Annotated in this window: 36 protein-coding genes and 7 pseudogenes (2 of these 43 running past the window's edge); 22 read left to right on the top strand and 21 right to left on the bottom strand. The window is 58.8% G+C overall.

Translation table 11 applies throughout. The features are described 5' to 3' along the window. Window positions 1-637 carry the 5' portion of a MerR family transcriptional regulator gene (locus tag ABIB95_RS28625; RefSeq protein ID WP_247457885.1) on the bottom strand. Its footprint begins 83 nt before the window's first position, so the window shows 637 of its 720 coding nt (coding positions 1-637); it begins with the start codon at window positions 635-637; its stop codon lies beyond the left edge, outside the window. A 1,772-nt stretch (window positions 638-2,409) separates the two neighbouring features. Next, entirely contained in the window at window positions 2,410-3,354 is a 945-nt protein-coding gene (locus tag ABIB95_RS28620) for a LysR family transcriptional regulator (protein ID WP_354116727.1), read from the bottom strand. Between the two features lie 443 nt (window positions 3,355-3,797). Here ABIB95_RS28620 and ABIB95_RS28615 point away from each other — a divergent pair, with 443 nt between their 5' ends. From ABIB95_RS28615 to ABIB95_RS28555, 13 genes are all read left to right on the top strand, one after another. Continuing rightward, window positions 3,798-4,220, top strand: coding sequence for a response regulator transcription factor (locus ABIB95_RS28615; protein WP_354116730.1), 423 nt, complete (start codon window positions 3,798-3,800; stop codon window positions 4,218-4,220). Then, the gene (locus ABIB95_RS28610) at window positions 4,211-4,843 is read left to right on the top strand and encodes a NodA family N-acyltransferase (protein WP_247457883.1); all 633 of its coding nucleotides are present in this window, start codon (window positions 4,211-4,213) and stop codon (window positions 4,841-4,843) included. The genes ABIB95_RS28615 and ABIB95_RS28610 overlap by 10 nt, the downstream gene beginning before the upstream one ends. Beyond that, entirely contained in the window at window positions 4,840-5,499 is a 660-nt protein-coding gene (gene nodB / locus ABIB95_RS28605; RefSeq protein ID WP_354116726.1) for a chitooligosaccharide deacetylase NodB, read from the top strand. Before ABIB95_RS28610 ends, nodB begins: the two co-directional genes overlap by 4 nt. A 14-nt stretch (window positions 5,500-5,513) precedes the next feature. After that, window positions 5,514-6,872, top strand: coding sequence for a chitooligosaccharide synthase NodC (gene nodC / locus ABIB95_RS28600; RefSeq protein WP_354244221.1), 1,359 nt, complete (start codon window positions 5,514-5,516; stop codon window positions 6,870-6,872). A gap of 24 nt (window positions 6,873-6,896) precedes the next feature. Beyond that, a complete protein-coding gene (nodS, locus tag ABIB95_RS28595; protein ID WP_247457881.1) occupies window positions 6,897-7,526 on the top strand; it encodes a nodulation methyltransferase NodS in 630 nt (209 codons plus the stop codon). Window positions 7,527-7,538: 12 nt separating this feature from the next. Beyond that, window positions 7,539-9,251 carry a nodulation protein NodU gene (nodU, locus tag ABIB95_RS28590; protein ID WP_247457880.1) on the top strand — a complete coding sequence of 571 codons (1,713 nt, stop codon included), beginning with the start codon at window positions 7,539-7,541 and terminating at the stop codon, window positions 9,249-9,251. Window positions 9,252-9,255: 4 nt separating this feature from the next. Beyond that, window positions 9,256-10,170, top strand: coding sequence for a nodulation factor ABC transporter ATP-binding protein NodI (gene nodI, locus ABIB95_RS28585; protein WP_247457879.1), 915 nt, complete (start codon window positions 9,256-9,258; stop codon window positions 10,168-10,170). 3 nt (window positions 10,171-10,173) lie between these two features. Next, window positions 10,174-10,962 carry an ABC transporter permease gene (locus tag ABIB95_RS28580; RefSeq protein WP_247457878.1) on the top strand — a complete coding sequence of 263 codons (789 nt, stop codon included), beginning with the start codon at window positions 10,174-10,176 and terminating at the stop codon, window positions 10,960-10,962. A gap of 198 nt (window positions 10,963-11,160) precedes the next feature. Then, the gene (locus ABIB95_RS28575; RefSeq protein ID WP_247457877.1) at window positions 11,161-13,167 is read left to right on the top strand and encodes a carbamoyltransferase family protein; all 2,007 of its coding nucleotides are present in this window, start codon (window positions 11,161-11,163) and stop codon (window positions 13,165-13,167) included. Window positions 13,168-13,368: 201 nt separating this feature from the next. Then, window positions 13,369-14,343 (top strand): nodulation protein NodZ, encoded by a 975-nt coding sequence (locus tag ABIB95_RS28570; protein ID WP_247457876.1) that lies wholly within the window; start codon window positions 13,369-13,371, stop codon window positions 14,341-14,343. 930 nt (window positions 14,344-15,273) lie between these two features. Further along, window positions 15,274-16,110: an SDR family NAD(P)-dependent oxidoreductase gene (locus tag ABIB95_RS28565; RefSeq protein WP_247457875.1), complete on the top strand. Its 837-nt coding sequence runs from the start codon at window positions 15,274-15,276 to the stop codon at window positions 16,108-16,110. 261 nt (window positions 16,111-16,371) lie between these two features. Further along, entirely contained in the window at window positions 16,372-18,129 is a 1,758-nt protein-coding gene (nifA, locus tag ABIB95_RS28560) for a nif-specific transcriptional activator NifA (RefSeq protein WP_247457874.1), read from the top strand. Between the two features lie 413 nt (window positions 18,130-18,542). Next, window positions 18,543-19,409 (top strand): electron transfer flavoprotein subunit beta/FixA family protein, encoded by an 867-nt coding sequence (locus ABIB95_RS28555; protein WP_247457873.1) that lies wholly within the window; start codon window positions 18,543-18,545, stop codon window positions 19,407-19,409. Between the two features lie 446 nt (window positions 19,410-19,855). Here ABIB95_RS28555 and ABIB95_RS28550 read toward each other — a convergent pair. Beyond that, window positions 19,856-20,439: pseudogene (locus tag ABIB95_RS28550) on the bottom strand (MFS transporter); the annotation flags it as partial. Window positions 20,440-20,452: 13 nt separating this feature from the next. On the opposite strand from ABIB95_RS28550, the pseudogene ABIB95_RS28545 reads away from it, so the two are divergent. Next, a pseudogene (locus ABIB95_RS28545) lies at window positions 20,453-20,599 on the top strand (MFS transporter); the annotation flags it as partial. 37 nt (window positions 20,600-20,636) lie between these two features. Here ABIB95_RS28545 and ABIB95_RS28540 read toward each other — a convergent pair. The 4 genes and pseudogenes from ABIB95_RS28540 to gmd form a co-directional block, all read right to left on the bottom strand. Continuing rightward, window positions 20,637-20,778: pseudogene (locus tag ABIB95_RS28540) on the bottom strand (MFS transporter); the annotation flags it as partial. A gap of 132 nt (window positions 20,779-20,910) precedes the next feature. Further along, window positions 20,911-22,737 (bottom strand): glutamine--fructose-6-phosphate transaminase (isomerizing), encoded by a 1,827-nt coding sequence (glmS, locus tag ABIB95_RS28535; protein WP_247457872.1) that lies wholly within the window; start codon window positions 22,735-22,737, stop codon window positions 20,911-20,913. Between the two features lie 219 nt (window positions 22,738-22,956). Beyond that, window positions 22,957-23,934, bottom strand: a complete 978-nt coding sequence (fcl, locus tag ABIB95_RS28530; protein ID WP_354116724.1) for a GDP-L-fucose synthase — start codon at window positions 23,932-23,934, stop codon at window positions 22,957-22,959. Next, window positions 23,915-25,000 (bottom strand): GDP-mannose 4,6-dehydratase, encoded by a 1,086-nt coding sequence (gene gmd, locus ABIB95_RS28525; protein WP_354116723.1) that lies wholly within the window; start codon window positions 24,998-25,000, stop codon window positions 23,915-23,917. Before gmd ends, fcl begins: the two co-directional genes overlap by 20 nt. A gap of 1,234 nt (window positions 25,001-26,234) precedes the next feature. Here gmd and tnpA (ABIB95_RS28520) point away from each other — a divergent pair. From tnpA (ABIB95_RS28520) to tnpC, 3 genes are all read left to right on the top strand, one after another. Further along, on the top strand, window positions 26,235-26,636 hold the full coding sequence (gene tnpA, locus ABIB95_RS28520; protein ID WP_247457869.1) for an IS66-like element accessory protein TnpA: 402 nt from the start codon (window positions 26,235-26,237) through the stop codon (window positions 26,634-26,636). Further along, window positions 26,633-26,980 (top strand): IS66 family insertion sequence element accessory protein TnpB, encoded by a 348-nt coding sequence (gene tnpB, locus ABIB95_RS28515; RefSeq protein WP_247457868.1) that lies wholly within the window; start codon window positions 26,633-26,635, stop codon window positions 26,978-26,980. The genes tnpA (ABIB95_RS28520) and tnpB overlap by 4 nt, the downstream gene beginning before the upstream one ends. Window positions 26,981-27,052: 72 nt before the next feature. After that, window positions 27,053-28,629, top strand: a protein-coding gene (gene tnpC / locus ABIB95_RS28510; RefSeq protein ID WP_502917564.1) for an IS66 family transposase whose coding sequence is annotated in 2 segments (ribosomal slippage) — window positions 27,053-27,911 and window positions 27,911-28,629 — 1,578 coding nt in all. Because the reading frame shifts where the segments join, the coding sequence is not laid out codon by codon here. 400 nt (window positions 28,630-29,029) lie between these two features. Here the strand turns inward: tnpC and nolL are convergent. From nolL to ABIB95_RS28485, 5 genes are all read right to left on the bottom strand, one after another. Next, complete coding sequence (gene nolL / locus ABIB95_RS28505; RefSeq protein ID WP_354116732.1) at window positions 29,030-30,151, bottom strand: nodulation factor fucose acetyltransferase NolL; 1,122 nt, start codon at window positions 30,149-30,151, stop codon at window positions 29,030-29,032. A 1,078-nt stretch (window positions 30,152-31,229) separates the two neighbouring features. Next, window positions 31,230-31,823: an aminotransferase class III-fold pyridoxal phosphate-dependent enzyme gene (locus ABIB95_RS28500; RefSeq protein ID WP_354244217.1), complete on the bottom strand. Its 594-nt coding sequence runs from the start codon at window positions 31,821-31,823 to the stop codon at window positions 31,230-31,232. 485 nt (window positions 31,824-32,308) lie between these two features. Next, complete coding sequence (locus ABIB95_RS28495; protein WP_354244214.1) at window positions 32,309-32,698, bottom strand: response regulator transcription factor; 390 nt, start codon at window positions 32,696-32,698, stop codon at window positions 32,309-32,311. Window positions 32,699-32,789: 91 nt separating this feature from the next. Continuing rightward, a complete protein-coding gene (locus ABIB95_RS28490) occupies window positions 32,790-33,473 on the bottom strand; it encodes a response regulator transcription factor (RefSeq protein ID WP_247457863.1) in 684 nt (227 codons plus the stop codon). Between the two features lie 1,300 nt (window positions 33,474-34,773). After that, a complete protein-coding gene (locus ABIB95_RS28485; protein ID WP_247457862.1) occupies window positions 34,774-35,013 on the bottom strand; it encodes a hypothetical protein in 240 nt (79 codons plus the stop codon). Window positions 35,014-35,091: 78 nt separating this feature from the next. Between ABIB95_RS28485 and ABIB95_RS28480 the strand changes: the two genes are divergently transcribed. Together ABIB95_RS28480 and ABIB95_RS28475 are read left to right on the top strand one after the other, a co-directional pair. Next, a complete protein-coding gene (locus ABIB95_RS28480; protein WP_247457861.1) occupies window positions 35,092-35,652 on the top strand; it encodes a hypothetical protein in 561 nt (186 codons plus the stop codon). A 1,114-nt stretch (window positions 35,653-36,766) separates the two neighbouring features. Then, window positions 36,767-42,337 (top strand): trifunctional serine/threonine-protein kinase/ATP-binding protein/sensor histidine kinase, encoded by a 5,571-nt coding sequence (locus tag ABIB95_RS28475; RefSeq protein WP_354119252.1) that lies wholly within the window; start codon window positions 36,767-36,769, stop codon window positions 42,335-42,337. Between the two features lie 716 nt (window positions 42,338-43,053). Here the strand turns inward: ABIB95_RS28475 and ABIB95_RS28470 are convergent. From ABIB95_RS28470 to ABIB95_RS28455, 4 genes and pseudogenes are all read right to left on the bottom strand, one after another. Continuing rightward, window positions 43,054-43,508 (bottom strand): annotated as a pseudogene (locus ABIB95_RS28470) (FMN-binding negative transcriptional regulator); the annotation flags it as partial. Between the two features lie 20 nt (window positions 43,509-43,528). Beyond that, window positions 43,529-44,725, bottom strand: a pseudogene (locus ABIB95_RS28465) (IS3 family transposase). Window positions 44,726-46,081: 1,356 nt separating this feature from the next. Next, window positions 46,082-47,449, bottom strand: a complete 1,368-nt coding sequence (locus ABIB95_RS28460; protein ID WP_247457858.1) for a tyrosine-type recombinase/integrase — start codon at window positions 47,447-47,449, stop codon at window positions 46,082-46,084. Between the two features lie 286 nt (window positions 47,450-47,735). Then, entirely contained in the window at window positions 47,736-48,758 is a 1,023-nt protein-coding gene (locus ABIB95_RS28455; RefSeq protein ID WP_038959757.1) for a tyrosine-type recombinase/integrase, read from the bottom strand. 1,121 nt (window positions 48,759-49,879) lie between these two features. Here ABIB95_RS28455 and ABIB95_RS28450 point away from each other — a divergent pair. Then, complete coding sequence (locus ABIB95_RS28450) at window positions 49,880-51,583, top strand: ParB/RepB/Spo0J family partition protein (protein ID WP_354244254.1); 1,704 nt, start codon at window positions 49,880-49,882, stop codon at window positions 51,581-51,583. A gap of 84 nt (window positions 51,584-51,667) precedes the next feature. Here the strand turns inward: ABIB95_RS28450 and tnpA (ABIB95_RS47420) are convergent. The 4 genes and pseudogenes from tnpA (ABIB95_RS47420) to ABIB95_RS28435 form a co-directional block, all read right to left on the bottom strand. Further along, window positions 51,668-51,817: pseudogene (gene tnpA, locus ABIB95_RS47420) on the bottom strand (IS66 family insertion sequence element accessory protein TnpA); the annotation flags it as partial. Between the two features lie 495 nt (window positions 51,818-52,312). Next, on the bottom strand, window positions 52,313-52,585 hold the full coding sequence (locus ABIB95_RS28445; RefSeq protein WP_354244207.1) for a hypothetical protein: 273 nt from the start codon (window positions 52,583-52,585) through the stop codon (window positions 52,313-52,315). A 124-nt stretch (window positions 52,586-52,709) separates the two neighbouring features. Continuing rightward, window positions 52,710-53,438, bottom strand: a complete 729-nt coding sequence (locus ABIB95_RS28440; RefSeq protein WP_354244204.1) for an SOS response-associated peptidase — start codon at window positions 53,436-53,438, stop codon at window positions 52,710-52,712. A 2-nt stretch (window positions 53,439-53,440) separates the two neighbouring features. Then, window positions 53,441-53,644, bottom strand: a pseudogene (locus ABIB95_RS28435) (hypothetical protein); the annotation flags it as partial. Window positions 53,645-54,732: 1,088 nt separating this feature from the next. Here ABIB95_RS28435 and ABIB95_RS28430 point away from each other — a divergent pair. Next, complete coding sequence (locus ABIB95_RS28430) at window positions 54,733-55,485, top strand: sulfite exporter TauE/SafE family protein (protein ID WP_354244197.1); 753 nt, start codon at window positions 54,733-54,735, stop codon at window positions 55,483-55,485. 87 nt (window positions 55,486-55,572) lie between these two features. Here ABIB95_RS28430 and ABIB95_RS28425 read toward each other — a convergent pair whose 3' ends face one another. Continuing rightward, window positions 55,573-56,466, bottom strand: a complete 894-nt coding sequence (locus ABIB95_RS28425) for a LysR substrate-binding domain-containing protein (protein WP_354244194.1) — start codon at window positions 56,464-56,466, stop codon at window positions 55,573-55,575. A gap of 261 nt (window positions 56,467-56,727) precedes the next feature. Between ABIB95_RS28425 and ABIB95_RS28420 the strand changes: the two genes are divergently transcribed. After that, window positions 56,728-57,671, top strand: partial view of an NADP-dependent oxidoreductase gene (locus ABIB95_RS28420; protein WP_354244191.1) — the 5' portion only. Its footprint extends 1 nt past the window's final position; only the first 944 of its 945 coding nucleotides appear in the window; the start codon lies at window positions 56,728-56,730; its stop codon straddles the right edge of the window (only 2 of its three bases are visible, at window positions 57,670-57,671).

Raw genomic sequence — 57,671 nt, 5'->3', positions numbered from 1 at the left:
TGTGTGGTTCGGTCAATCGCGTCAGCACCTTCAGTATCATCGAGACAGTCGAGTCAACTCCTGCGATCTCAGTCAGCAGCGAACGGGCCTGACGCGCGACCGCATTTGGTCGCTCACTGCATGGCGGCTCGCCCCGAACCATGCAGCTTCGTAGCTCGTCCCGAATCTTCCGCCACCGATCTTCGCGGCTGGCGTTAGAGGCGCACGTGCAGATGGTCGAGGGGGTACGCTCCTCAATCCGCGACATTGCATCTAACGTGGCCGGCAGCTCGTCGACACTAACTTCGGTCTCACCTTGCGTCGTCATATTGCGCAATCGATCCCGTAATAATGTCGCCCGCGCGACTTGAACTTCAATTCGCTCCAGATGGTTGCGCACTAAGTCCGTGAGAGACGTCCGTCCCTCGATGGCTTTGCGGATCTCAGGAAGCGAGAAGCCGAGCTCACGTAGCGCCCGTATCTGAGAGACGCGTTGTTGGCTTTCACGATCGTACATGCGGTGACCGCCATCGGTACGTTCGGCGGCCGTCAACAACCCGGTATGTTCGTAGTGATGCAGAGTGCGTACCGTTACGCCGGTCGCCTCTGCAAGTTCTCCAATGCGCCATCGGCGCCGTCGTGGTGTGGCGTTTGTCATGGTCCTCAATTTGCAAGCCTACAACCTGACGTCACGTGAGAATCAAGTTATTTCAATGATCTAGATGATGGTCTCTTGCTGCGAACCCCAGGAGCACTGAGCGCAAGCTGTTGATCAACCAGCCGAGACAAGCGCAAGCATCAAGTGCGCCAGCGACGCCAATTCGTCCCTCGCTGCGCGTTGCATCACAAGTCTGGCGATCGCCACGCGATTCTCGCTGGTTCGCATGCATGTCGGTAAAGACGCGATTGCTCGATCAAAAAGGTTTCCCAAGCTCGCGAGATCCTCGGGGTCGTAGACTCCGCTTGGCTTCTCCAACAGTAAGCTCCTTTGATTTGCCGCACCTTCGCTGCACGTGACGAAGCCGTTTGGCTGTGGTGGGGCAAAAAGTAGACGGAGCGGCGACTTGGTCGAAAGAATGTGACAGGTGCGTTCGTGTGGTGCCGCTGTGCAACACGGCGTTTGCTTCCCTTTTGTCCAACGCTGCCTAACCGAAACCGTGCAATTTTTGCTGGACGCTGCCGCAGCAGTGGCCATCTGCTATCTGATTGCCACGCGAAGCGAAAGCAGGTACATGCAGCCCCGCTTGCTCTTGCGACACAGTTTAAGGAATTGCGGCCGGACACAGTACTGATCTGATCAGATGGCCTCTTTCAGTCGCAATCCTTGCTGTGATCTATCGTCGAGCCAAATTGATTGGTCAATCACGCAGAGTATTCCTACCACCACATCGTGGCGTGGCCGCCCGATCGGCGCCTAACACCGTTTTCGACACGCTGCTAGTCCTGTTGAGATGGCTTTGTGGGCGCGATGGAGTTGTTCGCGCGTGGCAACATCGGGTTTGGGAATGCGCCAAGATGATGGCTGCTCTTCAACGGGCAAGTCTGCGACGCAAGGCGTCGGATAAGGCGCGCCGCAAAACCATTCCCGGCATGTTTCTCAACGCAAGCGCACTTTGCGCGGCTGGCGAAACGTTACTCGCGATTGAGGACCGAGCCTCGAAGGACGCTCGAGTATCCGTTGAACGTGGAGGCGTTCAAAACGGGTCAACGAGCGCCGGCGCCGCGCAGCCACCGCCTTGGGAAAACAAGGACGTGTCATAGCTCCTACAGCAATAGCTCGCATATCCACACGTGAGCTGGATCAGTGTTGCGCAGCGCCGTCCAGCTGTCGCGGGCAATGGCTTGCTCGTCCGGAAGCTCACTCACTTTCATTCTCGAACAGGATCGCTTTGGTGTGCGTGCGCTGGACATAGATGCTTCGGGGTAAGATAGGCAAATCATGTTATCGCACCGAAGTAGCTCTTCCGGGTCAGCGGTAAGGGGCCGTAACTCGGAACTGACGGCGGCGGCATCCCGCGCGCCACCCGCCACGACACTTTCGAAAGTAACACGACTGTCGCCAGATCCCAAAGGATGTCCCACGATCCGATGTGGCTGGATTGATCATGTCGCCCGAGATGATCAAGAGCTGCAGGTGGAGCAGGGCTTGGCAAATGGGAGCGGCGAGCGCTTCCGTGCGCCATACATTGGCACAGTTGCCGTCCTCTCATCATAAAAACTCATCCTCCAAGCACGCGCGCAGCGGGACAATGTCGCGAGCTCATGGCGAGTGGATCCAGGTTGTTCCTGGCACGATCGTCACCGCAGCGCGGGATCCACGGCGCCGTCGACGCGATCAAACTACGCTCAAGCGGGCCAAGGTCGAAAGGCCGAACACCAGCGAGCTCTGGAGCTTCGAGGTTGGCGTAGATCTGGTTCGGCCGAACAATCCTAGAATAGGCCGTGACGTTGGTTGGTCTCGGTCCGAGAGACCATCAAGGATGCCTGTTGCAAGAACATGTTGCGCATCCAAATGCTTGCAGGATCAGTATTATGAATGGCCGGCCATTGGACGGCCTCGGTGAATGTGAGAAGTCGCAGCGGAGGTTCGATGACCCGCAGGGGCATCGTGTTTGCGAAATGGCTGACCAGTCTTGAGGGCATGCTCGCTATACGGTTGGTGCCCAATAACATAGGCGGAATCATACCAAAACCCTGCACCGCGACCTCGGTGCGTATCTTGAAACCATGCTCGAGCAAGAGCCATTCCTGGAAGAGGGGCCTCAGGGTGCGCCCGAACTGGGCTTCCACGTGCCCGATCGACGTGTACATCTCGAGCGTAAGTCGCGGCGCCAGCTGCTTGTTCATCGGGCAGCCCACGCAAGCGAAAGTGTCCTCGAACAGAGCCGCCTTGGGATGCGCACTCGACATGAACATCTCGGGATACATGAGAAAATCGACCTCACCGCGCCGGAGAAGTTCATCGGGTTCCTCCACCGGCGGCAGCAACTCGAAATTGATTGTCGGAGCTTCCCGCGCGACGCGGTCCACGATAGGTCGAAGAAACACGACAGTCATGAAGTCGGACAGGATAATCCTGAATCGCCGATTCGATTGAGACGGAGTGAAGCCGTCCGGAGAAATGATCGAGAGCTGAATGTGAGCGAGAGCCTCGCGAATCGGGGCAGCGAGCGCTTGAGCCCGCGGTGTTGGGACAAGCTTCCGGCCCCTCATCGTGAATAGCTCATCGCGAAAGTAAGTGCGAAGCCGCGCGACGGCAGCACTCATGGCAGGTTGACTGAGGTTGATGCTTCTTGCCGCCGCAGTGAGATTGCCTTGCGTCACCAGGGCGTCGAACGCGACGAGGAGATTCAGATCGAGTCCCTTGAAACGCATAATCTTGAGTGATCCACGGTATGAATGTGTTCTATCGATACAATCGATTTTACCACTTGTACCGAATGAGAATAGCAAAGGATAGTTTAGCGAGATGTCAGATCTATCAGAATGGTTACATATCGTAGCGCGTCTCAGCCCAGCGCCAGGGATCGATCAAGACATCTGGAGCGTGCGGTCGCAGTTTCGTGCGTGTTGCGCAAGTCATATCTCGGCGAGCTAGCACGGTGGGGGATCCGCAAATGCGCGTCGGCGTTTAGGACGAGCAAACCTTCGTATGGCTTCGCCAACCCATTCTATACCGGCCGTGTACCGCCGTAGAATTGAGCCAAGGCTCAAGCTGGTCGTATATTTCCCTCCAGTTGGACCCCTTCGGTTGCGGGTACCAAACGAGGTTTGGTCGCATCCGATTGCGTCGTTGCTGCGGAGAAATCGTGCGGAACATGCAAGCGAAGGCGTCCTTGGCGAATCTGATGCGAGTTGCGCACACGCTCGACGTCGTATCCATTGTGAATGCAAATCGGTCAGTGCGTGAAGCTCTGACAGATGTGGTGTTTTCCGCGGGCTACGTACCCGAACCCTTCGAGAGCGCAGACGAGTTCTTGAAATCGGGCCGCCGTTTGATCACGTCGTGCTTGATCGCGGACATGCAGTCGAGCGTGATGAGTGGCTGTGAGCTTTTCCATCATCTGGCTGGATCCGGAGGCGTGATTCCCACCGTTGTGCTCACAGACAACTCCGAAGACGATATGAGTCGACCCCTCCAAGCTGGACTCCAGTTCTTGAGCAAGCCTTTCGAGCGCAGCGAACTGTTGGCCTGCGTCAGGAGCCAGATAATGAACAGGAATTACTCTCTATGGACATGATCGCGCCCGGATCCACACGAGGTGTTTCGGCGCGCCCTCCAGTTCGTTGGAGGCTGTGCTGGGAGAATGAGCTTCAACTTGCTGACCATATTGAATTGTCCGACTTCTTCCGGAAGACCTATGGTCCGACCGGGGCATTCAATGCAAAACCCTTTGAAGGTCATCGAAGCTGGGCCGGCGCAAGGCCTGAGATTCGGGCGATCGGCTACGATGATCGTGGCATCGCGATTCACATCGGCGCACTGCGCCGCTTCATAAAAGTGGGTGAGGTCGACCTGCTTGTGGCTGAACTCGGATTGTACGGGGTACGCCCGGATCTCGAGGGGCTCGGCATCAGCCACTCCATCCGCGTGATGTATCCCGTGTTGCGAGACCTTGGGGTGCCGTTCGGCTTTGGCACGGTCCGATCCGCCCTGCAGAAACATATTACCAGGCTGCTCGGGCGACAGGGATTGGCGACTGTTCTGCCAGGGCTCCGTGTCCGGTCAGCTCGTCCGGATATCTATCTCACTGTGCCTCCGACGCGCGTGGAGGACGTGGTCGGCCTCGTTCTGCCGATTGCGAGGCCAATGAGCGAATGGCCGGCCGGTGAGATGATTGAACGGAACGGGCCAGAACTGTGACCACCGCAGCCAACGAGACTGAAGCGCGGAGCGACTGCGCCGACTTGGGCGGAGAGCGCTGTGTCTATCTGACGTTTGATGATGGTCCCAACCCGCATTGCACGCCGGCTATCCTGGATGTGCTGGCGCAGCATCGGGCCCCCGCCACTTTCTGCGTGATTGGTGCATATGCAGCGGGCCAGCCGGAGCTGATCCAGCGCATCATTGCAGAAGGGCACGAACTCGCAAACCACACAATGACGCACCCGGATTTATCCAAATGCATGCCGGATGAGGTGGAATATGAGATCCTCACGACGAACAAGGTCATCGGGATGGCCTGCCCCCGAGCTTCTGTGCGGCACATGCGTGCGCCGTATGGGAGTTGGACCAAGGAGGCCCTCGCCGCGTCGGCGAAGGCCGAACTGGCAGCCCTGCACTGGTCAGTGGACCCGCAAGACTGGTCTCGTCCTGGCGGCGAGGCGATTGTTGCCGCGGTGCTGGCCTCAGTCCGGCCGGGGGCAATCGTGCTCCTGCACGACGGGTGCCCTCCCGACGAGTTGGAACGCTCCCCTCACTCTGGGCGGCGCGACCAGACTGTGACGGCGCTCGCCCAGCTTATTCCAGCACTGCATGACCTTGGATTTGCAATCCGGTCGCTTCCTCAAACTCACTGAATAGATCAATTCCCATGAGCCTGCTTGCCACCATCAGCACCGCTGCTGTTGCCTCCTACGCGTTGCTCTCCAGCGTCCATAAGAGCGCGCAGGCGCTTTATGCGCTGCGAACCGACGCCTCACTGCCGCCGTACGACCTCGTCGACACCGAAGCTCTGCCCAGCGTGGATGTCATCGTGCCCTGCTTCAACGAGGATCCGGGGATGCTGGCGGCCTGCCTGAAATCTCTCGCAAGCCAGGATTACCCAGGCCGATTGCAAGTCTATGTGGTCGATGACGGCTCTGCAAATGTCGGTGCAGTGGCCCCGGTCCATGGGAGCTACGCGTATGACCCGAGGTTCACGGTCATTCTGCTGCCAAGCAACGTTGGAAAGCGCAAGGCGCAGATCGCAGCGATACGCCGGTCGTTCGGCGATCTCGTGCTCAACGTCGATTCCGACACGGAAATCGCCAGTGACGTGGTCAGCAAGCTCGTAGGCAAGATGCAGGATCCAGCCATCGGCGCGGCCATGGGGCAATTGACGGCCAGCAACCGGAGCGACAGCTGGCTGACCCGATTGATCGACATGGAGTACTGGTTGGCTTGCAACGAAGAGCGCGCGGCGCAGACGCGCTTTGGCGCCGTCATGTGCTGCTGCGGGCCGTGTGCCATGTACCGCCGCTCCGCGCTGCTCTTGCTGCTCGACCAGTACGAGACGCAGTTCTTCCGGGGAAAGCCGAGCGACTTCGGTGAGGACCGCCATCTGACGATCCTCATGCTCAAGGCAGGGTTTCGAACCGAGTACGTTCCGGACGCCATCGCCGCCACGGTGGTCCCGGACAGGCTCTTGCCATATCTGCGGCAACAGCTCCGCTGGGCGCGGAGCACTTACCGCGACACGCTGCTCGGTTTGCACCTGTTGCCCAGCCTGGACTGGTACCTTACGCTCGACGTGCTCGGACAGAACCTCGGGCCGCTGCTGCTCGCCATCTCAACGATTGCCGCGCTCGCTCAGCTCGCGCTCACCGGCACCGTGCCCTGGTGGACCGGTCTGACCATCGGCGCGATGACCATGATTCGATGCAGCGTAGCGGCCCTTCGTGCCCGTGAGCTTCGATTTATCGGCTTCTCGCTGCACACACCGATCAACATCTTCCTCCTGCTCCCGATGAAAGCCTATGCGCTCTGTACCTTGAGCAACAGCGACTGGCTCTCGCGCAAAGTAGCGAAATCGTCAGACGTCGATGAATCGAAGGTCTCGATCGCAGACGCGACAACTGGACCAAGCCTTAACCCGGCATCGGAAACGCCTGGCTCAATTCGCGGGGCAGGTCTTTCGCGCGCTCCCTCGCAGCTGATCGCGCCTGGTGGCATTGTGGCCGAGACTGACTGAGCAGCTTTGTAGGGGGATTCAGTGGTGAGCGTGGACAAGACATATCAGTCGCTGGAACGGGAGCTGGCAAACGATGACCCGTGGCGGCTTGACGACAATCCGTTCGAACGTGAGCGTCACACCCAGTTGCTACGGCTATCGCTGTCGAACGGCGCCGTCTCAGCCGGCCTCGAGATCGGGTGCGCGGCCGGTGCATTCACAGACAAGCTTGCTCCTCACTGCAAACGGCTCACAGTCATCGATGTTATGCCGCGAGCGATCGGTCGAGCGGTCCAGCGGACCAAGAGGTGGTCACATATCAGCTGGGCGGCGACCGATATTCTGCAGTTCTCGACCGAAGAGCTGTTCGATCTGATCGTGGTGGCCGAAGTTCTCTACTATCTCGAAGACATGACACGGATGCGTACCGCAATCGACAAGATGGTGAAGATGCTTGCTCCACGTGGGCATCTGGTCTTCGGATCTGCACGTGATGCGACCTGCAGGCGATGGGGGCATGTCGCTGGCGCCGAGACAGTCATCACGATTTTGACTGAAGCGCTCATTGAGGTCGAACGCGTGCAGTGCCAGGGGCAGTCGACTGACGAAGACTGCTTGTTGGTCCGCTTTCGCAATCCGGAGCGAACTTCGATCCCTCCCAACGGCCGAGCTTGAAAAGGAGCCACTATGCGTATCTGCGGTATCAAGTTGACGCATGACGGGGCAGTCGCTCTGATCGAGGACGGCCGGGTGGTGTTTTGTATCGAACAGGAGAAGCTGAACAACAATCCGCGTTATCAAACCATTGAAAACCTGGATGCGGTTGTTAGCGCCTTGGCGGAGCACGGGCTGGATCCGAACGATGTTGATCAGTTCGTCATTGATGGCTGGGATGGAGAGTTCGAGTCCCAGTTTGAAGTCCTTAGTGGGACGACGACGATCAAGCTCAAGGGCGCGCCGTATGTCGAACGGCAAGGCGATAGCCCCCTGACGTCCCGCGATCGCATCGGCCTCATGCTTGACGGGAAGCTATATCCCTATCAAAGCTATCCCCATGTCACCGGGCACGTAGCATCCGCATACTGCGCCAGCTCGTTTGCCAAATCCGCACAATCTGCTTTTTGCTTGGTGTGGGACGGCTGCATGTTTCCACGCCTCTACTATGTCGAGCCTCACGGCATCCGGTTCATCGAGTGCCTGTTTCCGATGATAGGTCACGCCTATGCGACGGCAGGACATCACTTTGGACCTTACAGGCGGGCAGACCGGACCAGCTGGGATCTCGGTATTGCCGGCAAGCTGATGGCCTATATCGCCCTGGGATCCCCCGACGAGGACAGTATTAAGACGTTTCAGGAACTTTATGAGGCGCACTTTGCCGCGGATGCTGAGGGCGCTTGTCCTGAGCCTGAAGAGATCAACAGCTCACAATCGCCACTTGAAGCTCTGCACGACTTCTTCGATGCGTGCGCAGTGCGATTGAAGGGAAAGCAAGCCGAAGACGTCCTTGCGTCATTTCACGTCTTCCTAGAGCGTCTGCTGGTTCGCACCATTGCTGATGTTGTGGAGCGGCATTCGGATCTTGCGGGGGCGCGTAACCTCTGCATAGCCGGCGGCTGTGGCCTGAATATTAAGTGGAATAGTGCATTTCGTGCGACAGGCCTGTTCGATATCGTGTGGGTGCCGCCCTTTCCGAACGACAGCGGCTCAGCCATTGGTGCTGCTTGCTCTGCACTGGCGGCACAGCAAGGCTTTAGAGCTCTGGAATGGTCGGTCTACAGTGGACCGGCCCTTCGTCCCAGCGAAGTCCCGCCCGAATGGGAGGGCGCGCCCTGCACTATGGGCGAACTTGCGGCAATCCTCGCTTGCGACAAGCCCGTGATCTTCCTTGCCGGGCGTGCCGAGCTCGGACCACGAGCCTTGGGTGGCAGAAGCATTCTCGCGGCTGCAAGCTGGGAAGGAATGAAAGATCATCTCAACGACATCAAACTTCGTGAGCATTTCAGGCCGGTAGCGCCGATATGCCTGGAGGATCGTGCGGCGGAGATTTTTAGCCCTGGGATACCCGATCCGTACATGCTGTTCGATCACCAGACCCGACCGGAATGGCGCGAGAAAATTCCCGCCGTCGTGCATCTCGATGGATCTGCTCGTCTACAGACCGTTTCCAGAACCTCTCAGCATAAAGTGGCCGAGCTTCTCGTCGAGTACGAGAAGCTCACAGCCATTCCGCTGCTTTGCAATACCAGCGCCAATCTGCATGGACGCGGCTTTTTCCCGGATGCTGCCGCCGCGTGCCAGTGGGGACGCGTCGATCACGTATGGTGTGACGGCCTGCTTTGGACAAAAAAGCGCGCGAGCGAGAAAGCGGCGCGAACAACGTCCGTCGCGATGGCGTAAACAAATGTCAGCCGCGGCAGTCGACCTTTTCCAGGTGAGCAAGTTCTACGACGACAGGCTCGTCGTGGACGCTCTCTCGTTTACGGTCGCGCCGGGAGAGTGCTTCGGTCTGCTGGGACCAAACGGCGCGGGTAAAAGCACGCTTGCGCGTTTGATCCTGGGTGTTGCGTCGCCCGACGCAGGTAAGATATGCGTGCTCGGGGAGCCAGTGCCGGCACGGGCGCGCTTGGCGCGGCGGGGGATCGGGGTTGTCCCACAGTTCGATAACCTTGATCTTCAGCTTACGGTGCGCGAAAACTTGCTCGTTTTCGGGCGCTACTTCGCCATGAGCGCGGCTGAGGTGAAAGCGGTCACGCCGTCCCTACTCGAATTCGCGCGCCTGGAGAACAAGGCGGATGCCCGCGTCGCCGAACTGTCCGGCGGCATGAAGCGACGCCTGACGCTGGCGCGGGCCCTCATTAACGACCCGCAGCTCCTGGTGCTTGATGAGCCGACGACGGGCCTCGATCCGCACGGCCGTCACCTGATCTGGGAACGCTTGCGCTCGCTATTAGGGCGCGGCAAAACGATCCTTCTCACCACCCACTTCATGGAAGAGGCGGAGCGATTGTGCGACCGCCTGTGCGTGCTTGAGCACGGCCGCAAGATCGCCGAAGGTGCGCCTCACGCGCTGATCGAGCAGCAGATCGGCTGCCACGTGATCGAGATTTACGGCGGTAATCCGCATGAACTGCTGCCGCTGGTCAGACCCCAAGTGCAGCGCGCTGAGGTGAGCGGGGAGACGCTCTTCTGCTATGTCACGGATCCAGAGCAGGTGCGCCTCCGGCTTGCCAACCGCACGGATCTCCGCCTTCTGCAGCGTCCTCCAAATCTGGAGGATGTCTTCTTGCGGCTAACCGGGCGAGAGATAAAGGACTGAACGATGTGGCAACGCTTTGCGCCGGCGCTCCCTGCTAATCCATGGAACTGGATCGCGGTATGGCGCCGCAATTTTCTGGTCTGGCGGAAAGTCGCTCTGGCATCGGTTCTTGGGAATCTGGCCGAGCCGATGAGCTCTCTGTTCGGTCTCGGTTTTGGCCTTGGAATGATCATAGGTGGCGTTGAGGGGACCTCATACATATCGTTTCTGGCGGCTGGCATGGTCGCCACAAGCGCGATGGTCTCCGCAACCTTCGAAACGATCTATGCGGCTTACGCTCGCATGCAGACAAATTGCACGTGGGAGGCAATGCTCTGTACGCCCCTTACGCTCGGCGACATTGTTCTTGGTGAAGTGGCATGGGCAGCGAGCAAGGCCTTGCTCGCCGGGACGGCGATCACGATTGTCGCCGTCGCGCTGGGTTACGCAGAGTGGTCATCCATCCCCTATGCGTTACCAGCCATCGCCCTCACTGGCGTTACTTTCGCGAGCCTTGCAATGGTCGTTTCAGCACTTGCACCGAGCCACGACTACTTCATCTTCTACCAGTCGCTCATTCTCACGCCCATGATGTATTTGAGCGGGACGATCTTCCCAATGAGCCAGTTGCCCGGTTCATTTCAACGCATCGCGGCCTTATTGCCGCTGACTCATTCGGTCGATCTCATTCGTCCAGCAATGCTCGGTCGGCCGGTCGAGAGCGTCGGATTGCATGTGGGCGCACTTTGCATCTTCGCAGCATTTCCCTTCCTCGTCTCGGCCGTGCTGCTTCGGCAGCGCTTGATGCGGTGAGACGAACAAGACCTAAAGCGAAGCATCGCGTGTGCGAGAGGAGATATCGGGCGTAGCGAACTTCCAATCGCGTGCGACGCTTAAATGCGTCTCGTCAGCTAGCGATGCCTGATCGGCCCCGCGGGGACGTGCGGCCTACTCCCAAAGCAAGCGATACGAAATAGGCCGACAGGCCTCTCAGGATTAACGGAGAACAAGATGCTGTGTCTAGGATTGAGTGGCGGCCTCGACAAGGTCTATGAAAACCCCCTTGGACTACCGGACACGTTTCTGCACGACGGCGCCGCGGTACTTGTCAAGGACGGGCGCGTGATCGCTGCCGTGGAAGAGGAGCGCCTCAACCGGATCAAACATTCAAACAAGCTCCCGAGCAGTGCGATCGAATACTGTCTTGCAGCCGCGGGTGTGGAGCTTCGCGACGTCGATCGTATTGCGTTCTACGCTACTGAAGCCTATTGCAATGCAATGCTCGAACGGTTGTTCATCTCACAACCGGAAATCTCAATTCCCCTAGACGCGAATCTGCTGCTACGGCACCTTCTAGCCACGGAGTTCGGTACCCAAGTGGATCCTTCCCGGGTGTCATTCGTAGGCCACCATCAGGCCCACGCCGTGAGCGCTCTGGCCATGTCGGGTTTTGAAGAAAGTCTGGTCCTCGCGATCGACGGTTGTGGCGACTTCCTGTCGGGTCTCTTGGCTGTCGGGTCAGGCAGCGAAATGACCGAGCTTATGACGTTTCCAGAGAATAACTCTCTCGGACTGTTCTATCTGGAGACGATCCGATATCTCGGCTACGGCCTGTTCGACGAGTATAAGGTTATGGGACTGGCTCCTTACGGAGATCCCGCACGCTATCGCGAGCTCTTTTCGCAATTTTATGAGCTCTCCGCAAACGGTGGCTACCGCGTTCACCTCGAACGTATCGGCCCGGCATTGCTGCGCAGTATCGAGATCCGGCGAAAGGGAATGCCGTTCACCCAACAGCATCGAGACGTGAGCGCATCGTTGCAGGAGGCGCTGGAGCGGATCGTGTTTCACATTCTTCGGCATTACCGTGAGTCGACCGGAATGAAACGGTTGTGCCTCGCTGGCGGGGTAGCCCACAACTGCACGCTGAACGGAAAACTCCTGTATTCAGGCCTGTTCGAAGACATCTTCGTGCAGCCGGCCGCGCATGACGCCGGATGCGCATTGGGCGCGGCACTGATGGTGTCGAACGAGGCCGGGCAACCTGCGCCCCGCGAGCGATTACAGTCGGTTTATTGGGGGCCAGATGTCGGCAGCGACGACAGCATCGAACAGGAACTGAAGGGATGGGCCGGACACCTCGAGATTGAGCGGACCGCTGACGTCGCAACCAGAGCAGCCGAGTGGATGGCTGATGGCGCCGTGATCGGGTGGGTACAGGGCCGGTCGGAGTTCGGCCCTCGTGCGCTCGGCAACCGCAGTATTCTTGCGGACCCGAGGCCCGCGGCGAACAAGGACCGGATCAATGCGATGGTCAAGAAGCGCGAGAGTTATCGACCATTTGCGCCATCGGTTCTGGAGGAGGATGCGGGCGCGTTCTTTGAGCTGCCGGATGGTCGCGCAGAATACCCCTTCATGAATTTCGTCGTTCGCGTGCGTGAATCCAAGCGTGCTTTGCTGGGCGCGATCACGCATATTGATGGTACGGCTCGGCTGCAAACGGTTTCCCGCACGAACAATGCCTCCTATTGGGAACTCATCAACGCGTTCAAGAGCCGGACAGGCGTCCCGATTTTGCTTAATACGTCGTTCAACAACAATGCCGAACCGATCGTAGATTCCGTTGCCGATGCGATTACGGCGTTTTTGTCGACCGAGCTTGATGGCCTTGTGGTCGGTTCATTCCTCGTCAAGAAGCGGGCAACAATGCTCGAAAGCTGGACAGCACTCGCTGTATCACTGCCGCCCCATGTATCTCTTTACCGAGTTCGCGCTCATGCGGGCCGAGAACGCCAGGAGACAGTCTGCGAGATCCGCATGGGTCACTCCAGCCAGGACAGCGTGCGCATCTCGCATGACCTGTTCGACATGCTGATGCAAATTGAGAAGGAAGCTGTTCTTGCCGATCTTCTCGCCAGGGTCACCTCTGACAGGACTAGGCGAGAAGCTCTCGTGAACGAACTGCGCGGGCTCTGGGATCTGCGCCGTATTCGGCTGCATCCGTCAAAGACTGCGTGATCGTAGAAGGTGAGCAATGCGGAAGAGGGCTCTTTGGAGGCCTCTTGCATGACCTGCCAATCGCGGTGCCGTGGAGGAGGGCTTGCAGGTTGATTGCCTTGCGCCCAGGTGACCAGCCGTCCATTGGCGTGGATCGGAATCGCAGATGAGTAGGTGGCGCCACACAAAACTGATCTTGCGCAACGAGAAGGGTTTGATGACTTGACCAAGGAACGCTTTGTTATTTCTCGGAGGCGTACCGGCTTTGGTGACTGCCTCTGGTCGCTGGCGTCAGCCTGGTCGTACGCGCAGCGGACCGGGCGGACGCTCGTCGTTGACTGGCGCGGTTCCTGCTACATCGACCGACCGTTCAGCAACGCCTTTCCGGTGTTCTTCGAGCCGGTTGAGGACATCGCTGGGGTACCGGTGATTTGCGATGACCGGATCAACCAGCTCTCGTTTCCCGGACCGTTCTTCCCGCGGTGGTGGAATAGGCCATCGGTCGACTGCATTAATCGTCCGGATGAGCAGATCTTCCGAGAACGTGACGAACTGACCGAGCTGTTCCAAGCAAGAGAAGATAACGAAGCCAACACCATTGTCTGTGACGCCTGCCTGATGTGGCGTTGTGGCGAGGAAGCCGAACGACTGATCTTTCGGAACATCAAGCTCAGGTCTGAGATACAAGCGCGGATCGACGACTTGTATGAGAAACATTTTAGCGGCCATAGCATCATTGGCGTTCATGTTCGGCACGGCAATGGCGAAGATATCATGGAGCATGCGCCGTACTGGGCTGATTCGGAGCTCGCCCTTAGTCAGGTCTGCATGGCAATCCGTAAAGCCAAAGCCTTGCCATATCCAAAGCCCGTAAAGGTCTTTCTGTGCACGGACAGTGCACAGGTGCTCGATCGCCTATCGGGTCTGTTTCCCGATGTCTTCGCCGTACCAAAACGTTTCCAGGCCGATCGGGCAGGGCCGTTGCATAGTGCGGAAATGGGAATTGAAGGTGGAGCTTCCGCTCTCATCGACATGTATCTTCTTGCGCGCTGCGCTACCGTGATCCGCTTTCCCCCCACCAGCGCCTTCACGCGCTATGCCCGTCTGCTCGTGCCACGGATTATTGAATTCGACCAGAGCAATCCGAAGCGCTTGACCATGATCGATAATCCAAACGAGCATTTCGCGGCTTGCTGAAGCGCCAGAATGTGGGCCTGAACAATGGCGGGCTAGATCATCGGTCTGATGCTGCTTGCTTCGAAACCGTCGAGTTTCGCAACGTGTCGCAGGAACGTTGGATGGCGATTTCCGTCCCGCAAGCGACGGCTGACCGGCGCACTACCACGGATGCGGTGCGGTGGGAGGGCGAACGACTCAGAAGCGTAAGGCCAATGCCAGCGGGCGCCGGCGGCCTTGCCCCGCAATGCTTCGGGCCCTCCGGTGTAAGTCGAAGGCCGCGCAGAAAGGTTATGGTTCTGTCATCCTCCGGCCAAATCCGCCATCGCTGGCCAGACGGTGAAAAGCACGGCAATGGCAGTCCGGGTCGCCGAGGAAATCTGACGTAACAGACAGTCACGTCAGAATGTCCCAGCAGCAAGGAGGCGCAGCCGGTAGATGGATTGCCTTTGCTGGGCAACCCTTTTGCAGTCAGCTCGTTTTCTGGACGACGGTCTTGTTCATGCTCGCTCGCAGAGTCCTTTCGAACGGAGGTCTGATGAACCGCGCGGCCGGTGGCCCATCGATATTGCTCAAGAGCCGTATGTGCGGCCGCGCGTAACCAGACGAAGACAAACTTGGACGAACCGGCCATTGAATCCTGATCTCCGCCAAAGGCAGCTAATCTATCTCGTCAGCGCGCATGAGCCACAGACCACTCGTGGAGTGGTGACGCAGTGAGCTCGCCATGGAAACCCCAGCCTCTCGGCTCGAAGGCGTGGCGCACGCAGTGGGCAGAACGCGGGAGCTCGACGACAGCCATTGCTGCGGCGTTGCCGGTGTCGAAAAGCAAACAGGTCGATGTTCGGAACCTGCCATTTGCGTCCTAAAAGCGCGCCACCTGTGCCCTGCGTCGCTCTGGCCCGGATCCTGCACCAGGTGCACAGCCGAGGGAGCGGAAGGGAGTCGCGTGTGAATCTAGGTCTATCGGATGACAATGCGGTCGCAGCTAAATCGTCGGAAACGGACCCGCGTGGTCCAATTCACGCCGATGGAGCGGGCCGTCCGCTGCGTGAGCGGAAGACGCTGGTATTGACCGGGGCATCGCGCGGTATCGGTCGCGCCACCGGAAGATTGTTCTCGGAAGCCGGTTGGCGCATCATTTCTTGCGCGCGCCAACCATTCGACGCGGTGCGCTGCCCATGGGACTCAGAGGGGGATAGCTATATCGAAGTCGACCTAAGCGATCATCGGACGCTACCGCGCGTGATTGCCCAGATAAAGGAGCGCCTTGCCGGCGCACCGCTGCAGGGACTGATAAACAATGCCGGAAACTCACCAAAAGCGCCAAACGGTGCCCGGCTTACGTCGCTGGCGACCTCAGTCGATACCTGGATGAGCGTGTTCCACCTCAATCTGGTGGCGCCGATCCTGCTCGCTCAAGGTCTGTTCGATGAGCTAAAAGCGGCTTCAGGCTCGATCGTCAATGTGACTTCGATCGCCGGAGCGCGGGTGCATCCATTTGCAGGCACGGCATATGCCACGTCGAAAGCTGCGCTCGCTTGTCTCACGCGCGAAATGGCGCACGATTACGCCTCACATGGCATTCGCGTCAATGCAATCGCGCCCGGCGAAATCAAGACGGACATTTTGTCGCCTGACACGGAAGCGCATCTTGTGCCAATGATCCCACTACGCCGGGTGGGTACACCCGAAGAGGTCGCAAAGGTCATTTTCTTCCTATGTTCAGATGCGGCAAGTTATGTCACTGGCGCCGAAGTGCCGATCAATGGCGGGCAACACTTGTGAGTGAATCCGTCCCTGGCGAACCCGGCTAACTGAGCTTCATCGATGGAAGCCATGTTGGCCGGGGCTGATCCGCGCAGTGAGTTGGAAAGAATAAGGCGGAAGATCTAGTCACTGTAAGTGCTGCCGGGGTGCCATGAAGAGGCGTCATCTCTCGCCCCCGCCCTGAGAACTGGTTGTCAGATCGAGGCAGGCATGCAACACGAGTCTAACAAGTCCGATCGAGGTGATGGGGGGGATCAAGATAGGAACGGAGAAGTCATTATGCTGGACAGCGTTTCCCTGCGCGAAAGACCAAACTCAACCTCCGACGCGGACCCTTCCGCTTCTATTCTGCCGTCGCAAGAGAAATCGCTAAGCACGATCGTTGAAATAGCGCACACGCTCACCGGCCTATGCCGGCTCGAAGCCAAACTGGCGAGCGTCATCGAGCGTCTGCCCTCGCTCATGCAGATGCGGCGCGGCATCGTATGTCTGTTCGAACATGACGGGGTGCCCCAGATCATCGTAGATGACGTCCGGAGCGAAGGGCGCGACGCGCGTTGCGGGGGCCGCTTGCCGCAAGGAGCAATCGATCAAATTGTGGCGACGGGGCGGCCCCTCGTCGTCGATAACGTAGCGCTGCATTCGATCTTCAGTCCTTCGGACGTCGAGATGCTAGACGCAGCCGGTAATACGTGTGTTGCGTTCATCGGCGTTCCCATAGAGATTGACGAGAAAGTTGTGGGTGCGCTGAGCATCGACCGCATCGCAGACAACGGGACGCATGCGCAGCTCGAGGACGACCTCGGCCTGCTGACGATGGTCGCAAGCCTTCTGGGCCAGACGGCGAAGCTGCATTGCACCTTTGTGCGCGACCGCGGGCGGCTTATGGATGAGGAGTTCCGGATGCAGAAGCAGCTGTCGTCCGAGCTCATGCCTCATGGGCGGGAGCGTAAGAAGGTCCAAGTCGAGGGAATTATCGGCGACAGTCCGGCGCTGCGCGCGATGCTTGAGAAGATCGAGCTGATCGCAAAATCGAATAGCACCGTTCTGTTGCGTGGCGAATCGGGTACCGGCAAAGAGCTGGTCGCGAAGGCTATTCACGAGCGTTCAGGCCGCGCCAAACGCCCCTTTATCAAACTCAATTGCGCAGCCCTCACCGAGACGGTGCTGGAATCCGAATTGTTCGGTCACGAGAAGGGGGCGTTTACGGGCGCATTCAACGCGCGCAAGGGTCGCTTCGAACTCGCCGACAAGGGAACGTTGTTTCTGGATGAGATTGGCGAGATCTCGGCTTCGTTTCAGGCGAAACTCCTGCGCGTGCTTCAGGAGCAGGAGTTCGAGCGGGTGGGCGGCAATCAGACGATCAAAGTCGACGTCCGCGTGATTGCAGCCACGAATAAGAATCTTGAAGAGGCGGTGGCAAGGAAGGACTTTCGTGCCGATCTCTATTATCGCATTAGCGTGGTTCCGCTGCTACTGCCGCCGCTGCGCGAACGACGCACTGATATTCCGCTTCTCGCCGCTCGATTCTTGAAGAACTTCAACAATGAGAACGGCCGTGCTCTGGTCGTCGATTCAAGTGCGATTGACGTTCTTATGAATTGCGGATTTCCCGGTAATGTCCGCGAGCTGGAGAACTGTGTGCAGCGGACCGCGACCCTGGCGCACGGATCGTCGATCGCAAGAGACGATTTTGCCTGCTGGCACGGGCAATGCCTGTCCGCCACGCTATGGAAGCCCGGGCCGGAGCAAGTGGCGCGACAGCAGAGCCCGATAATCTCACTTCCCGCGAGGCTGAGCATGCCGCCGACACAAGCTGTGGCACACGTTCAGCCGGTCGGTAGCGAACTGACGCCGCTAGAGCCACCCGGCCGACCTAGCATAGGTGCCGCCAAGGTCACAGATCGCGAGCGCGTAATCGCGGCGATGGAAAGGTCGGGGTGGGTACAGGCCAAGGCGGCGCGCCTGCTTGGACTGACGCCGCGCCAGATTGGCTATGCCTTGAGAAGGCACGGTATCGAGATCAAGCGCTTCTGAATAAAAAGTCGGCTAGCGTCTCTCTCGATCGTCGGGCGCGGTAGGAGAGCGTGCGCAAGAGGCGGTACTCTGGTCCATGAAGCGGATACGAAACCGATGTGCTCTGCTTGGGGGTGGCCATGCCGGGAGCGTAAGCCCTCTTCGCGTCAGCCGCGTGCTAGTCATCGGCTTGCAATGTATTCGCCCGATGAGAAGTGATTAGGTGTCGAACTAGCGCAAGATCGCGGCCGCGCCGTTTCTGCCGCGACTCAGATCAGAGAGAGATCACGTCCGCTTTGCGCAGCCCGTCGCAGTCCCGACAACGGTCTCACCGTCAGTCTCCAGCCGTTGCATTCGTCTCATGGGCGAAATGCCTGGGGTGGTATGACAGTTGCTATTCGTGGGGAGCCTGCTCAACATCTTAGGAGAAGCATATGCACAGCATCGTCTGCATCAAACAGGTGCCCGACTCCGCACAAATCCGCGTGCATCCTGTCACGAATACGATCATGCGTCAGGGCGTGCCGACAATCATCAACCCATATGATCTGTTCGCACTGGAAGCTGCGCTCGAGCTACGAGACAAGTTCGGCGGCGAAATCACTGTTCTCACAATGGGGCCGCCATCGGCCGAAGAATCTCTCCGAAAGGCGCTGACATTTGGTGCCGATCGTGCTGTCCTGCTCACTGATCGTAGTTTCGCGGGCTCCGACACGCTGGCGACGAGTTACGCGCTGGCGTGCGCGATTCGCAATATCGGCAAGGAATATGGCCCACCAGACGTCATATTCACCGGCAAGCAGACTATCGATGGCGATACGGCGCAGGTGGGACCTGGCATTGCGAAGAGGCTCGGGGTCCAGCAGCTTACATATGTTTTCACAATCAAAGCGTTAGACTTCAAAGTACGCACGATCGATGCGGAACGGCGCTGCGAAGGAGGAGTCCAGATGCTGCGTTCCAAGCTTCCTTGTCTCGTCAGCATGTTAGAGGCAAGCAATCAAATTCGTCGCGGTGCAATGATCGATGCCTTGCGTGCGGCCCGTGCCTCAATCGTAAAATGGAGCGCTCAAACTGCCCGCGTGGATGACATGGCCAAATGCGGTCTGAGGGGGTCGCCGACCGTCGTCAAGCGTGTCTTCGCGCCCTCCGCACGAGCGGAGAAGGCCACGTGGGTGGAAGCGGCCGAGCAGCCGGCGCAAGCGTTGATCGACGCCATGTTCAAGCGCAACCCTACGCTCGAGACGGAGCTCGCACAGCTTGCGCGCGGTACCTCATCCGCGCAAACTAGCGGTGCGTGAAGTCGCGGCTGATCGATCGGAGGCATCGATGGCCTGGGCCGTGGTCATGCATTGGCCCGTCGCTCGGTGCACCAGGCACGATTCAATCTTTTCAACCGCTCGCTAGGTTTGGCGAGCTGCGATACACTAGGTCCACCTGGGGAATTCATGCAGCCTCAAGACGTGCCCCGTTCAGTTTGCTTGACAGCGCACGTGGGCTCGCGCGAGGGATGTATCTCCCTCGCGGGAGCTCTGCCGTGTTTGAAGTAACCGCAAAGTGCGAGCGTTATCATCGCGCCGCTCGACTACAGAACGAATCGAGCGTGGCGGTAGTGCTCAGCCATTCCCGGTCAACATCAGCGACGGCTCGTCCCGATACTGCTCGATCTTGCATGCGAAGAACCGTGACCCGCAGAGTGGCACGCGGACCACCGTGAGATCACCGCAAGGACCGCCACGCACCCCGTTCAGTTCAGTCTTGGACGTGAAGGTCCCCGTGGGCGCGCTGCTAATGCGGGGGTAAATTGCGGGCTTAAGGCCCGGTTAGACCGCTGGGGTCGCGACAGCTTCGCAACTCTCTTGGTGTTTCCTGGATAAATCGTGAGTGCGGCGATAATGCCGAGGAAAGCTGCAAACATCAACCAGAAACCCGGCGAAGCCTTGTCGTCGGTCCGATCGATCAGCCAAGTCGATGCAAGCGGCGTAAAGGTGCCAAAGAGAGCTGCGGCGAGTGCGAAGGCCAAGAAAAGCAGGTTGTGCGAACGTGCTTCGGCACGATTTCGACCAAAGCGCCCAACATGGCGCCGCTATAGGTGCCAAAGTAGAACGATAACATCATCTCCACTGCCAGCATCTTGCCAAAGCTCGGGTCGGTCACAAGCCAAGACAACGCCGGATATACAGTCACCAAGGCAAGGCCGGCAATGGTCACCAAGACCGGCTTCCGACCGATTCTGTCAGAAATCGCGCCGCCAATTGGGTTCCAGATGAAGTTCGTCACCGCGACCAAAAGCGTCACCAAGAGCGTGTTCTGCGAGGACAGCTGCAATACGCGATCATCATGACTTCCGGCCGAAATGGTTGCTGCCTGGGGCTGGCGGATCCCATTCTTCCTTGGCTGCTTGATCGTTCCGCTTATCTTCTTCCTGCGCCGGACGCTGGAGGAAACTCCAGAGTTTCTGGTCATGAAGACCCACCCAACCGGCCGAGAATGACAATGCGCCGGTTCGCAACTGTGGAGGCAATGAGCTTCGCTCAAAAAATATCCGATAAGAGCCGCGACAAAGATCGCAACCTGCTGGCTCGAGGACCGAAACGATGTGTAGAAGCCGCGGTTGCCCGTAGTAGCAATCTCGGAGAGGTAGACGGATACGCCGCCAACCTCAACGCCGGGCCATGAACCGGCACAAGCCATGCGGTCGCATCGCGCCAGGAGCCGGGCAGCACATCGTAATTCGATCTGACAGAGGCTTGTGCGCATTCGGAATCTGACCACGACAAATCCAGGTCACGTCACCTTGCCTCATTCGACGGTTACCGATTTCGCGAGATTTCGGGGTTGGTCGACGTCCGTGCCCATCAGGATGGCCGTGTGGTAGGCCAGAAGCTGCACCGGAATCGCATAGACAATCGACGTAAATGTCGTACCCATCTCCGGCAGCACAATCGTCGCGAGTGAATCCATGGATACCTCTGCGGCTCCCCGAGCGTCCGTTATCAAGATAATCTTGCCGCCGCGTGCGGCAACCTCCTGCATGTTCGAGATGGTCTTTTCGAACACCCGGTCGCAGGGAGCAATGACGATTACGGGAACGCTCTCGTCGATCAAGGCGATCGGGCCGTGCTTGAGCTCACCGGCCGCATAGCCCTCGGCGTGAATATAGGAGATCTCCTTCAGCTTCAGCGCCCCCTCCAGGGCCAGTGGAAACGACGTGCCGCGACCGAGATATAGCACGTCACGCGATTTGGCGATGTCGCGTGCGAGCTTCTCGATCTGCGGCTCGCTGGCAAGCGCCGCTGTAACTAGCCGCGGAATTTCGATCAGCGCTCGCACGAGATCGACCTCGTCGCTCTCCGGCAATTCACCGCGCGCCTTGCCAGCAGCAACCGCAAGCGCCGCCAGGACGACCAGCTGGCATGTGAACGCCTTGGTCGAGGCAACGCCGATTTCAGGTCCGGCGAGTGTCTGCAACACTGTCCCGCTTTCGCGCGCAATGGTCGAACTCAGTACGTTCACGATCGAGAGGGTATGCAGGCCTTGCGATTTGGCATAGCGGAGCGCGGCCAGCGTATCGGCCGTCTCGCCGGACTGCGAGATGAAGATAGCAAGATTTCCCTTGCGCATCGGCGCCTCACGATAGCGAAATTCGGAGGCGACATCGAGCTCCACTGGAATACGAGCCAGCCGCTCGAACCAGTATTTGGCGATATGGCCGGCGTAGCCTGCCGTACCACAAGCCGTGATCGAGATATGTCCGATCTCGTTGAAGTCGAACGGAAGCTCCTGCGGCAGTGCCACGCTCTCGGTGGCGATATCGACGTAATGCGCCAGCGTCTGCCCGATCACCTCTGGCTGTTCGTGGATTTCCTTCGCCATGAAGTGGCGGTAGTTTGCTTTCTCGACGAGAACCGACGACGCGCCAGATTTCATCACCTCCCGGCGGACAACTGTGCCTTGTGCGTCGTAGACCACGCTGAAGTTGCGGTTGAGCACAGCCCAATCGCCGTCCTCAAGGTAGGTGATCAAGCCGGTAAGGGGCGCGAGCGCGATAGCATCCGATCCGAGATACATTTCGCCTTCGCCATGCCCGATCGCGAGTGGTGAGCCCTTGCGCGCACCGATCATGAGATCGTGTTGACCCTTGAACAGGATTGCAAGCGCAAACGCGCCGACTAGCCGCGGCAGCGACGCTTTTACTGCCTCCTGCGGCGAGCAGCCGTCTTTCAGATAAAAGTCGATGAGATGCGTCACCACCTCGGTGTCTGTTTCAGAGGCGAAACAGGCGCCATGCCGTTTTAGCTCCGCGCGCAGCTCGCGGAAATTCTCGATTATGCCGTTATGGACGACTGCAACATTGCCTGTTGCATGCGGATGAGCATTGTGCTCCGTCGGCTTGCCATGAGTAGCCCAGCGCGTGTGCCCAATCCCGACATGGCCTGAGAGCGGATGGCAGCGAACGCGTGCCTCAAGGTTCCTCAGCTTGCCCTCGGCGCGTCGAAGCTCGATTTGGTTTCCTTGGAGCGTTCCAATGCCCGCTGAGTCGTAGCCGCGATATTCCAGTCGCTTCAGTGAATCGATGAGGCGATCCGCGACCGGACCGCGCCCCAAGATGCCGACAATTCCGCACATTTAATCAGTTTACCTCAAGTTCAAAACAGAGCGTCCCGCAAGGCGCGCCTGACCAATTCGCTCGCTATAGTTATCGGCCAGTCTAGCCGTTCCTGCCCTCCATCGGGCACGCGGCACCCCGAGGTGCGCGAGCTCCAAGCAACACGTGGAGCCCTGTCGAATCCGCCGGAAGATCCTAACGCAACTTTCCGGCAATCGCACAATGAGCGCCGTCAGCAGTTAGCAGCTGCATGAGTCTCTCGTTTTGTCCGATGTACCCGATACCGCCAAGAAGTCCTGGTAGGTCTGTCGCATTCCATCTACAAGCCAAGTCCTCGCGCGCCAGCCGAGGCTTGCGAGGCGGCTGACGTCGAGCAGCTTGCGTGGCGTGCCGTCGGGGCGCGAGCTGTCGAAGGCGATCTCGCCGCTGTAGCCGACGACCTCGGCCACGACCCGCGCGAACTCGGCGATGGTGATGTCCTGGCCGGTGCCGATATTGATCAGCTCCGTGCTCGAATAGCTCTTCATCAGGTGCACGCAGGCATCCGCCATGTCGTCGACATAGAGGAACTCGCGCCGCGGCGTGCCGGTGCCCCACACGGCGACACTCTTTGCGCCAGCAACCTTCGCCTCGTGGAAGCGGCGGATCAGCGCGGCAACGACATGGCTCAATTCGGGATGATAATTGTCGCCGGGGCCGTAGAGATTGGTCGGCATCACGCTGATGAAGTCGCACCCGTACTGGTTGCGATAGGCCTCCGCCATCTTGATCCCGGCGATCTTGGCGATCGCGTATGGCTCGTTGGTCGGCTCCAGCGGACCCGTGAGCACCGAATCTTCGCGCAGCGGCTGTGGTGCCAGTTTCGGATAGATGCAGGACGACCCCAGAAACATCAGCTTCTCGGCGCCGTTCTGATGCGCGGCCTGGATCACGTTGGCCGCGATCGTGATGTTGTCGTAGATGAACTCCGCGCGCAGCGTGTTGTTGGCGACGATGCCGCCGACCTTGGCCGCGGCGAGGAAGATCACTTGCGGCCGCGTCTTCGCGAACCAGTCGAACACAGCGGCCTGGTTGCAGAGATCGACCTCGCGCCGGTCCACGGTGACGAGCTTGACGTCCTCCCGTTCGAGCCGGCGCGCAATCGCGCTGCCGACCATGCCGTGATGGCCGGCGACGTAGACGCTTTTGCCTGTCAGCTCAAACGGTGCGTATGCCACTCGCCGCTTCCCGTTTTGCGTCCGCCAGATCGCTCGCCATCATCTCCGCAACGAGCTCTGCAAAGCTCCGCTTCGGCTTCCAGCCAAGCACCTCGCGCGCCTTGCTGGCGTCACCGACGAGGAGATCGACCTCGGTGGGGCGGAAATAGGTCGGATCGATCTTCACGACCGTCTTGCCGCTCTTCTCATCGACGCCGGTCTCCTCGACGCCCTTGCCGCGCCATGCGATGCGGCGGCCGACATGCGCGAACGACAGCTCGACCATCTCGCGCACCGAGCGCGTCTCGCCGGTGGCGAGCACGAAGTCATCGGGCTTGTCGGCCTGCAGGATCTTGTGCATGCCCTCGACATAGTCCCTGGCATGGCCCCAGTCGCGCTTGGCTTCGAGATTGCCGAGATAGAGCGTCTCTTCCAGCCCGACCTCGATACGCGCGACGCCGCGGGTGATCTTGCGGGTCACAAAGGTCTCGCCACGGATCGGGCTCTCGTGGTTGAACAGGATGCCGTTGGACGCGAACATGCCGTAGGCTTCGCGGTAGTTCACCGTGATCCAGTAGCCGTAAAGCTTGGCGACGCCGTAGGGCGAGCGCGGATAGAACGGCGTCGTCTCCTTCTGCGGGACCTCCTGCACCAGGCCATAGAGCTCGGAGGTCGAGGCCTGGTAGAACCGCGTCTCCTTCTCCATGCCGAGGATGCGGATCGCTTCCAGCAGCCGCAGCACGCCGATGCCGTCGGCATTGGCGGTGTATTCCGGACTTTCGAAGCTTACCGCGACGTGGCTTTGGGCGGCAAGATTGTAGATCTCGGTCGGCCGGATCTGCTGCACCAGACGGATCAGGTTGGTCGAGTCCGTCATGTCGCCATAGTGCATCAGGAACGGCACGTTGCCGACATGCGGGTCCTGGTAGAGATGATCGACCCGCGCGGTGTTGAACGAGGACGAGCGCCGCTTGATGCCGTGCACGACATAGCCCAGCGACAGCAGATATTCGGCCAGATAAGCGCCGTCCTGTCCAGTCACGCCGGTAACTAGAGCGACCCGCCGTTTGCTCTCTTGGTTTGACAAATCGTTGCTCTGCACAGGCTAATGTTGGTCCCCGATCGACGACGTCAATCGCGTCTGGCCTTTTCGAATGCGGAAGCGTCACGCTCTCGAACTGCCGAGTTCTGGACTCTGTATAGGCATTGCATCAATCGCTCAACTGTACAGAGGTAAACCTTCCACATCGAAAGGGTTTTGAAGCACTATACGAAAGTTTGTAGTCCGGGAGACTTCGTTCAGCCTTCGTCAGGCGTTTCTCTATTGCGTGGGTGCGACTAATGAAACTGCGGCGCGGATCGGAGGTAAGCAGAACCGTTTGGCCGAGAAGCGTTCCACAGTGACCGCGTGATCAACTCGCGCAGTGAGCCAGCGAGTTTCCCTCATTTCGTGTCCTTGCCTAGGAGTGTTCCAGTCTTGCTGTTCATCCAGTGCAACCGCGAGCAAGCCGGGCAAACAAAGCATTGAAATTCCTTCTCTGTCGCGCAGTACTTATCATCATTGATCCATTTTTCGACAATCAAGTTGGTATCTGGCAAGCAAAAGTGAAGGCGCGCATGTTGACTCTGTGCTGTTTGAGTTCACAAAAAAACGCTGCATGAATGAGGCCAGTGCTATATGGGACCTGAAGAAGATTATCGCGGCGATCACTGTCGCCATATGCCCCGGACGACGAATTCAGTAGAGAAAAGCATCTGGCGGTTCATTGCTCGCGAGTGGTCACGGAATCAACAACAATGGTGCGTCTAGCGCGCCGACGATATGGCTCAGAAGGTCGGGGCTCGGTTCGGCGACCATTCCGCCGCGGTCTTTTCCGCGCTCGCAAGCATGTCTTTGGACTGGCGGTGCTATGACCGGGCAAAGCCCGCATGTGCGTGAACAAGCCGCCTGAGCAGATGCCGGAGCCGTTGAAACTGGCGGTTTGCTGGTCCCGAGCGCCCTTCTCTTATCGATGCCCGCGACAAAGTCCCGGTTCTTGAGCAAGCTTTCTGGGACACCAGCCTGAGCTGACGGATCAACTGCGTTCTACCTCATTATCACATTTGATTTGCAGCCCCTCGGCAGAAAAAAGTCGGATGAGCTGCTCGTGGAGAGGTCGACCCGGGCCCTTAAACCACGTGCTCCTCGCTCGAATGCGCCGCAAGCAGGGTAAGTGTTAGAGGCGCGTCCTCGAAATGGATCGCTGGCTTATCGGGTTCGAACGTATCCGTCCGCTGAAGGCCGCCTTGCCAAGTGAGGCGCGGTGTTGAGAACTGTCCTTATGGACAGTGATAGGCGCAGTGCCCAAATCGAACGGCTCGAAGTAGTGGACACCGGCCGGCGGCGGCGTTGGTCCGAGGACGAGAAGCTCAAGATCGTCCTGGAGAGCTTGCAGGCGCCGCGGCAAGTCGCGGCGACTGCGCGGCGGTATGGCGTTTCGCGCTCATTGCTGCTGCGATGGCGGCGGTCGTTTCGCCCCGAGTCGAAGGAAGCCGCCGATCAAACCGGCTTCGTACCGGCGATGGTGGTCGCGGAAGCGATGCCTGGTCCAGTCCGGTCGGCCGACGGCGGAACGATCGAGATCGAGTTTGCGGCCGGAACTCGGATGCGGATCACGGGCACGGTCGATGCGGCGACGCTGAAGGTCGCGGTCGCGGCGCTGGCAGATGGGCGGCCGCGATGATCCCCATTCCGTCGGGCGTGCGGGTGTGGATTGCGACTGGCCACACCGACATGCGCCGCGGCATGAACTCGCTGGCCGTGCTGGTGCAGGAAGCCTTCATGCGCGACCCGCACGGCGGCGACCTCTATGTGTTCCGCGGCAAGAGCGGCAAGCTGATCAAGATCCTTTGGCACGATGGGTTGGGCATGTCGCTCTACGCCAAGCGGCTGGAACGCGGCCGTTTCCTCTGGCCGTCGCCGGCGGATGGCGTGGTGACCATCACCCCGGCCCAGCTTGGCTATCTTCTGGAGGGCATTGACTGGCGGATGCCGCAACACACGTGGCGGCCGCAGGCGGCCGGCTGATCGCCAGGATTTGAATCGATACCACGATCGGCGGTTCGGACAGCGACGGCAAGTTATGATTCTCTGGTTGGCATGGGCGCCGATGATTCTTTCCCTGACGATGTGACCACGCTGAAGGCGATGCTGCGCGCCGAGCGAACGGCCCGCCTGGCCGCAGAGGCGGATGCCCAGGCGCAGATATTGCTGATCGAGAAGCTCAAGCTCACGATCAGGAAGCTGCGGCACGAGCAGTTCGGACAGTCCTCGGAGCGCGGCGCATTGCTGGACCAGCTCGAGCTGCAGCTCGCCGATCTCGAGGCGAACGCCGCACAAGCCGAGACAGCGGTGCAGATGGCGGCAGCCGGCAAGATTACGGTGCCATCGTTCGAGCGCCGCAAGCCGGCGCGCCGGCCGCTGCCGGAGCATTTGCTGCGGGAGCGCATTGTCTATCCGGTGCCGGCGACCTGCCCATGCTGTGGCGACAACCGATTGCGCAAGCTCGGCGAGGACATGACCGAGACGCTGGAGCTCGTTCCACGCCAGTGGAAGGTGATCCAGCATGTGCGTGAGAAGTTCGTCTGCCGGGCCTGCGAAGCGATCACCCAGCCACCGGCTCCCTCGCACCCGATTGCGCGGGGGCGTGCAGGGCCGAAGCTGCTCGCCCATATCCTGTTCGCCAAGTACGGCCTGCACCTGCCGCTCAATCGTCAGAGCGATGTCTACCAACGTGAAGGCATCGACCTCGACGTATCGACGCTCGCGGACTGGGTGGGTGCCTCCGCGGCAGCCCTGATGCCGCTGGTCGGTGCGATCCGGAGCCATGTCTTTGCGGCCGAGCGCGTCCACGCCGACGACACCACGGTGCCGGTCCTGGCCAAGGGCAAGACGCGAACCGGCCGGCTTTGGACCTATGTACGGGACGACCGCCCGTTTGCCGGGCCAGATCCACCGGCGCCGTGTTCTTCTACTCGCCGGATCGCAGCGGCGAACATCCGGAACAGCATCTGGCGGGCTATGCCGGACTGATGCAGGCCGACGCCTACGCCGGGTTCAGCAGGCTCTACGAGCCCAATCGCAAAGGAGGCCAAATCGTCGAGGCCGCATGCTGGGCGCATGGCAGGCGCAAGTTCTTTGATCTCGCACGGCTAAGCCAAGCGCCGATTGCGGCCGAAGCGGTCAAGCGCATCGATATCCTGTTCGCCATCGAACGTGAGATCAACGGTCTTGCTCCGCAGGAGCGCCTGCGCGTGCGCCAGGAGCGTAGCCGCCGCCTTCTGATCGTCGAGCTGCAGGCGTGGTTGCGCGAACAGCGCGCCAAGCTCTCCAGGAGCAATGATACGGCCAAGGCGATCAATTACTGCCTCAGCCGCTGGGATGCATTTACTCGCTTCCTTGATGACGGGCGCCTGTGCATGTCGAACAATGCCGCCGAGCGCGAGCTACGGACTGTCGCCGTCGGCAGAAGAAATTGGACCTTCGCCGGCTCCGATGAGGGCGGCCGGCGTGCGGCTGCGATCTACACCCTCATCGCCACCGCCAAGCTCAACGACATTGATCCACAGGCTTGGCTTGCCGACGTGCTGGCCCGCCTGCCGGATCAACCCGCCAAGCGCATCCACGAACTTCTACCTTGGAATTGGCGCCCCCAGAGCGTCGCCCACGCTGCTTGAGCGCAAATCAGCCATCCGCCCAAGGCGACCTGACCGGGGGCCGTCACCGGATGCGTACAGCGCTTACGTCTCGGGTTCAGTACGGCACTCGAAAAAACATCTCGCCGAGTGTGATTGGATTAGGTTCGATCGCCAGATCTGGGTCGAAACCCGGCGGCTAGACGATTGGTGCAGCGAAGCTAATCTCAGGGCAGTCGATCTTATTTGGATGGACGCAATGGGCTGAGTTCGCCGGTGCCATGCAAACCCTCACCAATGCACGCTTCGATGGGGTTGCTCTTATGCCGATGACCGGCTCGACCGGCGGCACGCCGTCGCCGCCGGATCTGGGTTCGAACGTTATTCCTGCGGCGTCACAAGTCGATGCTATCGCAATACCCTGCCGTACAAATGCATACAGCTAGTTCATTGCAGGTTTTGCTTGCGGAAGACCTGAGCGTGGCGGCATTCCGAGGACGAGTTGCGATAGATATGGAACGCCGCGAACAATCGAGCGCACCGTTAGCGCGATCGCAATAATCGTTGCCCCGAGCATACCCGCGATGATCGACCGGGTCGTGAGATCCCAAAGGTTTCCGAACTGTACGAAATCCATGAGACGGAACACGGTACCCTGGACCAGGTAGAGCAGCAGCGTGGTCTGGCCCAACTCCACAGCGATAAAGCGGGCCATTCGATTTGAACGGCCAATGCTCCAGCATTGCAGCAGGAGTTCGATAGCGATTGCTGAGGCCGCTGCAGAGCCAACAAACATCAGAAGCACGTTTTTAGCCGACCGAAAATCGTGGATTACCCCAAGATTATTGTAGACATAGGTGTCCTTGTCCCATGCTAGAAAGCATACGCAAGTCACTATCGAGAGAAATAAGATCAGGAGCGGCTTGTGATGTCGCGATGTACTCGTCCATCGTTCTCTCGATTGAGCAAGCAAGAAGCCGAAGCAGAAGAACGGGTAAGTGAATCTGATCAGGGGTGATATGGAGAATGTCAGAGGCGCGAGTGCGACCAGTATGGCCAAGCCAGATATGACCCACGATTGGTGGTTGAGCTTGGTAGAAATCTTGAGGAGAAGATAGGAAACAAACGTCGCCCAGATGAACCAGTATGTGCCAGCGAAATCGTCTACAAATTCCAAAAGTCCGCTCGTTACGCTGGTTGCGCGCCACAATGCCGCCAGCTTAGCTGTCTCCATGAACGTCCACCAAAACAGCATCGGCAGCAAGAGCTGCTTCGCACGGTCGCTGGCGGCTCGAGTGAACGACTTTTGCAGCAGCGATCGAGAAGAAAGATATCCGCTTATCGCCATAAAGAGTGGCATGTGAAACATATAGATCGATTTGTAGTACGGCGAATACCAAAACCCGTCGTCTCGGTAGATGACATACTGAATCAGGTGCCCAACGATCACCAAAACAATGAGCGCACCTTTCGCGAAATCTAAGCTTAGATCTCGATCGTTTGCCTCTGTCGTGCGCGAACTCGGGGGGATCGTTCCAGTCCCGCGTAGCAATGCATCAAACATCTAGATATCTGTTGTTGATGAGCCGGCGGCCCGTTGTCCGCTTCTTCTGCCTCAATTTTGATCCAAACGAAAGGTGATGGCGGTAGTTTTTGGAACGGGAATAGTCAGGCCTTGAAGATGGAGCTGGCCGAGCGTCTTTGAATGCCTCGCGGAACTTTGTGGCAGGGCAGATATCTAATTTGATATATTGGTGTAGCAGTACGGGCACGGCATACTACTTGCAGACACGGTTCTGGGAGGAGGACTGTCGCGCTCTCAGTCTCCCACTCAGCCCGACGCATCTCGGACCCGGCAGATGCGTCGGGCTTCTTCGATTGGCCCAGCATAGTTGACATTTGGTCCGACACCTTCGCTTGCCGTCGAGGCGCTCACGCCAAATAGGGGCTTCTGATAGCTGAACTCGGGCACTCGCCTGCACTTCCGCAAATGCTTCGTCCCCAGCGCCGGTCGCCGGCCAACCAGCCGGTGTGATATCTCTCGTCATGGTGTTGCTCTCCTTTGGAATCAGCACCCCGAGCCTACCGGCTCAAGGTGGGCAACGCCGACCTCTTCAGAAATTCAACGAACCCGGGACATCCCCACCGCTCGTTCCTTGACGGCTTTCGTCGTAAAGCCGGCCGCCGGAGTGATTGTTGCTGCACCTATGCTGTAAACGGCTCAGGCTGGATCGCTGCTGCACAATCTACGGTCCTAATAAAGTCCGCACCCGTGCGGCTGGGCACGTGGCCACCAAGAAGCCATACCACACCATTTGACTCCATTCCGCTGCGAGCTCACCTTCGGCAGACCTCAGACTGGAAACTTAGATAGGCCAGCTCGACCAGAGTCGCTCGCGACTGCGAGCTTCTGCGGTCAAAGGTGCTGCTCGCACTCACGTGTTGTGGACCGAGGAGGGCAGCAGGCGTTCTCCGTGGATCAGCCGACTCGGCGGATCACAGATAGCGTTGGCCTTCAGGCTTCACCTTCATGATCATGGCCTCAAAACTCCTGACCATTTCGGCGGCAAGCGAGGACACACGCCAGTGACTTGTGCGGCGATGCGGTCGCTAGCAACAGTTTCTCTCGTGTGCCTACAAGTTTAGCTTGCTCGGGCTGAATTCAACGTTTCGGTCAATGACTCCTCGAATATGTCTAGGCCTTGTCCCAACGTTTCTTGGTCGATCGTAAGTGCAGGCAAGAACTTTACAACCTGATCGGTCGGTCCGCATCGCTCGATAATCAATCTCTTTTCAAACGCTCTATGTGACGTCGCCTCTGCGATTTCGGTCGTTTTGCGATCGAATCCGCATATCATGCCCCGTCCACGAACAGCAAACTTGTTTCCGTGCTGGTGCGCGATAGCATCGAGTCGACGCCGCATAAATGCGCCCAAGCGTCGGACCTGTTGCGAGAACGTCTGGTTGCGCCAATACAGATTCAAAGCCGCTTTGCCAGAAACGAGTGCAAGGTTGTTTCCTCGAAACGTCCCCGTGTGCTCGCCTGGTTCCCATGCGTCAATCGCTTCTTTGATCAGGAGCATCGATAGTGGCAAACCGTACCCACTCAGCGATTTCGACATTACAACAATGTCTGGCGACAACGCGGCGAACTCGAAACTGAAGAACTCGCCTGTAAGGCCACAGCCCATTTGGATATCGTCAACTATGAAAATAGCTCCGACCTCTTTTGCCAAAGCCTCAATTTACTGCAACCATTCCTTACCAGCGACGTTAATGCCTCCCTCTCCTTGCACGGTTTCGACGAGAATGGCGGCTGGAAGATCAGTGCCACTGCTCTCGTCCATTAATACCTTTCGCATACAATCCGCCGGACTGTGAGCGGAGCCAAAATACCCATCATAGGGCATGAACGTTGTGCCGGATAAGGGAATGCTGCTGGCTTTGCGGTAAAAGCGGTTACCGCTCGCGGCTAGGGCGCTCCTTCGTTAAAGCGATGAGGGCCTCGCCTCGTCTGATTGCGCGATCATACCAAAGGCGCCTTGTCAGGAGCCCGACGTTGCAAGTGCTTTAACCAGATGCCGAAAGTGCAACAACAACGACAGGAATGCGGCAAAAGGCGATGGTCGCCACTGGCACGCGGTAAGCACGGGCAATCGCGCATTGATCGACATCGTAAGCGCCGCGCGGCTGCGGCTTGGTCCAGACTGCTTCCCATCTTTCACGCGTTCGTTCCACCCCGATGCTCGCGAAGCGATGCATCGAGGCAGGCGCTCAACGCCAAGTAGGCAAAGGGTTTGGCAAAAAAACCGGTTACGCCCGCGCTCAACGCGCGGGCTCGCGTGCGATCATCTGCGAAGGCAGTCATCAAGATGCATGGTGCAGCATGGCCCTGGGCTCGCATCTGTTCCAAAAGTTCAAAGCCGCTCATCATGGGCATCTGCACGTCTGCGATGACACAGGACGTGTCGTTCAATTGAGACGACCGCAAAAATTCCTCAGCCGATGCAAACGTATGAACGATGTGGCCCTGCGATTTCAAAAGGTTGTTCAGTGCGGCACGAATCGAAGGATCGTCGTCAACAACGGAAACAGTTGAATACCTAGACAAGACGACCTGTTCTTAGTTGGGCGAAGGCGCTGGCCGAAGCATGACGGCCAGCAGAAGGGTGCACGTGTACGACGAAATTGTAAAATCATACTTAGGTTTGTACCCTGAAACGGTCGGTCCCAATTCCCAGCCTCTCAGCCATCCTGATCAAATCGGCTAGCGATCGAGCTCCCATCTTCTTCATCACGTGGCCGCGATAGATCTTGATTGTAATCTCGGCGAGCCCGAGTTCCGCGGCTACCTGTTTGTTCAATAGGCCGGCGGCGACCAGTTTCAACACATCCTGCTCTCGTGGACTTAGTGCCTCAAACAAGGACTGCAGCCTGCTGACCACCTTGTCTACACCTCGTCTCTTCCGATCCTGTTCGATAGCTGCGACTACGCCATCGAGTAGTTCCTGATCGCGAAACGGCTTGCTGAGAAAATCGATTGCTCCACTCTTCATGGCTTTGACGGTCATCGGAATATCGCCATGAGCGGTGATGAAAATGATGGGAATGTGAATCTTCAGTTTGTCTAACTCATTCTGGAGCTCAAGGCCGCTCAATCCCGGCAGCCTGATGTCAAGCACAAGGCAGCTAGGAACATCAGGGAGCTCGCTCTGGAGCATTTCTCGGGCGGATCCGTAAGCAACGACATCTAGACCGATCGAACGAAATAGGTTGACCAGCGATTCGCGCATTGAGAGGTCATCGTCGACGACGAAGACGCTCGGCCTCACCTCAGGCCCGACGACATTTGGGGCTTCCTTCCGGGGTTCAGAGCGCTCGGTCACGATAAGAGCCTCACTTGTACGATTTACAGTAGACTTACTGCCTCACTACGACCTTTGATTGATCGCATAGGCTTTCGAGGACTTTTGCGCAGTGCAAATCTTTGAAATGTTCCAGGTATGTGACTGGTCAGCCATTCGCGCCAGCGTGACGCATTACAGGAAAGTGTAGCAAAAACCACCCGACTGGTCGAGAACTGCCTTTCGCATCTGTCCGCCGTCGCGTTGGATCGGCCCCGCGGCATCGATCAAATCGATCAGCAGCCGATCGAGAAACACCGAATCCAGAACTTGTGGCGCTCGCTTTAGCGGCGGCGCGTGTCGCCTGGCCTTCACGAGTGAGGCTGCAGCGGACGGCTCATTATGCGGCTGAAGGATCAGAATGCCCGTCGCTTTGGTAGTCGAATGCGGGGGGCGAGCTGAGCGAATTGGCGCGATTGTGCCTGTGCATGCGCCGATCTCGCCGGCGTTGAGATCGGCAAGCGGCGTAGACTATCGCACCCGTACTAAGGAAAATAGACATTAGAACGAGTAGCAGCGGCATCAGCCCACGAACTCTTCTTGTTGCGTCGTCAGAGCGCCTGTGAGTTGCTCTTTGCGAGGTTGGGGAAAGCACCTTGCACCGACTTCGTGCAACCTGACGCAAGGTGCGATTCAAGTCCTTTCCGTCATGTTTGTAGGAAAGATGCTCGAATTCGAGCTGCTGGAGGGGCGCTCACGTGCGTTCGTGTCGTTGCTTCCTTCACGACGCTCGCACCCCAACATGAGGCGGCGTAATCTGAAGGAGAGGCGGGACACACTCCATCTGGTGTCCAGCTGCGGACCGGTTCGCCAAAAGGCAGTTGCATTTGCTCTCCTGCACCAGCCAAACAACCGCTGATCCAGCGAAGAATCATTCTTCCACCAGAATTGGCGGACATCATACTCCGTGCCGGGCACCTTGAAGGTTCGCTCTTTGACCTACATAGGAACGACAAAACGCGCCCCGAACGGTCAACCTGAAGCTGTTGTTAGACCTGCCAGTAGCTCATCGATCCGCTAAGGGCCTACGGCCCAGGCCGCACTCCGTCGAGAAGAAAGTGCGTCGGGTTCGCCCCACATCGCCAGTACATCCGGTGATGCTGCCTCCAATGAAGCAACCAGCGTGGCAAAACTGAGGCTCGCTCAGCAAGGCCGAGCAGGTCGTGACTCCCTGCTACTTCGTGCCGACCGGGAAGGGGTTGAATCGTTCGTGGCGTTAGGTTGTACGATGCCGGCGTAGATCTATCGAATTGGCAAAGAAGGCGTTCCGCTGTACTTCATTTTAATTGCAATTCTCTTCACTGGTTTTGGGGTAGCCTACGCCTTGCTTGAACAGCGGTTCAAGCAGCGAGAACTCTCTCGGATCTATCGGCTTCGCACGGCCGGCAATCGCCCTCCTGCGAACCGCAGCGAGCGGCATTCCGATCAGCGAGGGCCTATACGGGCGCTCGCTGAGCATCAGGGGTTTGTCGCGGGTGGGAGCAGGAATGAAGAGAATAGTTATGGGCGCGGTTTCGCTCATAGTGGCTTGCAGATCTGCCCTTGATGCTGTGGTTCAGAGTCGATGACTGCATGGCGCCTTCCAACAATCGAGCCAGGAGTGAACGTCGATCTCGAAAACAGCACCGCTCGTGTCGGCGGGATTTCTAGCCTGAGCGCCCTTGCGGCGTTGATGTTCAGCGACTCGAGCTCGCATCTTGCTTCTCCTCGGGTCTTAGAAGCATCCTTCCGGACCGATTGTGGAGCAAACTTCTTTGGCGGCCGTGCTGTTAAGCGTGGGCGAATTCTCGGGACCGGCTTCTGTGAGAAAGGGTCGTTCGACATGCCAGATATCAGCGAGGCGATCGCCGAGCTCACTGATCGTCTGATCGCATTCAGAGCGGTTCGCACCATAGTCAGCCGGGGAAGCGACATTTCCGTCGGTCAGCGTAAAGAGGCATCGTGCCCTGCCGTCCGGTATTCCTCGGCCGGCATCGACCTCCGGAGATCGACAGCTTGGTGCAGGCCTCGAGGGGAACAGGCTGAGCTGATACTGCGCCAGTGCGGTTTCAGCTCGAAAAAGATATCGGCCGGCGCTTATGTCCGCGGGGGTAGCCATCGAAGCGGCGGAAAGGTCCAGCTGTTCGATTTGCTGCAATGGACCGAGCGCTCCGAGCCTTAGTACATCCGATTTCGAGGGGCTCATGCTTACCAAGAAGCTGTTTCAGCTCTTTGGCTCAAGTCGCTCGATCAGGCGTTGCGGTTTATTGATCATTCAAAGTCCAAACGCGCCTCCGCATCATTGGATTCGTCTCGTTCGAGCTAAGTCTCTGCTGCGATCGTAAATCAGGCTCGTGACTAGCGTCTGAGAGGCGTTGTCGAAGGGCCGGCCTTCTTCAAGTGCAAAATTGTGTACGGCGAGGTCCTTCAATATCGTGTCGGATACACGGATACACAGGCTCTGTGCTTCCTTAGCTCGGTACGGCGATCTCAGTGTCGCCGCGCTGCTCGCTTCGCGGGGACAGCATAATCAACATTTCACAGATAATACCGGGACGGACCGGGCGCACGTTAACGCCGTGACAGCGCGCACCGGGACGGCTTCGAAGCTTGTGAAGACACGTTTCTCGGCCCAATGCCATGTTAGTTTGGTGCTGAAGACTGAGCGCGTCAATGGTATGGCCGCTTGCTCGAAAGACATACTCGGACGACGTTGTGCGAAGCGAGTTGTGGCGCTCGGGGCTTCAGTTCGCGCCAGGAGATCTCGCAATTGGCTCATGGGATGGCATTGCGCATCGCGCCCCGGACGCTCAGGCCGATGCAGCCGTCAGAAGCCGGCGTCCAATGGCCTCGCGCGTTGTGCCGATCATGGGCAAACCGATCAGCTTTCACATGTCATTGTCTGCTTGAGCGGTAGCAGCGATCTGGGCCCTGCTGCACGTTGGGCAGTGGGCCGCTGGTGGTCCGGCAACGGGCCACGAGCCGCTCTATCAAATACAATCCTTCGCCCACACACTGCGCTAGTCGGGAGCGCCCGCCGCCGATGCTGTGCAGGCGGCCGGCGCGCAGGATTGGGCTGGATCGACACGATCGGGCTGTCCCTTCCAACCAAGCCGCGCGACGCGCGCCACAAATAGCGCCGTCGCTAGCGCGGCTTGGTTGGAAGGCAAGTCGCACCTTGGCGTGCCGCGGTCCACTCTTTGGCGGCCTTGATCGGTACTCGCGCCGTTTTCCCTTCACAAGCTCGCCCCATATGTGTCAGGTTTTGGCTCAGTCCTTATTGACCGGGCGGGCAAATGCCGCGGGACCCCCTCAGCCGAACTTTGTTCGGCTCGAATCTCGACAGTGACATCCAGCCCCTGTGGGAGGACGGTGATCGCGCGTTCTGCCGTGCGTGGCGCCTGCAAATCCACGGCAGCAGGGCTGTCGTGCTTGTTGTGCGGCCCATCGCGGAACACCCAGCGACGCTCGACCGCCTCGCCCATGAGTATGAGCTGAGGGAGGAGTTAGACGAGGCATGGGCGGTGCGGCCGTTGGAACTCATCCGGGAAGCTGGTCGGACTATGCTGGTCCTGGAGGATCCATGCGGCGAGCCACTGCTAAATTTACTTGGGCTCCGTATGGAGCCCAAGCGCTTCCTGCGCCTCGCTGTTGGCATCGCGAGGGCCGTGGGCAAGCTTCACCGGCACGGCTTGGTCCACAAGGACCTGAAACCCGCTCACATTCTGGTCAATTGTCCTGACGAACAGGCGCGACTCACTGGGTTTGGTCTGGCTTCCCGTCTTTCCCGCGAGCGCGTGCCGCCTGAGCCTGCCGAGTTCATCGCCGGCTCGCTGCCCTACATGGCGCCCGAACAGACCGGACGAATGAATCGCTCGGTCGATTGTCGCAGCGATCTCTATTCACTTGGCGTGACATTCTACCAGATGCTGACCGGCGCGCTGCCGTTCACGGGCTCAGATCCCTTGGAGTGGATCCATTGTCATATTGCAAGAAAAGCAATACCGCCCGTCGAGAAATCGCAAAACCTCCCCGAGCCGATATCTCAGATTGTGATGAAACTCCTCGCGAAAACCGCCGAGGAACGCTACCAGACTGCCGCTGGCCTTGAGCACGATCTGCAACACTGTCTCGCAGCATGGGCCAACCACGGTCGCATCGACCCGTTTGAGCTCGGCACAGACGACACACCTGATCGGTTGCTCATCCCCGAGAAGCTCTATGGCAGAGCCCTTCAGATCGAGGCTTTGCTTGCCTCTTTCGATCGCGCGGTGAAGAGCGGCGCGCCGAGGTTGGTGCTCGTCGCTGGTTACTCCGGTGTCGGTAAATCTTCGCTCGTCCAGGAGCTACACAAAGCGCTGGTGCCCTCGCGCGGGCAGTTGGTGTCAGGCAAATTCGACCAGCTGAAGCGCGACGTTCCTTATGTGACGCTAGTGCACACGTTTCAGAGTCTTGTCCGTGCTCTTCTCAGCAAAAGTGAGGGCGAACTCGCCACCTGGCGGCAAGCGCTCCGGGAGGCGCTCGGCGCGAATGGACGACTGATGGTCGAATTGATCCCCGATCTGAGCCTGATCATTGGCGAGCAGCCCGCGGTTGCTGAGCTTCCAGCCCGGCAAGCGCAGATTCGTTTCCAGCTGGTGCTTCGCCGCTTTATTGGCGTGTTCGCCCGGCGAACCCATCCTTTGGTGCTCTTCCTCGACGATTTGCAGTGGCATGATGCCGCAACGCTCGACTTGATCGAGGATCTCCTGACCCAGTCGGATCTGCACCTGCTGCTCATTGGAGCTTACCGCAGCAACGAGCTTGATGCAGGCCATCCACTCAAACGCAAGCTGGACTCCATCAGGAGAGCTGACGTAAATTTCGAGGAGATCACGCTCTCGCCGCTCACTGCAGACGATGTCGCGCAGTTAGTCGCGGACACCCTTCGCTGCGGACCCAAACGCGCTGCCCCGCTTGCAAAGTTGGTGCATCAGAAGACGATGGGTAATCCGTTCTTCGCCATTCAATTCCTTTCTGAGCTGGCCGAAGAGCATCTGTTGACGTTCGATCACGAGTCGGCGCGCTGGCGATGGGATCTCGAGCGTATTCACGCAAAAGCGTACACCGAGAACGTCGTAGATCTGATGCTCGGCAAGCTCATCCGCCTGCCCGAGGAAACGCAGGACGCGCTGCAACAGCTGGCCTGTTTCGGCAACATCGCCGGGACGGCGGAGCTTGCAATCGTGCTCGAAACTTCGCAGGAGCAGGTGCATGCGACCCTGTGGCCGGCGATCCGGCAGGAACTGATCGCGCGCCACGGAACAGCCTACCGCTTCCTCCACGATCGCTTTCAAGAGGCGGCCTACTTGCTGGTGCCGGAATCCTCGCGCGCTCCTGCCCATCTGCGGATCGGTCGGATGCTGGCGGCACACGCCCCTGCGCACAAACGCGAAGAGGCAATCTTCGACATCGTCAGTCAACTCAATCGAGGTGTCGCGCTAATTGCCTCCGGTCAGGAGCGTGAGCAGCTCGCAGAGCTGAATTTGGTCGCAGGGCAGCGTGCCAGGGCGTCGGCGGCCTACGCCTCGGCACTCACATATTTCACCGTTGGTGCTGCGCTGCTCGCGGAGCACTCTTGGCGAGGGCGCCACGAACTCGCGTTTGCACTGGAGACAAGCCGGGCGGAATGCGAATTCTTGGTAGGCCAGCTGGACGTTGCAGAGAGTCTCCTGTCCGCTCTGTCGAAGCGCGCCTTGAACGGGCCCCAGCGAGCAACGGTCGCCTGTTTGCGGGTCGATCTTTACTTGACGCTCGGTCAGCACGGGCGGGCAGTGCTCACAGGGCTCGAATATCTTCACGACGTCGGGATCGAGTGGTCGCAGCATCCGACGGACCAGGAAACATTAGCCGAATATCAGCGGATGTGGTCGCAGCTGCCCAACGCAATCGAGGATCTTGCTAGTTTGCCTGCAATGACCGATCAGACCGCGCTTGCCACGCTTGCCGTCTTGACGCGGATTCTTCCGCCCGCAGGTTTCACGGACGCCAATTTATCCGCTTTGGTCATCTGCAGAGCTGTCACCATCAGCCTCGAATACGGCAACACTGATGCTTCTTGCGCCCATTACGCATGGCTAGGCCGAATCTTGGCCGGGCGCTTCGGTGACTACCAAGCAGCTGACAAATTTGGTCGTCTTGCTTGCGACCTGGTTGATCGCGGTGAGTTCTCCCGCTTTCGGGCTCCCGTCTATTTGGCCTTCGGGTGCAACGTGATCCCGTGGACGAAGCCCCTAAGAGGTGGCCGAGTTTTGATTCGGCGAGCGCTCGCAGCTGCGGTCAGCAGCGGCGATGTCATCTATGAAGCGTACAGCTTGCTTCATCTAACCTCAAATATGATGATGGCCGGAGATCCCCTGAAAGAGGTGCAGAACGAAGTAGAGAAAAGTTTTGCTACGATACGGAATAGAAAGGTTCAGTTTGCTGCTGATGGCGTAGCCGTTCAGCTCGCAATCATTAGAAACATGCGCGGCCTCACGCGCTCATTCGGTTGCTTCGATGACCAACAATTTGACGAGCTAGACGTCGAGCGATCGTTGGCACGGAGTCCGGAGCTGTCACCTAGCGAAACCGTCTACTGGATCCGCAAACTTCAGGCGCGATTTCTAGCCGGCGATTATGCTGCGGCTGTTGATGCTCGCTCCAAGGCGGAGCCCAAATTATGGACTATGCCGACGGAGCCCTTGATCGCGGAGCTTCACTTCTATGGTGCGCTGTCTCACTCATGTTACTGCGACAAGCTAGGCGAAAGCGAACAACAGCAGCATTGGGATATCATTGATGCCCATTACAGACAGCTGCAGATATGGGCGACGAATTGTCCTGAAAATTTTGAGAATCGGGCTGCCTTGGTCGGCGCCGAAATTGCAAGGCTCGAATACCGGGATGCAGACGCAATGCGACTATATGAACACTCAATCCAGACCGCAGCACGTAACGGTTTCGCCCACCACGAGGGAATCGCTTGCGAACTTGCAGCGCGCTTTTATGCTGCGCGCGGTTTTGACAGAATCTCCCGGGTTTACCTGCAGGACGCGCGGCGCGGCTACCTTCGTTGGGGAGCAGATGGCAAGGTGCGTCAGCTCGACGAGCTGTATCCCCATCTCAGCCATGAGGAGACCACTCCTGCCATGAATGGAATGAGGATCGGAGCTCCGGTTGAGCATCTTGATCTCGCGACGGTGACAAAAGTGTCGCAGGCGATTTCCGGCGAGATTGTTCTCCAAAAACTAATCGACACGCTTATGCGGACTGCCATTGAGCAGGCCGGCGCCGAACGAGGTTTGTTAATTCTGCTGCATGGAGGCGAGCCACGGATCGAGGCGGAAGCCACAACGGTAGCGGATGCGCTGCTTGTAAAGGTGAATGAACAGCCCGTAACTCCGATGGCGCTTCCCGAGTCCGTGCTGCATTTCGTCCTACGCGTCCGCGAAAACGTCATTCTCGAAGACGCTGCCGCCGAGCCTTCATTTGCGGAAGATCCGTATATCCGCGAGCGCAAAGCGCGTTCTATTCTTTGCCTGCCACTGATCACGCAGGGCAAGCTGATCGGTGTACTTTATCTGGAGAATAATCTCGCCGCGCGCATATTCTCGGCTGCCCGCAACTCGGTGCTGAAAATGCTTGCCTCGCAAGCTGCAACAGCGCTGGAAAACAGCCGGTTGTACAGCGAAGTTCAGCAACGGGAGTCGAAAATCCGGCGCTTACTCGACGCTAACGTCATCGGAATATTTATCATTCGCGAAGGAGGCGAGATCATCGAGGCAAATCAAACCTTCCTCACGATGGTAGGATACGACCGAGAGGATCTCGTCGCGAGGCGAGTTAACGGTCTCGACCTTACACCGCCAGAATGGCACGAGCGCACACTGAATGCTGGAAGAGAAGCAAAAAGGACCGGAGCTGTTCAGCAGTTCGAGAAAGAGTATGTCCGCAAGGATGGCAGCCGCGTGCCGGTGCTAATTGGCCTCGCCGTATTCGATGCGCGAGACGACCAAGGTGTTGGCTTCGTCCTCGACCTGACAGAGCGAAAGAGAGCGGAAGCAGAAGCCCGTGAAAGCGAACGACGATATCGCGAGACTCTGATGGGGCTGGCACACGCCAATCGGATCACGACAATGGGACAGCTGGCCGCCTCAATCGCCCACGAGGTCAACCAGCCGATTGCCGCGATCAGAAGTAATGCGGGGGCGGGGCTAAATTGGCTCGGTGCTCAACCGCCAAATCTGGAAGAAGTTCGGCACACCTTCGGTTTGATTGTCCGTGACAGTATGCGTGCAGGGAACGTGATCCGTCGGATCCGCGCTCTTATGAATAAGGCTCCTATGCAAACTGAGCTGCTCGCAATTGACGAATTGATCTTAGAGGTGCTGGCCCTAGTTCGCGCGGAACTTACGAAAAATGATGTATGGGTGCAAACGCGACGTACTGAGGCGTTGCCGCTCGTCCGGGCAGATCGCGTCCAGGTCCGGCAGGTGATTCTCAATTTGATCACGAACGCCATCGACGCCATGAGCGAGATTAACGAAAGTGACCGCGAGTTACTGATCAGTGCGCGGACAGATGACTCGAACAACGTAGTGGTCACTTTTCGGGATACGGGCCCAGGACTCGATCCGAACAGTGCTGACCGCGTGTTCGAGGCGTTTTACACCACCAAGCCCGAAGGCATGGGCATGGGGCTGGCCATTTGCCATTCTATTATTGAGGCGCACGGGGGCCGGATGTGGACGGGCGCCAATGATCCTCGCGGGGCCGTCTTTCAGTTCAGCATGCCGGCTGCGCCGGACGTCGTCGATCGGTGGGAACAGGTCTCTTCAACGTCTTAGGCTCGAGTGCGATATCGAGCAGGGCGCTCCGGGAGCCCGATCATCGTGACAGAGCGAGCGGCGAGACCTCGCGGATTTAGACATTCGCTTTTCTTACTGCCCATCGGGGAGTGTTGGAGCGAGCGCAGATTGTCGCGAATTGTCAGAAGATCTGCAATCTGACCGTGTTAGCTTCAAGACGCTTTGAAGGCTTCCTGCAAGTCTCTTGAGACTTGCAGGGCGTCGGAATCACGGTGAAAGCTGCATACGCGGTGTTCGAGAGAATGACGGCAATCCGCCTTCCAAAGCATCTTTGTTTGGGTGGGAAGGGCGATTTCAATGCGGTGATTTACTTTAGATGCAACCTTCGCTCGTGGCTGCGCAGAGTTTCAGTGTGGCGGATCAGTTAGCGCCAGTCGCAAGATTCCGTACTAAACTGGTTTGCTTTGACAGCAGTGGAGCCGGCGCAGCCCCCTTGAATCCGATCTCAATCGGAGCATTCCTGTCATGCGCCCCGAAGCAGCCCGCGGATTGCAACCGGTGTACCGCTCTTCTTCTCCGGACTGGCCTCGGGGCCTCGCGCCGCTGCTGCCGCTCGCAATAGGTGACGCGCAGGCGAGGCGTCGTGTATGGTTTCTGTGATCTGTAAAAGCCCGAGCAGGAACCGACCGCCGCCGTCGCATCGCTGTCCAGAAGGAGAGCAGTCGAGGATATGGAGAAAATCCAGTGATACCGCGTCACAATACGTCGTCCGGGTTCGTCATGAGGTGAGCCACACGACGGTCTTGGTCACGGTCGCTCTTCGATAGCCCCTCGATGACACCGGCGCGATCCGCCGCGTTGCGGTTCTGGCTCATCTTCCGCGTGCCATTGAGGCGTGTAATTTGCAATCGCAGACCGACAATCCCCTTAAGCTCCGTTTTGATGAAATCGCCAGGGGCGTCAGACACCGCCCAGCGGTCTGTGCGCGAGCGCTCGTGCACATCGCTCAGCCGCGTGACCACCTTCGCAGCCGATCGGCAGAATCGAAGAATTCGACCGGCCCATAGGCATGCACGGCGATATAGTTCCACGTCGGTACGGCCTCGCCTCTCGCGTGCTTGGTCACGTACCAGGAGGGGCTGACATAGGCCTCCGTCCCAGCGAAGATGGCCATCGCCTCGCCAGTCGGTGTCAGCTTCCACTGCGGATGCGTGACCTGAGCCCCAAAGATCATCCAGCGATGGGCAGAATCCTTTGGTTATTTGAGCCTGTGTGGCTCGGTGATGCAACGGGACGGGGCGCGGAGCCCTCGACATAGCGCAGCGTCCCGTCCCGTTACATTTCGGACGCTGTTAGTCTGGCATAGGTTGATGGCGGCAGGTTTGCCGATCCCGCTGTGCGGACGAACGGTGTTGTAATCATCCTGCCATTCGGCAAGCAGTTCTCGAGCATGCTCGAGTGACGAGAACAACGTCTCGTTCAACAACTCGTCGCGCAGTCGTCCATTGAAGCTCTCTACGAAGGCATTCTGCTGCGGCTTGCCCGGTGCGATGTAGTGCCACTCGATCCGGGTGAGCTGCGACCAGTGTAGGATGGCCATGCTGGTGAGTTCGGTCCCGTTGTCGCTGACGATCATGGTCGGGCGGCCTCGTTGAGCGATCGCGGCATCGAGCTCACGACCCACCCGGGTCCCCGACAACGAGGTGTCGGCGACCAATGCGATGCATTCCCGGGTGAAGTCATCCACGACAGCCAGGATACGGAAGCGTCGGCTGTCGGTCAGCGTGTCGCTGACGAAATCCAGTGACCAGCGCTGGTTCGGTCCCTGCGGCAACGCCATCGGAGCCCGTGTTCCCAGAGCTCTCTTGCGTCCGCCGCGCCGGCGAACCTGCAGCCGCTCCTCGGCATACAGCCGCCGCAGCTTCTTGTGGTTGATCAGCACGCCTTCGCCGCGGATCATGAGAAGCAGACGGCGATAGCCAAAGCGCAGGCGTACCGACGCCAGCTCACGCAGCCGGACGCGAATGGTCGCGTCGTCAGGCCGAAGGCTGCGATAACGCACCGAGGACCGATCAGCTCCAATCACTTCACACGCCCGCCGCTGACTGACCTCAAAACTCGAACGAAGGTGAGCCACAGCCTGCCGCCTTGCGACGGGCGTCACCATTTTTTTGAATTGAGGTCCTTCAGCATGGCGTTGTCGAGCATCGCCTCGGCCAACAGCTTCTTCAGCTTCGCATTCTCGTCGTCAAGCACCTTGAGGCGCCGAGCGTCTGATACGTCCAGGCCGCCATATTTGGCCTTCCACTTGTAGAACGTCGCGCTTGAGATCCCATGCTTGCGGCAGACATCCCCCGTCTTCGAACCCGCTTCCTGCTCCCGCAGGATCGCAATGATCCGTTCTTCCGTGAACCTCGACTGCTTCATCTCCGTCTCCCTCAAGGTGACGGATTCTACCTCTTTTTGGAGGAAGTTCAGGGGCTCAGGTCATCCCCGTCTATTCGTCCAAGGTGACCGCCGATGCGATTCGCTACGACACCTATGGTGCGAACGCGGGCGAGCAGGCCGATGCGCCCGACATCCCGCCGCGCGACTTCGTGGTCCCTGGCATCACCTTCGACGGCGACACGACCTTGCAAATCGACGGATTGACGATCGTCGCGCGCGAATTAGGGGCTGGCGAGGCCCCTGCGACCACGGCCTACTACCTGCCCGCCACGCGAGAGCTGTTCCCCGGGGACGCCATTCTCAACCGGCTCCACGGTCCCCTTAGAGAAGCCCATACCGGGCCGTGGCTTGGCATCCTCGACCGGCTCGAGGCGATGTATCCCAATGTCGCCATCGTGCACCCTGGACACGGCGCGTCGGGTCCGAAAGAGCCGATGTTCGATGACGAGCGGCTGTATCTGAGGACTTGTCGCGCAATAGCCGCAGAGGAGATTGCCCGCGGGGGCTTCACCGATGCTGCAAAGGCAGCGACCGTCCGGCTGGATCAACGCGCGGTTTCCTTACACCAACCCGACGGGCATCAAGGATATCGTCAGCGACAGTGTCGAGGGCCTCTTCCGAGAGTTCTCGCAGCCCTCGTCTACACCGCTTCCTTGATGCACATGTGTCGTTTAGGGGAACGGTGTGGCAGATGTACGAGCGGAATTGCGGGTAACGGTCAATGTACGCAGCCAGGCGGGGAATCGCCCTCTCGACCAATCGCAAGAATCGTTGGTTGCGTGCCCCCGACTTGAACCTACCGTTCGATGAGCTTCCGACTTTAGGCGGGCCATCGGAGGGAATATCGCAGATTTGAGTCGTGTGGGGAAAGGCGGTAGCGGTCTACTGACTCGAACCCCCGACAGATCACCGCGGAGTGGGACAGTCTAACACGAGGTGCGGAACCGGTTGTCTTCGACGCTTGGTCAGTGAACCTCGCCTCAGTCCCATCACGCCCCCCTAGATCTCTGCCTCAAGTGCCGTTCTTCTTCAGGAACGCCGCAACGAAATCGCAACGAATTAAACGAGCGTGAACAAAACGGGACGGGAGCGCTCGCCATCGCAAGAAAATCAATAACTTAGAACATGTTCACTACGTTCGGGACGCAGGGGCGCCTGCGCTCAGATCGGGACTTGAACCGAATGTCGGTATCGGTGGTTACGCCTCTTGGATTTGAGCCTGCTTCGATCTGGTTTTGCCATCGCCCTGCGTCACTCGGCAATTGCCGGAACGGGCGAGTTCAGCTGACCGACCGTGTCCGGCAGTGCGGTTAGGCTCCCTGGCCCGTGCATGCATCAAGCTGCACGCCGCATCTTGCCTTGCTCTTCGCCCTGAGCGCCTGGCTCCACTCCAAGCTCGCTGGTTGCACGACGGCTTGCCCCATGGCCGAGCCAGCCTCGCAAAGCGGCGTCTTCCGTGAGGGACTTACCGAGGGCCGAGAACACTGCGGTGCTGATCGCTTGTTGCTGGCTGCGAAGGTGATCCTCAAGTAGTTTGTGGCGAGTAACATAGCCGGCGTTCACGCCTGGAATTGAATGGTTCATCAGCAGCTTAGCATCAAATTCCGAGACCCCGGCAGCCGTTGCAATAGTCCGGAATGTTTGGCGAAGATCGTTACCCCACTTCGAGAGGGTATCGCGATCCTCTTTAGTTTCAGCAAGGTGCCCTGACTCACTGTCGCCGGGAAAGACCCATTTCTGCGACTGCAACGGATACATTTGCCGGCCAAAGCGGATTGCCCGAATGAGACACAGGATCATTTCGCGGGAGAGCGGGATATCGAAAGCTCGCTTCCTGCCGCCCTTCGGCTTTTCGATATGCAGAGTTCGGCTGTGAAAGTCGATGTGACTTGGCTTCACTTGCTGTAAGGCGGTAGTTCGAGAACCACAGAGCAGCGTGAGCAGGTGGAATTCACGGCGGATCGGATTTTCAAGGACAGCCAACTCCCGAAACCACTCGGTCAAGTCGCTGATGCCCATGCCAGTATCTCGGCGTTTCTCCTCATTCCAATCGACGGCATCCGCCGGATTGTCGCGTGGCAGTGATCTGTTAGTCTTACGAGCATGATTGTAAATTGCGCGTAGCGTTCGCATACAACCATTCGCGATATAAGGACCGTTCTCCTTTGTAATCTCGTCGTGCTTCTTGGCAACTCGAGCAGGATCCTCCGCGAGTCCGCCCAATGAAGTATCAAGCCACTCCGCAAAGAGACGTTCTACGTGGTCGCGATAACCACTTATGGTCTTTTCACTACGACCCTTTCGGATCAGGTGGGCTTCCAGATATCGCTGCCATGCATGCCTGAGGGTAACAGCCGCAACCTCGGTATTCACCTCGTTCCCAACTTGGCCAAGGCCAGCGTCTCCGCCTTGCTTTGCAGTTTTCGGGCGCAGTCCCCTGCTGATCTGAGCCAGATATTCCTTTGCGATCGCGCGCGCTGCTCGGGTGGTCAACTCGCGCGTGTCGCCGATCGATACTCTGATGGACGATGCTCGCTTGCCTCCCTGCCGAAGATCGCCTTGGACAGTGAAGGTTCTTTTCCTCTTCCCCACGACGACGAAGAAGCCCTTCAACTCAGTGTCGCGGGCTAGATACCAGCCCTCCTTCGGGGTAGCTAACTGAGCGATGCTCTTGTCGTTCAGAGGAATACGAATGTCATTCATTGGAGCGGAGGCCGTGGACTAAAACGGTTTTCAAACGGTTTTGGCGAACCGGGTTGTTTGGATGTTCGGGTTCGACGTACCGCGAAGCTATGCGACAAACCCCTATAAAACAAAGGGCTTCTGAGGGATCGTCGTAGCGCAGAGCAGATTCAGAAATCGTAGCGAAGGGCTAGTTTTGAACTCTTAATCAGCGGGTCCCAGGTTCGAGCCCTGGTGCGCCCACCATATAAATCAAGCACTTAGCATCTGGCTTGGTATCGTAGGCGACCTCGTTTTACAGGTCGTTTTACAGTTTTGTTCTCGCTTCGAGCTTGAGTACCGCAGCTTCTGCAAGCTGAATGTCGCGACCAAGATAGTGCGCGTCCAGAATGGCCTCGACGTCCTTTAACGAGTGGCCGGTCACAGCCGCGATCTGCGGTACGCTCGCGCCAGCGATCGCCAGCCGAACCACTGCGGTGCCCCTCAAATCGTGAAACGTCAGGTCGCCAATGCCCGCCCGTTCGCAGGCCTTTGCCCACGATGTTCGAAAGCCGTCGGAAGTCCAGGGCCGGCCGAGCGTGTTCGTCAGGATAAGAGGTCCCCGACGCTGCGTGGTGTCGAGCAGAGCTCTCAAGGGAGTGCCGGCAGGCATCACTACGCGGCGCCCGCCTTTCGACTGGCGGAGACGAATATGAGGGCTCTCGTAGGCTGACCAAGGTAAGCGCAAAAGGTCGCCTTGTCGTTGACCGCTCCATAAAGCCAAGATCAGCGCCAACCTGATCTCTTCAGATGCAACTGATAGAACTGCGGCAATGTCCTGCTCGGTCCAGATCTTGTCTCGGCGGTCTGCGACGTAGAGCCGACCACCACGCTCGCAAGGATTGCTGGTGATAATGCCGCGATCTTTCGCGAAGGACAGAATGCGCGCCAACACCGTCCAGGCGAGATCAGCCTTGCGCGGCGTGTTGGCGAATTTGTCGCGCCAGCCTTTGAAGTCGCCGCGAATTCTGCGATCGGCGAGAGCGGCGATCGGCAGGTCAGCGAATTCATCCTCAATGAGCTTGATGTACCTCAAATAGTCACGGCGGGTGGACGCTGCGATCTTGGTGAATTCCGGTGCCGCCTTGTATCGCGCGATGACTGACATGAAGGTGCCGGCCCGAGGCTGCCGTAAGTTCGAATGCGCCTCCTGGTATTGCTGGACGAAATCAGGGGTGCCTGGTTCTGCCTTGATCTGGGGGCCGCCGCGATAGGCGTAATAGTACGTCTTTGGTTCGCCGCTTGAGAGCGTCACCTTTACTTTATGAATCCCTTTGAGATTGACGCGCACGCTTTGCTCTCCACTCGTCCAGCGCGGATGTCGCAACGTCCGGAGTTTGAGTGATGGGTAATCCGCTCAGCGAGTCTAACGCGAGATCGATCGCTTTCAAGTCCCATCGCGACGTGCCAGAAAGAGCAGAGGGTAGTCTTCCGATTTTTACCCAGTTCGAGAAGGTGCTGACTGACAAACCACAGTATGAGGCAGCTTGGTCACGCGACACCAGGCGCTGGCCAATACCGCTCCGAACAGAATCCATCGGAATTATCCAGTCGTGACAGCACCACGCCGAGGTAATTGGAAGATCGCACTTTCGCTGGCTGGCGCAACTGCAAGCACCGGCACGGAGATCAAGCTGCAGCCTTGTGGGAATGCGATCACGCAAGAAGAATCAAGCCAGATCAGGCGGCTCACATTGTCTTGAGATGCGACGAAATCCGTCGAGCGCCGAAGATGGCGATCCTGGATCGGCTCACTCTCCCCGCCGCTGTCTCACTGATTCTGATTTGGGTGCGCGTGCGGCTGTCGCCGCATCGGGCTCTCGTGAACCGAGCGCGTTGCGTCTCGGCCATTCGGCTTCGATCCCTCACGCAAGCAGATATAATGTGTCGCTCGCCGGAGGCACTCGCACGAAGGGCTGCCGCTGCGCGGCACCGCTATCACTGCCCGTCGCGCGGGTGCCTTGGTAACCGGTCTCGCGACTGCACTCGGTCCCGGGTCCCGCCGCGTACCGCGTCGGCGCTATGCTGACCCTCCTGCGGGTGCCTCTTTTGATTTGCTCACTCTTGCTCTTGTTTTCGATCTCTTGTTTTGGCCTGCGCTGACTTGCTCAACGTTCTAACGCTTGAGACCTAATGGGCGCTGCCCCTCGCGCGCGCCAGGGTAAAGCGCCGGCTGGCGCTGGCGCCGACCCGAGCGGTCTCCCCGGTCTTCCGTGCTTTCAAAAGGTCTTCAATTTCTCGAACAGCTCACATGCGCTCGTGCAGACCCGCTTCTATCGAGCGGCCCTTGCGGGCGGGCGATCCCCCTCCGCTCGGGTCGCCCTGGCGCTTGCTACCCCCGGTCTCGCCGACGGGCAGGGGTGCAGGCGCGGAGTGCGCGCTGCACCCATGGAAGCAAAGGGAAGAATGATCATGTCGGCCAAATCAGTTGAAATCATTCCCGCGAACGGGACGGAGGTTTTCATTCCGCTCAACAAGCTCAAGAAGTCCCCGAACAATGCGCGCAAGACGCCGCACAGCGAGGCGGCGATCGAGGGTTATGCGGCGAGTATTGCCGCCAAGGGCATCCTGCAAAATCTGGTGGTTGAGCCCGAGTTGGACGGAGCGGGAACCGCCACGGGGTTCTATCTCGTGACCATCGGCGAGGGCAGGCGGCTTGCACAGCTGCTGCGGGTGAAGCGGAAGGAGATCAAGAAGACTGAGCCGATGCGCTGCGTTATCGACACCGCCAACGATCCCCACGAAATCAGCCTGGACGAGAACGTCACCCGCGAAAACATGCATCCCGCCGACCAGTTCGAGGCGTTCCGGAAGCTCGCGGACGAGCGGGGTTTCGGCGCGGAGGAGATCGCCGCCCGCTTTGGCGTGACGCCGCATGTGGTGCGGCAACGCCTCCGGTTGGGTGCGGTTTCCCCCAAATTGGTGCAGCTGTATCGCGATGGCAATCTGACCCTTGACCAGTTGATGGCTTTTGCCATCACTGACGATCAGGCTCGGCAAGAAGGCGTTTATGAGCGTCTGTCCTACGACCGTGATGCCAGCACGATCCGGCGTCTGCTCACCGAAACCCATGTCGCTGCAACCGATCGCCGCGCGCGGTTTGTCGGGCTCGAGGCCTATATCGGGGCAGGCGGTACGATCCTGCGCGACCTCTTTACCGAGGATCGCAGCGGCTATCTGGAAGACGTGGCGCTGCTCGATCTCTTGGTGACAGCACGGCTTGGCCGGGAGGCGGACGCCTTACGGGCAGCCGAGGGATGGAAGTGGACGGAGCCCCATCTCGACTTCCCGCACGCCCACGGCATGCGCCGTGCCTACCCGCATCCGGTCGACCTTTCCGCGGACGATCAGATCGCCCTTCAAGCCGTTCAATCCGAGTTCGATCGGCTGACCGAAGCGCATCAAACGGCTGAGGAACTGCCTGATGAGGTGGACGCGCGGTTCGGCGAGTTGGAGAACCAAATCGAGCAGTTTGAGGCGAAACGGCAGGCGTACGATCCCGGTGACGTCGCGCGCGGCGGCGCGTTCGTGATCCTCAATCACGACGGCACCATCAGGATCGAACGCGGGTTTATCCGCCCCGAGGATGAGAACCCTCATGCCGAAACCGAGCAGGAAGGCGACGCCCAGGCACCGGACGAGGAGGGTGAAGGAGGCGATCAAACCACGCGCGATGGTAAAGGAGAGGAGGGAGAAAACGAGGAGGAAGAGGAGGAACGGAGGCTGTCTGACACGCTCGTTCGCGACCTCTCCGCGCATCGCACCTTGGGGCTGCGCCTCAATCTGAGTGAGCAGCCAGACGTCGCCATCGTGGCGGCCACCCATGCGCTCGCCGCGCAAATCTTCTATGTCGGGGCCAATGCCCATGTGGTTGGCATTCAACCCGTGAAGACGGATTTGGCCACGCATGCGGTCGGAATCGAGGACGCTCCGGCCGGCAAAGCTTGGTCGGATCGCCATGCCAATTGGGCGAGGCAAATGCCGCGCGACGCGGCTCAGCTGTGGGAATCCATAGGCCTTGGCGTATGCCCGCACGCTCATCCCGGACCACGTCATCGCCTCTATATGCATCGCCCAGAACGCTCGGACGGCACGGCTGCGTGCGTCGCTGGATAGCTTGAGAGGCTGCCGCAAACGACGCTCTTCACGCTTCAATTCGGCTTGTACCCTAAGGGCTTCTAGGTCGACGAGAACGCTCAGCCAGCGTGCAAAACTGCCCTGATCCAGACGGTGTTGGCGGCAGTAAGCACGCCGGCTGAGACCGCTTTTGCGCCACGCCTCGATGTGCACCGACCACCAGGTTCGCCGCGCTCTGTTCTCATATTGTTTCCGCCCCACGAGATTCTCCATGCTGCAGGAAAATCCAATATGGAACGACAACGTGTGCTCGAAAGACGTGCGAGAACCGGACGCTTACAGTAGCAACGAGCAGAGGGAGCAATAGCAAGATAAAAGCACTGGCGCTACGGAGCGCCTAAGCCGTTGTCTGCACATCCAAGATTTAGCGCTCTCAGGATCCTCGCTGTCGCCACTTTCGACTTAACGCGATGGCGGACTTGCGCAATTGCGTCTGCGTTTCCTCGGCCTCACAAATTGCCGGCACTTTCAACGCCCGATGCGAGCCGCGCTAGCGATCGACGACGAAGCCGATTTAAAGCGGGCGGGTGGCGCGTTGTCCGCACTGCGCTATGTCCGGCGCTCCGGGGCATGCGTGAGAACACGCCGCGCGAACTATACGGAGCCAAGGCCGATCGCGTCGGCACCGGAGCTCACTGAGCGTACCGTCGCGCGGGGAAGACCGTGCCGGGCTGTCATGTCCAGATTTGAGGCTGGCTTGTCGCAACCTTAGACGATCTCCTCCGGCGGGCACTCGGGGCATGTATCGCCGATCGATTCCAGGACTTCGGCGATCGCTACCGCAGCGGCCTCCGGAGAATACCCCTCCGGTGGATTTTGCCGCGCGACATCGAACGCACGGTCATGGGCGTGCGGGTCGCCGCGATCCTGTATCCAGCCGTGCTGCCCGCACTCCCTGATGGCTCCGGCCTCGTTGAGGACCGAAATGGCCCAGCCGCGCAGCGAGTGGATCGCAGGTCCTCTTTCCCTAAACATCAGCATGAATTCGCTCCACCGAGACGAATCCTCGTCTCTCGCCCTTGTTCCGGCCGGTTAACACAGGGCAGGGATTCGAAATCGTAGGCACTCGATCTTGTCCACGTGTTCCGCGCCCTTGTGCACAACGCTAGGACGCCGCGGCTGGGTCTTCCTTCTCGCCCGTCGCCACGATCTTCAGCGCGCCGTCCGGGAGCGCCCGCTGCAGCGCCTTTGCCTCGTCCCAGGGCGCGCGCATCCAGGTGTCGTGCTCTTCGATCGTCGTGAGGATGACCGGCATCGCCTTCGGATGAACGAGTCTTACTTCCGCGTTGGGATCGCAGGTCAGGAATCCAAAGACATCGGCCCTGACCTCGCCTTCCTTTGCCCTTCGCACAGACGTCCAGTTGGTCCAGATCCCGCCGAAGGCGAGCAGGGGACGGCTCTCATCGGGGGAGAACCAGACGGGGACCTTCTTCCCATCGATGGTGTCGTACTCGCTGAAGCTGGTGAAGGGCACCAGGCAGCGATTGTCCGGCTCGAGCCATCGCTTCCAGTGGCTGCTCTTCGTATTGCGGATGTTTGTTATCCCGGAGTCTGGCTCCATCCGAAGCAACTCCTTGAAGTCGACCTGCTTGCCCTTGGCCTCGAGCTTCTCTGCTCGCTTCTTCGTGGCGTCCATCAAGGCCTTCGAGGATGAAGGCATTCCCCATCGTGCCATCACGATCTCGCGTCCGTCTGCCGCGTTGCGGACGATGGGCGCGGGATAGTCGGGAAAGATGCCCGGCCTGCTTGGCAGGTTGCCCACGCGGCTGTTCAAGGCTCCAAACAGCTGACGTATTGCATCAACGTTCTTGGTCATCGAGTAGAGATTGCACATCGTCACGTCTCTGAAGGAGCGGGGCGGGGGCGGCGCACAAGCTGCAGCAGCGTCGCCACAGGACGGCGTCCCGCCTTAGCACATTTGTTGCACCGGAGCCTGCCGGCCAGGTCATGCACAAAGGTTGTGGAGGCGTGCGGCAATACAGCCAGATCAACGTCACGTCGGGTCTTGCAGCGGGAGCATTCGATCTCCAGCCAAGGATATGCCTAGTCAGAAGACATAGAAATCTGAGCGTCGAAATCACGCACTGTCGGTATGCCATAGATTGAGCAAATGCCGTCAACGAACTCGGCTGGACCACCGTAACTGGGACGGCGCACTTTCTGTACGGAGATCCCCAACTCAGCCAACCCTTGCTCTGCATCTCGGCCGACTGCGATGACGCTCCTAATCTGAAGCACAGAAAGCAGATCGACCAGAAGTGGCTTGCACATTGTTCTTTCGGATCGCGTGTGACAGCAGTTCGACAATTGGTCGCCCGGTTCAAATGGGTGGAGAGGAAATACATTCCAAAGACACACCGGCTTGCCAAGCCGAGCGATGACACTCCAGATTATATTAGCCGTTCTTTCGCTCAGCGCTGGTCCTTTGGTCGCGCGATGTAGCGCCAATGATTGGAAAGTGCTCGCAGCGATATCCAGATGTACCTCGTCCGTGAGGGGCACCCCGGTCCTGCGCCCCCCTCTGTAGCCAGATCTCGCGCGACCCAAATTGTATTGCCCGCTTCGTCTTTAGCTGCCTGCAGAATCTGATCAGGAAATGGGTCCGCAAGCTCGACCACTTCCAGGTGACGCACCGCCAGCTCGGCATCCGGGAGGCCAACCGTGAGTTTTCCCCCGTCGAGTTGAGCCCTCAGGGAGACTTCGTCAATCATGAGTGGGAATGGCTCGCCAATCGCCGCCGTTTGCAACAACAGTTAACTCCGCGAGTGAAAACTCCATCCCCGAAATGCGTGGGGCCAGATTCATGGTCTCGGAGCCCATGGTAAGGCTGCCTCGCTCCATCGCGGTCATGAACAACCGCATATCCGTCAAATCGAAGCACAATTCTTAATCTTCGGCGTCGCCGAAGTTTCCTATCGGAAATGACCAATTGTGGCGATCGGTAATGTGAGCGTAGCTTGCTAAGTGCGACGCCATGCTTGCCGATTTTGACTACAAAACAAGAGATTGGAGAATGGCGCCTTAGTGAGAGCGAGATTTTTTCTGAGCTATCACGCCATATGCACGCGGATGCCATCGGCCTGCGCGAAGTCATAGATAGGGACACGGCCTGGTCTGAGTGAGTCAAGATGAGTGATTATCTTTCGCCGCATGTTCTATTTGTCGCGCTGACGTTTTTCGTCGCCGGATTCGTCAAGGGCGTGGCGGGAATGGGTTTGCCGACCGTCTCTATGGGCGTCCTCAGCGTGATCATGCCGCCAGTCAGTGCAGCTTCTCTGCTGGTCATTCCATCCTTCGTCACAAACTTTTGGCAGCTGTTTACAGGGCCGAATTTTCTGGGCCTGATTAAAAGACTTTGGGTGATGATGCTCGGCATACTGGTTGGCACCCTTGCCGGCTCGTGGCTTTTGACGAGCGCCAATACCGTATACGCAAGTGTTGGATTGGGTGCCGCCCTGATTATCTATGCAGTGCACGGCCTATTTGCGGCGCCATTGTCGGTTCCGGCGCGCTTCGAACGCCCATTGTCGCCTGTCATCGGGTTGGCAACCGGACTGATCAACGGAGCAACCGGAGTTTTCACGCTTCCCGCCGTTCCTTATCTTCAGGCTCTCGGTCTTTCCAAAAACGATCTCATCCAGGCGCTCGGGCTGTCGTTCACGGTCTCAACAATTGCATTGGCAGCAGGCCTCGCCCGTGGCGGAGCTTTCCATCTTGGAAGTATTGCCTTGTCAGTCCTTGCGATCATTCCTGCGTTGCTGGGGATGCACGTCGGAACAATGGTCCGTGGGCGCATAAGCGCGGCAACCTTTCGACGTTGGTTCCTGATCCTTATCGCTATTCTTGGTCTTGAACTCGCTGCTCATCCATTCCTTTTCTGAAGCAGATGACGATGTCCGAGCGTATGACATAGACGCCTATAACCGTTCGATGCCAGCCCACACGAGGGGTTGCGCCGGCCATAGCGCTTAAGAGATCGCGACCTTCGGCTCCATAAGCTGCTGTGCAAGCAAGGCGGCGTGCGGTGTGAGCGCAGAGTAGTCACGCGCACAAAGATGAAGCTGCCTTAGCGCCCAGGAGTCTCGAAGGGGCACGATTGTCAAACCGAGGTGGCTCACATCTTTGGCGGTAGCTTCGGGCAAAATGGCGATCCCAACACCGGACTCAATCATCATTGCGATGTTCTCAATGCGCCTAAGTTGAATGCGGTAGTAAATTTGCCGACCCAGGCGTGCGGCGCGTTCTCCTAAATATGCTTCCAAGGCCGCGTCGGCCACTCCAACGAACGGCTCATCAACGACATCTGCGAAAGCTATCGATTGTTGATCGCTGATGCGGTGCGTTTCGCTCACAACAGCGACGAGTTGGTCTTGCGCGATAACGTGAGTCTGCAAGGCCTCCAGACCAGTGTGGTAAGCCACAATTCCCAGGTCAGCACGACCTTCCAGGATGGCCCGCGCAATCTCGGCGCTCGGTCGTTCATAGAGATCAATTGAAAGATCTGGATAAGCGACCAAGAAACGCCCGAGCCGAGGAGGAAGAAAAGCGGCCAACCCGGCCGTGTTGGACAAGAGCCTGATGCGTCCTCGCAGGCCAGTGCCGTAGCTGCGCAACTCACCGCGCATCTGCTCTACCTGATCCAGAATCAACCGTGCATGGCGAACCAGAGCGTCACCGGCCGGCGTCGTAGTGACACCCCGCCTATTTCGCTCCAGGAGCTGGGCGCCAAGCGAAGATTCCATCCCGGAAATGCGTTCGCTCACGGAAGCGAGAGCCAGATTCATGCTCTCGGCTCCCTTGGCGAGGCTGCCCCGCTCCACCACGGTTAGGAACAACCGCATATCCGTCAAATCGAAGCGCAATTCTCATCCTTCGGCTTGGCCGAACCGATCCATCGGAAATGGCCAATTGTAGCATCTGGTTGGCTTGCTTATTTTATCCTATAGGAGCCCATGTTTGCCAATTTTATTTGTTAGTACAGTAGGTTGAAGAGATGGTGCGTTGGTGAAAGCTAGGTTTGCCGGCCGCGACATCACGCCATATACGCGTGGATGCCATCGGCTTGTGCGAAGCTTTCAAACTGCCATTGCCAGTCCGAGTGAGTCAAAACAAGGAGATTCACGATGAAGGCGATCATTGTGACGGACCAAGCTGCGGGAACGGCCGGGATGAAGCTGGTGGAACGGCCGGAGCCGCAAGGGGCAGCGCTCGCCAGCCTCTCGGGCGCTAATTACGGCGATGTCGTTGTTCAGGTCCATGCGTCAGGATTCACCGGAGATGAGTTGGCATGGCCCTCGACCTGGATCGATCGTCTCGGCCGTGACCGAACGCCTTCGATCCCCGGCCACGAGCTGGCCGGAGTGATCACCGCCCTCAGTTATGGAACGACGGGGCTATCGGTGGGACAGCGGGTGTTCGGCCTCACGGATTGGACTCGCGACGGCACGCTGGCGGAGTATGTGGTCGTCGAGGCCCGCAACCTCGCCGCGCTACCCGGGGACGTTGACTTCACGGTGGGCGCGGCTCTCGTGATGCCGGGCCTGACCGCGTGGCAGGGGCTGTTCGAGCACGGCCGCCTTTGTGCGGGGCAGAGCGTCCTTGTGCACGGTGCGGCTGGCGTTGTCGGTTCGATGGCGACCCAGCTCGCGCGTCAGGCCGGGGCATATGTCATCGGCACCGGACGCGCTGCCGGCCGCCAGACGGCTCTCGACTTCGGCGCGCAAGAGTTCGTCGACCTCGATAACGACGCTCTGGAAGATGTTGGTGGAGTGCATCTGGTTTTCGATGTCCTCGGCGGCGACATCGCGAAGCGGTCTGCAAGAGCGGTTCGAGCCGGGGGAACGCTGGTGACAATCGCAGGCCCGACAGAGGCGCGCCCCGCTGATGGCCGGACGATTGACTTCGTTGTTGAGGCCAATCGCGCCCAACTGAGCGAGATCGTCCAGCGAGTGCGAGATGGACGACTGCGAACGAACATTGGCACTGTCGCGACCCTCGACGACGCTGTCGCGGCCTTCAACCCGACCGAGCGACGGCCGGGGAAGACGATCATTCGCGTTCGTCCGTG

Origin of the sequence: Bradyrhizobium sp. LA2.1, assembly GCF_040547725.1 — a bacterium.
Classification (GTDB): Bacteria; Pseudomonadota; Alphaproteobacteria; order Rhizobiales; family Xanthobacteraceae; genus Bradyrhizobium; species Bradyrhizobium barranii.
This window is presented reverse-complemented; position numbering and strand designations above follow the sequence as displayed.

Bases quoted from the DNA above. Each gene is read 5' to 3' on its own strand.
- ABIB95_RS28620 (WP_354116727.1), bottom strand. From the start codon at position 3,354: ATGCGTTTCAAGGGACTCGATCTGAATCTCCTCGTCGCGTTCGACGCC.
- ABIB95_RS28615 (WP_354116730.1), top strand. From the start codon at position 3,798: ATGCAAGCGAAGGCGTCCTTGGCGAATCTGATGCGAGTTGCGCACACG.
- ABIB95_RS28610 (WP_247457883.1), top strand. From the start codon at position 4,211: ATGGACATGATCGCGCCCGGATCCACACGAGGTGTTTCGGCGCGCCCT.
- nodC (WP_354244221.1), top strand. From the start codon at position 5,514: ATGAGCCTGCTTGCCACCATCAGCACCGCTGCTGTTGCCTCCTACGCG.
- nodU (WP_247457880.1), top strand. From the start codon at position 7,539: ATGCGTATCTGCGGTATCAAGTTGACGCATGACGGGGCAGTCGCTCTG.
- nodI (WP_247457879.1), top strand. From the start codon at position 9,256: ATGTCAGCCGCGGCAGTCGACCTTTTCCAGGTGAGCAAGTTCTACGAC.
- ABIB95_RS28580 (WP_247457878.1), top strand. From the start codon at position 10,174: ATGTGGCAACGCTTTGCGCCGGCGCTCCCTGCTAATCCATGGAACTGG.
- ABIB95_RS28575 (WP_247457877.1), top strand. From the start codon at position 11,161: ATGCTGTGTCTAGGATTGAGTGGCGGCCTCGACAAGGTCTATGAAAAC.
- nifA (WP_247457874.1), top strand. From the start codon at position 16,372: ATGCTGGACAGCGTTTCCCTGCGCGAAAGACCAAACTCAACCTCCGAC.
- ABIB95_RS28555 (WP_247457873.1), top strand. From the start codon at position 18,543: ATGCACAGCATCGTCTGCATCAAACAGGTGCCCGACTCCGCACAAATC.
- glmS (WP_247457872.1), bottom strand. From the start codon at position 22,737: ATGTGCGGAATTGTCGGCATCTTGGGGCGCGGTCCGGTCGCGGATCGC.
- tnpA (WP_247457869.1), top strand. From the start codon at position 26,235: ATGGACAGTGATAGGCGCAGTGCCCAAATCGAACGGCTCGAAGTAGTG.
- tnpB (WP_247457868.1), top strand. From the start codon at position 26,633: ATGATCCCCATTCCGTCGGGCGTGCGGGTGTGGATTGCGACTGGCCAC.
- nolL (WP_354116732.1), bottom strand. From the start codon at position 30,151: ATGTTTGATGCATTGCTACGCGGGACTGGAACGATCCCCCCGAGTTCG.
- ABIB95_RS28485 (WP_247457862.1), bottom strand. From the start codon at position 35,013: ATGAGCGAAACCGCGCCCATAACTATTCTCTTCATTCCTGCTCCCACC.
- ABIB95_RS28475 (WP_354119252.1), top strand. From the start codon at position 36,767: ATGCCGCGGGACCCCCTCAGCCGAACTTTGTTCGGCTCGAATCTCGAC.
- ABIB95_RS28460 (WP_247457858.1), bottom strand. From the start codon at position 47,449: ATGAATGACATTCGTATTCCTCTGAACGACAAGAGCATCGCTCAGTTA.
- ABIB95_RS28450 (WP_354244254.1), top strand. From the start codon at position 49,880: ATGTCGGCCAAATCAGTTGAAATCATTCCCGCGAACGGGACGGAGGTT.
- ABIB95_RS28445 (WP_354244207.1), bottom strand. From the start codon at position 52,585: ATGCTGATGTTTAGGGAAAGAGGACCTGCGATCCACTCGCTGCGCGGC.
- ABIB95_RS28440 (WP_354244204.1), bottom strand. From the start codon at position 53,438: ATGTGCAATCTCTACTCGATGACCAAGAACGTTGATGCAATACGTCAG.
- ABIB95_RS28430 (WP_354244197.1), top strand. From the start codon at position 54,733: ATGAGTGATTATCTTTCGCCGCATGTTCTATTTGTCGCGCTGACGTTT.